Origin of the sequence: Xanthomonas campestris pv. badrii (genome assembly GCF_012848175.1) — a bacterium.
Lineage (GTDB): Bacteria > Pseudomonadota > Gammaproteobacteria > Xanthomonadales > Xanthomonadaceae > Xanthomonas > Xanthomonas campestris_C.
In genome coordinates, this window is record NZ_CP051651.1 from 1,031,356 (window position 1) to 1,088,086 (window position 56,731).

Here is a 56,731-nt window from a genome sequence, read left to right on the forward strand (position 1 = left end):
CAGTGCTTCGCTGGACAGCGCCAAGGCCGGCCCCGCTGCAGCCACGGCCACCGTGGCCGAAGATCCGCGCTAGGCGCCTGCAGGCCGCGCGGTCTGTGCGGCGTATCATGAAGCCACGCGCTGATGGTGTTCGCAGGGATTGCGGCCTCGCCGTCCGAGCGACGCGCCTTTCCTGGTCACGAGCCCACCACCCTGCATGAAGAGCATCGATCCTGCCGATCTGGAAGCGTTGTTCGATGCCGTGCCGGACGTGCTGTTCTTCGTCAAGGATCGCGAGGGCCGCTACACCCACGTCAACCAGACCATGCTGCGGCGGCTGGGGCTGAAATCGCGCAAGGACCTGATCGGCAAGCGTGTTGCCGAGGTCTACCCGAGTGGGCTTGGCGCCAACTATGCCAATCAGGACGAACAGGTGCTGGCCGGCGCGGTGATCGACAACCTGCTGGAACTGCATCTGTTCGCCAATCGCGAGCCGGGGTGGTGCCTCACCTGCAAGCGCCCATTGCTGGTGGAGGGCAAGGTGCAGGGCATCATCGGCATCTCGCGCGACCTGGGCCCGCAGGACGGGCACGAATCGCAGTACGAGAAACTGCGCCTGGCGCTGGCCTACCTCAACGCCAACTACGCGCAGAACGTGCGCATGCAGGCGTTGGTGGAGATCACCGGGTTTTCGATGTCCAAGCTGCAGCGTTCGTTCCGCAAGGTGTTCCAACTCACTCCGCAGCAGGTGCTGGCCAAGTTGCGTCTGCAGATGGCCATGCATCTGCTGCACGGCGACAAGAGCCTGACCGAGATCGGCCACGCCTGCGGCTTCAGCGATCAGAGCGCGTTTGCGCGGCAATTCAAGCTGGCAGTGGGCATGACGCCGCGCGAGTATCGCGCGTTGGCGAACGCTGCGCAGTTCCCTGGCGAAAAAATGGCTGAAAGCGGCTGAAAAGATGTAGTCAAAGGCTTGGGTAGTCGAGGGTGCAGCGTCCTCACCACTTGCGGGACACGCCGTGAATCCGTCCATGGAGGCTCGGTGGCGGCATCCATGCCGCCACACGGTCCCGCAAGCGGCGAGGACACCGCACCAGGACGTTGGTCGGTCGCTTGGTAAAAAAGCCGGCAGTCTCGTGCGACGCGTTGGCGTGCTGGTCCGAGTCGCGGAGCGATGCCTAGCCAATCAGACGTACGTCCGGCATGGCTTGCAGCTTTGGACACCGACTATCGCCATTGGTCCTTGCCCGCCCACCGTCGCGGGACCTTTGGCGGCATGGATGCCGCCAAAGAGCTTACATGGACGTACTTGCAGCGTGTCCCGCGATGGTGGGCGGGCAAGGGCCCTGCAGCCTAATCGCAGATATCCGCTCCACAACTGATCTCTCCGCGCGCGCCATGCAATCACTCCACGGCGAGCAGGATTTCCGAGTCATGGCGGCATCTCAATCGCGCTCGAACGCTGAGCGAGTCGTGCGCGCTGTGTCCTCGCCAACACAGGATGTTGATAAGGAGCCAATGAAACGCAATGGGCGCGAAACGACATGACAGTCGCTCGCGCCCAAGTTTGCAGCACTTTTGCCGATGTGGTTACGCCAGCATGCGCACCTTCGGCTCGCGTGCCCACTGACGCGTCTTCGCGGCGGCGATGAATGCCTTGGTATCAGCGGCCGGAACGATGCCTGCATCCTTGCCGACATTGCCTGCCTTGAGCAGCAGCTGCGCACCTTCGTCGAAGGCAATGGCTTTCAGATGCGCCCAGGCGTTGCTGACGAAATCCAGCGCGGCCGATTCATTGGTCAGCAGTTTCGCCGCTTCCGAGGACAACAGCACCGCTACTGCATCGAACACGATCGACGGCGTACCGGCCAACTGTCCGTCGGCGGCCAGCTGCTTGCCGTCGCTGAGCTTGGCACCGCCGAGCTTGGGCGCCACGATCTTGACCGTGGCACCTGCGGACTCGGCCGCCTTGCGCACGGCCTTGATGGCGGCGGCATCGGAACCGTCGTGGATCAGGATGCCCACGGTACGGCCCTGCAAGGTGTCCTTCATCTTGCCGATCAGCTGCAGGGCCGGCGACAACGGCATGTCGGTAGGCGCAACCGCGGCAGGCGGGGCAGGCGGCAGGCGGATCATGCCCATGCCGTCGGCCACACGCTTGGCCAGGCTTTCATCGATATGCCGCAGGTGACCGACGATGGCCTCACGCACATGCGCGGTTTCCACCTTTGACAGCTCGAACACCAGGGCCGAAGCGATATGGGCCTGTTCCGGTGCAGTCTGGCTGCGGAAGAACAGCCGCGCCTGGCTGTAATGGTCGGCAAAGCTTTCCGCACGCACGCGGCCCTTCGCGCCATCCTCTGCGGGCGTGGCGTGGCTGGGGAAGCCGCGCAGCGCCTCGCGCGGCGCATCTGCCTGCAACGAGCTCGGTTCGTAGGCCACGCGACCCTTCGGTACGCCCATCTGCATATGTCCATCGCGCTGGTTGTTGGCGAATGGGCACTTGGGCGCGTTGATCGGAATCTGGTGGAAGTTCGGCCCACCCAGGCGGCTCAGCTGCGTATCCAGGTACGAGAACAGACGGCCTTGCAGCAACGGGTCGTTGCTGAAGTCGATACCGGGCACGATATTGGCCGGGCAGTACGCGACCTGTTCGGTCTCCGCAAAGAAATTGTCCGGCCAGCGGTCCAGCACCATGCGCCCGACGATCTGCAGCGGCACCAGTTCTTCCGGGATGACCTTGGTGGAATCCAGATGATCGAACGGGAAGGCATCGGCCTGCGCTTCGGTGAACAGCTGCACGCCCAATTCCCATTCCGGGAAGTCGCCGTTCTGGATGGCTTCGAAAAGGTCGCGGCGCTGGAAGTCCGGGTCGGCGCCGGCGATCTTGACCGCCTCGTCCCAGATGGTCGATTGCAGGCCAAGCTTGGGACGCCAATGGAATTTGACGAACGTGCTTTCGCCCTTCTCGTTGAGGAAGCGGAAGCTGTGGATGCCGAAGCCTTCGATCATGCGCAGCGAACGCGGAATGGTGCGGTCGCTCATCGCCCACATGATCATGTGCATGGATTCGGGCGACAGCGAAATGAAGTCCCAGAACGTGTCGTGCGCGCTGGCTGCCTGCGGGAAGCCGCGATCCGGTTCCATCTTCACTGCATGGATCAGATCCGGGAACTTCATCGCGTCCTGGATGAAGAACACCGGGATGTTGTTGCCCACCAGATCCCAGTTGCCTTCCTTGGTGTAGAACTTCACCGCAAAGCCGCGCACATCGCGTGGCGTATCCACCGAGCCGGCGCCGCCTGCCACGGTAGAAAAGCGCGTGAACAACGGCGTCTTCTCGCCCACTTCGGTGAAGATCTTGGCGGTGGTGTACTGGCTCAACGACTTGGTCAACTCGAAGTAGCCATGTGCGGCACTGCCGCGCGCATGCACGATGCGCTCGGGGATACGTTCGTGGTCGAAATGGGTGATCTTCTCGCGCAGGATGAAATCTTCCAGCAACGTCGGCCCGCGCGGAGTGGCGCGCAGCGAGTTCTGGTTGTCGCCAACGGGGATGCCCTGGTTGGTGGTCAGCTGCGGATGCGTACCGCCGGCCTTCTGGTGCAGTTCGTCGCCGGTGCCGCGCACATCATGCGCAGTTGCGGAATCGTCGACAGCAGGGGGCTGTGCGGATTTGGGGGACTTGGCCATGGGGACTCCACGTTGGCGGGCTTGAGAGGCGAGCTATTTCGGCGAGCGTGGGAGTACCGCCGTTAATTGCGCGTGTCTGCATGCGAACGAATACTCACATGCGTTCGATTCAGCGGCGCAAAGCGTGCGCTACCGCGCGTTGGATGACCGGCAGACCATCACACAGTTGCCAACGAGATAGCAGCACATCGTGGAATACGGCACGAACGATTTACAATAAATCCAGCGCCTGCTTGCGCGTAGGAGGAGGAAAGGCGCGATCCAGTTCTTCAAGATCCTGCGCCTCCAGATGCAGGCTGCAGGCCGCCGCATTCGCACGCACATGCGCGGGCGTTCCGGACTCCGGGATGGCGATCACCTTGCCGCTGCGGATTGCCCAGGTCAGTGCGACGGCGGTCGCGGCTACACCGCGCCGCTTGCCGATGGCGTGCAGCACCGGATGATCCAGCAAGGCACGGCTGCCCAGTGGCGAATACGCCATCACGGTCACCGCCTGCTCGGCGCACCATGGCAACAGGTCGAATTCGATCCCGCGGCTGCCGGCGTGATACAGCACCTGGTTGACCAGGCAACGCTGCCCACCATCGATGGCCCAGAGGTCTTCCATGTCGTCGACGTCGAAATTCGACACGCCCCAGTCGCGGATCTTGCCAGCGTCGCGCAGCGCCTCGAAGGCGTCCACCACCTCGGTCAAGTCACTGCCACCGCGCCAGTGCAACAGGTAAAGATCCAGGCTGCGCACGCCCAGGCGTTGCAGGCTGGCCTCGCAGGCCCGCGCGATACCACGTGCGCTGGCGTTGCTCGGCAGCACCTTGGACACCAGGTACGGCGGCTGCGCGGTATCGATGACCTGGCCAATCAATTGCTCGGAGCGGCCATTGCCATACATCTCGGCGGTATCGATCAGGCGCATGCCCAGTTGCTGGCCGGCCTGCAAGGCGTCGATCTCCTGCTGCGGCGGATGCCGGCCCTGGCCCAGATTCCAGGAACCCAGGCCCAGTGCCGGAGCCTGCCGCCCGTTGCGTAGCTGCACGGTGGGGCAGGGGGATGACGTAGCGGTGGTCATGGAAGGCTCCTGTAACGGTGAATGCGATGCACCAATGACAGCCCGGATGCGACACGGACCGAACCGTGCGAACTTCCTGGCGGCACGGACAACATTGCCCATGGCGTGTTACGTGCGGCTGATCCTGGTGCGAAAGTCACGGCAGTGCCGGTGGGCGCGCGTCGGCGTGCGCATCCCAGAACGCACAGCGATGACGTTGCACGAAATCCGTGGCTGGCCCGATTCCTTGCGGCGACAGCAGCAACGGGGCATCGCCATCGAAGCGCGGCCACGGCGGACGACCATCGCCATTAGGCTCGCCAGTACGCGCGAACGCACCCCAATAGTCCTGCAGGGTCGTGGAGAACGTCTGCTGCGCGGCAGTGAACCGCGGGCGGCCGCTCAGCACCCACGGGCGCTGGAACAGGTACACCAGCTCGGAGGCGTGATACGCGCCCAGCGGCGGCGAGAACGGCACGCGGAGCAGGCCGTAGGGCGCCTGTGGATCATCGAACTCGTAGGCGTACACCGGCGCCTGCGTGCGCAATGCCCGCCCCAGCCGGCGGGTGGGGCAGGCAAAGCTGCCATCGGTGACGATGTCGGCATACGCATTCCAGCGCGACTGCGCGGCGATGTCCGCGTACTGCGCCATCACGTGGTTGGCCTCAGGGTGCATGCGCTCCACGCGGGAGGCGTAGCCGCTGCGCAGAGTGAGCCCGCCAACATAGGACAGCAGCTGCGCAAACAGCCGCCCTTCATCGCGATTGGTGCCGATCATGACCGGCACCTGCACCTGTTGCGCGCTGGCGATGGCGGCAGCAGGCGGCACAGGCAGCACGTCGCCACCGCTGATCGGTGCCCAGGAATCGCGGCCGGTCAGGCCGCGCCGCTGCGGCTTGGCATCGGCCAGGGCGTCGGCCGGGAGCGCGCGCAGGCATGCCGCCGCATCCGCATCGCTGGCGCATCCCAGCGCTTGCGCCATGCGTGTGCCGCCGTCTTCGGCCGCGTTGCGCGCGATGCTGGAATCGGCAGACAGGCAGCTGCCGCTTTGCAGGATGGCGCGCTGGAACAGGCCCTTTGCCCCTGGCGACACCAGCTGGTAACAGATGCTCCAGGCCCCGGCCGACTCGCCGAACACGGTGACGTTGTGCGCATCGCCACCGAAGGCACCGATATTGCGCTGCACCCAGCGCAGGGCCGCCTGCTGATCGAGCAGGGCGTAGGCGCCTTCGCCTTCGCCACGCAGCGCCGGGTGCGCAAGGAACCCGAATACGCCCAGCCGGTAGTTGGGCGCCACCACGATCACATCCTGGCGCGCGGCCAATGCGCTCAGGTCGTAATCGACATTGCTGCCCAACTGCAGCGCGCCGCCATAGATCCACACCATCACCGCGCGCGGATGCGCGGGCGCAGGGCCGGGCGGAGCATAGAGATTGAGCGTGAGGCAGTCCTCGGAGACATGCTTGTGCCCGAAGCCATAGCGCGGCAGGCAGGCGGGACCGGCCTGCGTGGCATCGCGCACCCGCGTCCATGCCGCCACCGGCTGCGGCGCGCGGAAGCGCAGCGCGCCCACCGGCGGCGCCGCAAACGGCACGCCGAGAAACGCACGCCCCTGCGCGCTGGCCACGCCGCGCACCGGCCCGGTGTCGGTCTGCACCACCACCGCCTGCGCATCGCGCGCCTCCACCAGCGCCGGGACCTCGCCGGGACGACGCGGCGTGCAGCCGCTCACCATGCAGGCGGCCAGCAGCCCAGCGACGAGATGTTTCAGTTCAAGCATGTGCCAGGCTCTGCCAGTACGGTAAGGACGTCCGCCATCATCCCGGCTGCACGTGTAGGCCAGGCAAATGACCCTCTCAGCTGGCGCGCCATGAAAAAACCCAGCCGTTCCCGGCTGGGTGTGTTGCTTACAACGTGCGTCGCACCGCTCAGGCCTCGGCGTCTTCCTTGTACGCATCCACCGGGATGCACGCGCACATGACGTTCTTGTCGCCGTAGACATTGTCCACGCGGGCGACCGGCGGCCAGTACTTCTGCTGCTTGAGGCTGGGCAGCGGGAAGGCGGCCAGTTCGCGCGGGTAGGCGTGGGTCCACTCGCTGGCCGACACCTGGGTGGCAGTGTGCGGGGCGTGCTTGAGTGGGTTGTCCTCGCGGTCCAGGCGGCCGTCTTCGATGGCGCGGATCTCTTCGCGGATCTGGATCATCGCGTCGATGAAGCGGTCCAGTTCATGCTGCGATTCGCTTTCGGTCGGCTCCACCATCAAGGTGCCGGCCACCGGGAAGCTCAAGGTCGGCGCATGGAAGCCGAAGTCGATCAGCCGCTTGGCGATATCCTCGGCACCAATGCCGCTGGTCTTCTCCAGCGGGCGGATGTCCAGGATGCACTCGTGCGCCACCAGCCCGTTGCGGCCGGTGTACAGCGTCTTGTAATGCGGTGCCAGGCGCTTGGCGATGTAGTTGGCATTGAGCAAGGCCACCTGGGTCGCCTTGCGCAGGCCGGCGCTGCCCATCATGGTCACGTACATCCAGCTGATCGGCAGGATCGAGGCGGAGCCATAGGCGGCCGCGCTGACCATGCCGCCGGTGCGCTGGACGTCTGCTGCCCCGCTTCCGGAGTTGAATCCGCCGCCATGGATGGCGGCAGTTTGACCTTCGCCGGCATGGAGGCCGGCACGAGGCAAGTATGGCGCCAGGTGCGACTTCACTGCACACGGGCCCACGCCCGGGCCGCCACCACCGTGCGGAATGCAGAAGGTCTTGTGCAGGTTCAGATGCGACACGTCCGAGCCCCACTTGCCGGGCTTGGCCACGCCAACCAGCGCGTTCATGTTGGCGCCGTCGGTGTAGACCTGGCCGCCATGCGCATGCACCGCTTCGCAGATCGCCACCACGTCTTCTTCGAACACGCCGTGGGTGGACGGGTAGGTGATCATCAGCGCGGCCAGGCGATCGGAATACTTTTCCGCCTTGGCGCGGATGTCATCCACGTCCACGTTGCCGTTGGCATCGCACTTGGTGACCACTACCGTCATGCCGCACATCTGCGCGGAGGCCGGGTTGGTGCCGTGTGCGGATTCGGGGATCAGGCAGATATCGCGATGCGCTTGCCCGCGGGCGCGGTGATAGGCACGGATCGCCAGCAGGCCGGCGTATTCGCCCTGCGCGCCGGAATTGGGCTGCAGGCTCACCGCGTCGTAGCCGGTGCATTCGACCAGCATCGCTTCCAGTTCGTCGATCAACTGCGCATAGCCGGCCGACTGCTCGGCCGGTGCCAGCGGGTGGATCGCGCCGAACTCGGGCCAGGTCACCGGGATCATTTCGGCGGTGGCGTTGAGCTTCATGGTGCAGCTGCCCAACGGGATCATGGTGCGATCCATCGCCAGATCCTTGTCGGCCAGCGAGCGCATGTAGCGCAGCAATTCGTGCTCGCTGTGGTGGGTATTGAACACCGGGTGGGTCAGGAACGGGGTGGTGCGCAGCAGGCCCTGCGGCAAGGCATCGGCGGTGGCGGCATCCAGCGCGTCCACATCGGCCGTGGCACCGAACAGCTGCGCCAGCGCGACCACGTCGGCGCGGGTGGTGGTTTCGTCCAGGCTGATGCCCACCGCTTCGCTGTCGATGGCGCGCAGGTTGATGCCGGCCGCACGCGCACGGGCGTGGATGGCATCGGCATCGATCGCCTTGACGTGGAGGGTGTCGAAGAAATGCTCGCCCACGGTGACGCCGGCGCTGCGCAGTGCGGCAGCCAGGATCGCGGCCAGGCGATGGGTGCGACGCGCGATGCGGGTCAGGCCGTCGGGGCCGTGGTAGACCGCATACATCGAGGCCATCACCGCCAGCAGCACCTGCGCTGTGCAGATGTTGGAGGTGGCCTTCTCGCGGCGGATATGTTGCTCGCGCGTCTGCAGCGTCAAACGGTAAGCAGGATTGCCGGCGGCATCGATCGACACGCCGATCAGGCGGCCGGGCATCGAACGCTTGTAGGCATCGCGGCAGGCCATGAAGGCTGCATGCGGGCCGCCGAAACCGAACGGCACGCCAAAGCGCTGCGAATTGCCGACCACGATGTCTGCGCCCCATTCGCCGGGTGCGGCGATCAGGGTCAGCGCCAGCAGATCGGTGGCCACGGCCACCAGGCCACCTTGCGCGTGCACGGCATCGGCCAGCGCGGCGTGGTCGCCGATGTGACCGAAGCTGTCCGGATACTGCAGCAGCACGCCGAAGCATTCGGCCTGCAGCGCCTCTTCCGGCGTGCCGACGCGCAGCACGATGCCCAGCGGCTCGGCGCGCGTGCGCAGCAGTTCCAGCGTCTGCGGATGCACGGCATCGTGCACGAAGAACGTGTCGGATCTGGACTTGGCCGAACGCTTGGCCAGCGTCATCGCTTCGGCCGCAGCGGTGGCTTCGTCCAGCAGCGAGGCGTTGGCGATCTGCATGCCGGTCAGGTCCGCGCACAGGGTCTGGAAGTTGATCAACGCTTCCATGCGGCCCTGCGAAATCTCTGCCTGGTACGGCGTGTAGGCGGTGTACCAGGCCGGGTTTTCCAGGATGTTGCGCAGGATCACCTTCGGCGTATGCGTGCCGTAATAGCCCTGGCCGATAAAAGTGCGGTGCACCTGGTTCTTGCTGGCGATGGCGCGGATCTTGGCCAGCGCCTCTTCCTCGGTGATCGCCGCGGGCAGCGCAAGTGCGGCCGGCGACTTGATGTTGCCCGGCACGATGGCGTCGGTCATCGCATCCAGGCTGGCGTGGCCGACCACGTCCAGCATCTGCGCGATTTCTGCGTCGTTGGGGCCGATGTGGCGTTCGACGAACGCGCTGTGGTGTTCGAGGTCGCGCAGGGAAGACGGAGTGTGGGACATGGCGGGCATCCGGGGCAGAGGGCATGCGAAAGGTCGGAAGCACCGCAACCGGCATGACGCGCATGGGCGCACCATCACCTGCCGCAGTGGCGGTCTTCCTCGCGCCCCTCTGTCCTTTTGCCTGAGAGTTTGAGAACGCGGCCTGGCGCTGGGCCTGCCTGCGTTCCGTGCCCCTTCGGCGCCGGCATCGGCCGGTCTCTCCAGAGTTGTGTTGAAGATGGTATCGGGCCTGAGCGATTACGGGCTGTTGCGCCTTCGGCAGCGGCAGTGCCGCTTCTCCCACCGTGTTGCCGGCCGATTATAGCGTGGCTGCGCGCCGTGGGGCGGGCAGGCGCGGCCCTGATCCGGGTCCGCACTCGCGTTTGCTTAACCTTGGCACCGCAAGCGCCTATCATCGGCGTCCTTATGCTCATCCCGGCATTGCGACAGGCAGGTGCCGGCGTGCGTCCCCCGATGCACCACGTTTCGGATCCCTGCATGACCCCCACCACGCCTTCCACCCGACGCATGGCGCTGCTGCTGGCCGGGCTGGCGATGTTCGGCCCGTTTTCCATCGACACCATCTTCCCGGCGTTCTCGCGGCTCAGTCGCAGCCTGGCAGTGGACCAGGTGGCGATCCAGCAAACGATCAGCGTGTATCTGCTGGCCTACGGGGCGATGAGCATCGCGCACGGGCCGCTGTCCGACGCCTGGGGCCGCAAGCGGGTGATCCTGGGCGGGCTGGTGCTGTTCATCTCCGCCTCGATCGGCTGCGCGCTGTCGCAGGACCTGCCCACGTTGCTGGCGTTCCGCGCGTTGCAGGGGCTGTCGGCGGGCGTGGGCATGATCGTCGGCCGCGCGGTGATCCGCGACCTGTTCCATGGCCCGGATGCGCAGCGGCTGATGAGCCAGGTGTCGATGATCTTCGGCATTGCGCCGGCCATCGCGCCCATCATCGGCGGCTGGATCCTGCTCAGCGGCGCCGGCTGGCCGCTGATCTTCTGGTTCCTTGTGGCATTCGGACTGGTGCTGTTGGTGGCCACCCTGGTCTGGCTGCCGGAAACCCATCCGGTCCAGGCGCGTACCCCCCTGCAGTTCAAGCGCCTGCTGCAGGACTATGTGCGGATCGGCTTCAATCCGCGGTTCCAGCGGCTGGCTGCGGCAGGGGCGTTCAATTTCGCCGGCATCTTCCTGTACATCGCCTCGGCGCCGGTGCTGATCATGCAGCACCTGGGCCTGGGCGAGGGCGACTTCGCCTGGCTGTTCATCCCCACCATCGGCGGCATGACGCTGGGCTCGTTTCTGTCCGGGCGCATGGCAGGACGCATGGAGCCGGTGCGGCAGATCCGCATCGGGTTCATCTGCTGCGGCGTGGCCGCGCTGGCCAACCTCGGCTACACCATGTCGGTGGCGCAGATCGCCCTGCCATGGGCGGTGCTGCCGATCTTCCTGGCCGGCGTGGGCATGGCGTTGATTTTCCCGATCCTGGCGCTGGCGGTGCTGGACATGTACCCGCACCAGCGCGGCCTTGCGTCCTCGCTGCAGGCCTTCACCCAATTGATGACCAACACGCTGGTGGCCGGTGTGCTGTCGCCGCTGCTGAGTGAACATCCGCGGCATCTGGCGATCGGCATGACCGGTTTTTTCTTGCTGGGCTGGCTATTCTGGCGCTGGGAGCGCCGCAGCGGCCGCCGCCTGCGTCACCGCCAGGCGACCGAGGCGGTCCCGCTGGAACCGGCCGACCACCTTTGACCCGACAGGAGCCTGCATGTCCACCGATTCCAAGTTGCGCCGCGATGCCCGCAAACGCGCCGCCGAGCGCCAGCGCAATCAGGCCGCCGCCAATCCCACGCCGGTCTCCCCGATCGAGCCGCACGCCGAACTGCGCGACCAGCAACGCACCCTGCTGGCCGGCATCGTCCGCCGCGACGGCGAATGGGTATTGGGCATGGACGGCCGCATCGCCGGTGAGAGCACCAGCGCCGCGCAGGTGCTGGCCCTTATCATGCGCGCTGCCGAACTGCACGAACGCCAGGGTACGCCGGTGCGGCTGACCTACTCGGACGCGCTCAAGGACGCCGCGCATGCCGAAGCCCAGGCCGGCGGCATGGAGTTCGAGCAGTTCAAGACCAAATTGAGCGAGCGCTTGCAGGGTGGTGCCAAGCTCAATTGACTCTTGCCGGGCAGCGTCGGCATCGACGCTGTCCGGCGGGCGGGTTGGCCGGTCGTGTGCCACGCGTCAGCGCGTCGCAGCGGGTGCAGGTGTCGTGGGAACCGGAGCGCTGGCCTGCCAACCGCACATCTGCCCCTGGTTCTGCTGCTTGAGCCATTCGCTCATCGGCGCGAAATACTCCAGCATCGGGCCGGCGTCGAGTGTCTCGCTGCCGGTGAGTTCCTTCAGCGTGGTCTGCCACGGTTGGCTGGAGCCGCGTTGCAGCATCGACCAGAATTTCTGCCCGGCATCCTTGTTGCCGTAGAAGCTGCACTCGTACAGCGGGCCCTGGTGGCCGGCCGCCTGGCACAGGCCCTTGTAGAACTGGAACTGCAGGATGTGCGCAAGGAAGTACCGCGTATAGGGCGTATTGCCCGGCACATGGTACTTGGCGCCAGGATCGAAGAACTCCTCGCCACGCGTGCTGACCGGCGCCACGCCCTGGTACCTGGCCTTCAGGTCCCACCAGGCCTGGTTGTAGTGCTCCGGCGTGATCGAGCCATCGAACACGCCCCAGCGCCAGCGGTCGATCATCAGGCCGAAGGGCAGGAACGCCACCTTGCTCAAGGCCATGCGCATCTGCGAATTGATCAGCGCTTCGCGGCCGGCTTGCTGCTCGCCCACCATGCCGATCGACTGCAGGTACTTCGGCGTCATCGCCAGCACGATGGTGTCGCCGATCGCTTCGTGGAAGCCGTCGTTGGCGCCGTTCTGGAACAGCGGCGGCAACGGGTTATAGGCCAGGTCGTAATAGATGTGGCCGAGCTCGTGGTAGATGGTGGTGAAGTCTTCTTCGGTCGGCCTGATGCACATCTTGGTGCGCACATCCGCGCCGATGCCCTGGCCCGGCTCGCCACCCATGTTCATGTCCCAGGCGCTGGCATGGCAGACCACGTCGCGGTCCAGCGGCTTGATGAACTGCGAGCGCTGCCAATAGCTCTCTGGCAGCTTGGGCATGCCCAGCGAGGTGTAGAACTCCTGTGCGCGCTCGCTCATCTGTTTGGCGGTGCGCAGTTGTGCCTCGCGCTCGGCGTTGAAGCGTGCGGCAGCACCGCCATCGCCACCGGTGTTGCGTGCCAGCACCGCGCTCAGATTGCCCTGGTACTGTTTTTCCAGGGCGGAGGTGATGTCCAGGTCGCCGGCGCCCGGATAGGGCTGCAGCAGGTCCCACAGGTTGCTCCAGTCCTGCTGCCACATATTGCCCATCAGGTGCGCGGGCAACAGCCCGCCGGGCAGCTCGCCCTTGTCCTTGCCGTATTGGGTGTCCAGCTTGCCGCGCGCGTAGCACTGCAGCTGCGCGTACAGCGGTTTGACTTGTTCCCACAGCCGATCGGTTTCGCTCGCCAGTTGCGCCGGCGGCATGTCGTAGCCGCTGCGCCACATCACCCCGACATCGGCAAAGCCCAGGCCGCGCGCGCCCTCGTTGGCCAGCTCGACAAAGCGCTGGTAGTCCTTGCGCATCGGCTGCGCGGTGCCGTGCCAGCCCTGCCAGGCATCGAGTTGCGCGTCGTAGTCGCGGCTGCTGGCCAATACCTGTTCCAGCTCGCCGAGTTGGCGGCAGCGGCGCTGCTCGCCATCGCCCATGCAGTAGCTGCCGGCGCCGTAGTCGCCCTCCATCTTGGCCGCGATGCGGGTGAGTTCGGCCAGTTTGGTCGCATCGCGCGGTGCGGGCAGGGCGCTCATCAGCTTGAGCAATTGCAGGGCGCGCGCGCTGTCGGCCGACATCGGCGTGCCGGCATACTGCTTGGATTGTTCGATCCAGCGATCCAGCTGCGCCAGCGAGCGCTCGTTGGCCTTGGCTGCCAGCAGCTGCGAATCGCCATTGATGTAGGTCGAGGACAGCCACTGCGCGGCGGTGACCTCCGGATAGGCGGCCTTGTATTCGGCATTGATGCGCGCAACGAAGGCATCGGCGCTTTCGGCAGGCACGGGTTTGGTTGCAGCAGGTGTGCTTGGCGGTGCGGCGTCCCGGCGGCAGGCCGACAGCCATACGGTGCCGGCGGCCACGGCCAGTGCCAGCAACAGCAGACGAGGATTCACGGGTGGTCCTTGCGGTGACGTCCGGGCAAAGGCTAGAGCGCGCCAGGCGTCAGGGCAAGCAGGACAACCGTTTCAAGCACGGTAGCGGCGAGGCGGCAAGCGCGTCGTCGCCATGCAGGTCGGGTTCGGAACGTTTCAGCCGGCAGCTGCGCAGGCCCGGGAGCGCATTGCCGGCACCCGAACGCGGCATGTCTCCCTCCCTGACGCTTCCGGCACGCTCGCGGCATCGCCTTGTCAGCCGCTCTTCGTCGTGCATTGCGCGAACACATCGCGTTCGCGTGCATAAATGCTGGTCTTGACCTGCATCAGGCCCAGCACCGAGGGGAACAGCGCGTCCTGGTCAGTGTACTGGCCGGCACGGTGGCGCAGGCAGGTCTCGTCCAGGCCACGGTCGCGCGCGAACTCCGGCGAGAACCACATCACCATCGGCACGTGGGTCTGCTCTTTCGGCGCGATGGCGTACGGCACGCCATGCAGGTACAGGCCTTTTTCGCCCAGTGACTCGCCGTGATCGGAGAGATAGATCATGGCAGTGTCGTAGTCGGGTAGGCCGCGCAGGGTGTGGATGGCCTGACTGAGGAAATGATCGGTATAGCCGATGGAATTGTCGTAGGCGTTGACGATGTCCTGGCGGCTGCAGCTGCCCAGGTCGGCGGTCTTGCAGACCGGCTTGTAGCGTTCGAACTGTGCCGGGTAGCGTTCGAAGTAACTGGGGCCGTGGCTACCGAGTTGATGCAGCACCACCACGCGGTCGCCCGGCTTGGCGCGCACCTGCGCGGCCAGGTCGCCGAGCAGGATTTCGTCCATGCACCGGCCATCGGCGCACAGCCCCGGCGTGGTGGCGTCATCGAGTTTCTGCAGTTGCAGGCCATCGCAGACGCCCTTGCAACCGGATTGGTTGTCGCGCCACAAGGTCGAAATGCCGGCGTGCTCGAGCACATGCAGCAGCGACTGGTGACCACGGATGGTGTCTTCGTTGTAGTCGCGGCGGCCGAACGGCGAGAACATGCAGGGCACCGAGACCTCGGTGCTGGTGCCGCAGGAATGCATGTCCGGAAAATTGATCACTCCGGCCTGCGCCAGCTCCGGCGTGGTCTGCCGCGCATAGCCATTGAGGCCCCAGTTCTGCGCACGCACGGTTTCGCCCAGCACCACCAGCAACAGGCGCGGGCGACTGCCGGCTGCGCGCGGGGTGGCCATGGCATCGTGTTCAACCGGTTGCTTGGGTGCGTGCTTGATCGGCGAGTCGGACTTCAGGTTCTGGCGCAGCGCGACGATGTAATTGATCGGCGTGGCCAGGTAGCGCACTTCGCGGTGATTGCGCATCAAGGCCGAGATGTCCTGGAACGACAGCATGGCACCGCCTGCACCCACTACGGCCACCGCCAGCAGGAAGCCGCCCCGCCACAGCAGCGACTTGCCCACGCTGCGCGCGCGCAGGCGGATGCGCCACAGCAGCACGGTCGGTATCAGGAAGTAGCACAGCAGCGGAAAGATCAGGCCTGGTGTGAGCAGCTCGCGCGATTCCTTGTGGTCGGTATGCAGCACGTTGCGCAGCATGTCCGCATCCAGATAGACGTTGTAGCTGTCCATGTAGTGCGCGGCCAATGCGGTGGTGAACAGCAGCAACGTCAGCAATGGTTTGGCGTTCCAGCGCCAGACCAGCATCCCCAGCAGCAGTGCATTTGCTGCGACCAGCAACGCCATCAACGAAAGCGCAAATCCAGGACTGCCCGGATGCGTGGCCATCGCCGTACGCCAGAACAACTGGTTGCACACCAGCGCAAAGAACAGGCTCGACAGCAGGATCAGTGTTTCGGTGGACACCGTGGGGCGCATGCTCCACGTCAGCGTGTGCGAGCTGATCCGCCCGCGCGGTTCCGGTAGCCAGGTACTCATGCTGCATCCCCCGATGGCAACATCGCATCACGCACGCCGCGTGGCCGAGCCAGCATCACGCCGTACAAGGTGATCGCGGTGAACCAGCACACCGCCAGCGACCACAGGTCGTGCGACAGAAAATGCGCGCCGCGCAGCTGTTGCGCAATACCGAAAGTGAGACCTGCTGCCAGACCTATGAACAAGCCTGGCAAGCGCCATGCAGGACGGAGAGACAGCGCACAGAAATACAGCGCCACCCACGCATAACCGGCACTCGCGTGACCTGCAGGAAAGCAACCGGACGCAGCCAGGCCGTGGCGTGATTCGAACAGCCCAATCATCGCTTGCGTGCCGCCATAGCGGCTCAGGTCCCAGGGGCAATCCATTGCGGTCCACGCCTTGAGCAGCGAGACCAGCGAGGTCGACAGTGCAACCGAAGCGCCCAGATACGTGAGTGGCCAGCGCAGCACGCGCAGGCGCGGCTTGCACCACGCTGCCACGGCCAGGATCACCACGCTGACGCCGGCTGCCGTACTCAACCATTTGCCGACACGATGCACCACGCCGCTGGTGACCCAATGGTCCTTGAGCAGCCAATGCCCGCCTTCCAGCCGATACAACGCATCGGCCACCCATTGGTCGCCACCGGCGCCCATCAGCAAGGCACTGGCCACCAGCACGCCTGCCAGCGGCATCCAGAGATGGCGGGCAAGAAAGCGCGTGTGCGCAACGGTGGCGGTGCGTGCCAGGGCAGGCGAAAAAGCCGGAAGCGTGGTCATCGAAGCGTGGGCCCGTGTCAATGCCCGGCATCTTCGAAACCCGGATGTCGGAGAGCGGTCGGACCGGAGTTGCCCAGGCGTTAACCCAACACCTGGCGTTCAGTCCGCGTCGCTGTCGCCGCCGGTTTGTTCGGTCTCGGACGCATTGCCTTTGCAACCGGCATGCCACGCCGTGCCCGGAATCAGCTGCCATTGATTGCGGTTGGATTCGCCGATGTCGATGCGCTGGGCCGGATCGATGCAGGCCGGTACCGCCTGCTTGAGCACGAACAGCCAGCGCTTTTCCGGCGCTTGCGCCAGCCACGGGCCGGCTTTGGCCCACTGCGCCTGCCAACTCGCCTTGAAGCCGAAGTCGGTCACCGGCCGGTCGGCCTGCAGCAGGTTCTGCTCGCGCCAGGCCAGCATGCCGAGTTCGGCATCGGGCCCGATGCGTTGACCCACGCGTTGCATCAGCCGTGCAGAGGAACTGTACGGATCCAGCGCCGGCATCAGGCCCAGGCCATGGACCATCCATAGCGCAGCGGTCATCGCCACCACTGCCGTCCCGGCGCGTTTGCCGCGCGACCAGACCACCGCGCCGGCACCGATCACGCCCAGGCCGAGTAGCCAGAATCCCACCGACTGCAGCGAGGCAAGTTCCATCCCGCGTTTCAAGGCGGTGTTTTCCGCCCAGGGCAGATGCAGCGCGATCCCGCCGCCCAGCACCAGCCCGGCGAGCGCCAGCACCACCACGTAGCCGGTGAGCACGGCGCGCACGCCGCGCCTTTGCAACAGCCCGGCCAGCAACGGCGCTGCCGCCATGCACAGCGCGGGCAGCATTGGAAAGAGATAGACCTCGCGCTTGCCCGGGCTGGCGCTGAAGAACAGCAGGACCAGCACGCTCCACGCCAGCAGCAACACATAGCGCGGATCGCCGCGGCGCAACCGGCGCCACCACGCCTGCAACAGCCAGGGCAGCAACAGGCAGCCCGGCAGCCACAAGGTGGCAATCACCTGCAGGTAGTACCAGGCCGGTTTGACGTGATGCCAGGCGTGCGCGTAGCGGGTGCCGGTCTGCTTGAACAGCAATTCCTGCGCGTAGGCGTGCAACTGCGGGTCCTGGCTGTGCAACAGCGCGATGCCCAGCGGCCCCAGCCACACCGCGGTGCCGGCCACGAACGCCGGCAGCACCAGCAACCAGGTGCGGCCGGCCTGCGCGCGCGCAGGCAATACGCTCCACGGCCTGCGCGGCAGCGCCATCCACGGCAGCAACACCAGCAGCGGCAAGAAGCCCACGCCCTTGGTGACCGTGCCGACGCCAGCGGCGAACAACCCCAGTGACCACGCGCGCCAATCCCGCCCGCGCAGCAGATGGCGCAGCATTCCCCACAACGCCAGCGTGGTCAGCGCCACCAGTACCATGTCGATCTGCGCGCGCTTGGCCATCAGGCCGAACTGCAGCACCGCGAACAAGGCCAGCACCGCATGGCCAGCCACGCGCCGGTTCCACAGCCGGCGTGTCAGATCCCAGGTCAGCCACAGCGTGGCCAGTGCGGCCAGCAGCGAGGGCAACAGGAACGCCACCGGCCAGTGCGGCACCAGCTCATAGGTGGCCGCCTGCAGCCACATGAACACCGGCGGCTTTTCCGCGTACAGCTCGCTGCCACGGTGCGGCAGCAACCACTGGCCGCTGTCGACCATGGTGCGCGCAGCCAGCACGAAGCGCGGCTCGTCTGGCGGATTGGGCTGGCGCAGCCCCAGGCCGGCCAGCAGGCTGACAAGGATCAGCAGTGATGCGACCAGCAGCGCGGGGCGGCGGGGCAGGAAGGCAGAGGTGGCAGGCGACACGCGCACGCCCCGGTGAAAAGGGGCGAAACGATAGCTGGCAACCTTGTCGGAAATGTGTCGGACACCTTGCCGGCGCGCGCGCAGGGCCCCCGGGGCGGCCGGGTTCGGCTGGCCTCGGGTAGGATGCGCACAGCGTCCCTGTCGGACCGTTCTGGAATCGCGCGCATGCGGCTGCTGGTCATCGAAGACAACCGCAACATGGTTGCCAATCTGTTCGATTATTTCGAAGCCCGCGGGCACACCCTGGACGCCGCGCCGGACGGCATCACCGGCCTGCACCTGGCCACCACCCAGCAGTACGACGTGCTGGTGCTGGACTGGATGATGCCGCGCATGGACGGCCCGGAGGTGTTGCGCCGCCTGCGCGAGCAGCATCATTCCGAACTGCCGGTGATCATGCTCACTGCGCGCGACGAATTGCCCGACAAGATCGCCGGCTTTCGCGCCGGCGCCGACGATTACCTGACCAAGCCGTTCGCGCTGCCCGAGCTGGAAGTACGCATCGATGCCTTGCTCGCGCGTGCGCATGGTCGGCGCCGCAGCAAATTATTGCAGGTGGCCGACCTGCGGCTGGACCTGGCCACCCTGGAAGCCACCCGGTCCGGCCAGGTGCTGCATCTGTATCCGGCCTGCCGCAAGTTGCTGGAAGTGCTGATGCAGGCCAGCCCGGCAGCGGTCACCCGGCAACGCCTGGAGCAGGCGCTGTGGGGCGACGACCCACCCGATGGCGACATGCTGCGTTCGCATATCTACGAACTGCGTCGCAGCGTGGATGGTCCGTTCGCGCACAAGCTGATCCACACCCTGCCGCGGCTCGGCTATCGCCTGGCGGAGCTGGATGCCGCTGGCCAGGCGGCAGGCAACGAGTGCGTCGATGGCTAAGCAGCGCCCGCTGGGCCGCCGGGTCATGCTGTGGCTGTTCGGCTATACCTTGCTGATGACGCTGGCGGTGTTCGGCACGGCGCAGTATCTGCACGAGCGCGCCGAACACGGCGTGTGGCGCTCGCTGCTTAATTCAGAACTGGACAGCATCTTGGAGCGCAGTGCGCGCAATCCGGACTACCACTGGCAGGACTCGGACACCTTGCGGCTGTACCGCATCGATGGCTCGGCCGGCGTGCCGCCGGTGCTGCGCACGCTGCACCCCGGCCTGCACGACGAGCTGGAGATCGCCGGCCGCCAGAGCGCGGTGATGGTGCGCGACACGCCGCAGGCAGGCCGCCTGGCGCTGGTGCTGGACATCACCGATTTCGAGGCGCTGGAAAAATTTCTCACCCGCTGGATGCTGGCGGCCGGCGTCGCGTTGATCGGCATCACCTTGCTGATGGGTACCTACGCGATGGCCCGGCTGGTGCACCCGCTGGTGGAGCTGGCGCGCGACATCGGTGCATTGCGTCCGGGCCGAGGCGCGCAGCAGATCACCGTGGGCGCGCAGGGCAGTGCCGAGCTCTACGTCATCGCCGATGCGCTCAACGACTACCTGGAACGCAACAGCCAGTTCGTCGAGCGCGAGCGCGCCTTCATCGATAGCGCCAGCCACGAGTTGCGCACGCCGATCGCGGTGATCGGCAATGCGGTGGAACTGGCGCTGGAACAGCCGGACACCCCGCCCATTGTGCGCCATCAGTTGCAGCGCATCGCGCAGACCAGCGCCTCAGTGGAGCAACTGATCACCTTGCTGCTGGTGCTTGCCAAGGACCCGGGGCGGCTGGTGCGCAGCAGCGATACCGTGCGGCTGGATCAACTGCTGCCGGAAATCGTGGCCGACCATGCGCATCTGTGTGCCGACAAGGACCTGCAGGTGGTCATCGACCCGCTCCCGCCGTGTAGCCTGACCGCGCCGGTGGCCATCGTGCAGACCGCCATCGGCAACCTGCTGCGTAACGCCATCGAGAACAGCGACCGCGGCGTCATCCGCATCGGCCTGTCCGCGCCCGGCGTGGTGCGCATTGCCGACCCGGGGCATGGAATGACGCCGGAGGAAATCAGCGCCATCTACGCGCGTCTGGCGCGCGGCAATGCACGGCAGGGCAACGGCATCGGCCTGGAATTGATCGGACGCTTGTGCGAACACCTGGGCTGGCATCTGCAGCTGGATTCCAACGCAGGGCAGGGCACGGTGGCTACGTTGGACCTGTCCGGTGCCACTGCCGCGAGTGAATCTGGGGCGACCTAAAGCGGCTACCAATCGGTATCGGCAGGGCCATGCAGGTCCAATTCGCCGTCCACGTCGCTCCGACAGCCGCTGACGGCGCTGTGCCGGTCGCCGTTCCTAGGCTGGCAGCAAACCACGCGCATCCAGCCAGCTGCGCGCGTTTTCCGCATCCTGCTCGAACCAGGCGCGGGTAGAACCCAGGCGATAGGTGTAGCCCCAGGCATCCATGTCGGCCATCAGCCGTGCGCTGCCCACACCGGGCAACTGCTCGGCCAGCAGGATCTGCAGATAACAGGTGGCATCTTCTTCATCCACCGAATCGGTGGCATCGGTATGCACGGCGGCACGTTTGTCGGCAGGTAGTACGATCAGATGTCCGGCCTCGTGCAGCATCGAATGCACCGGCGTGTCGTCGCGCACATACACATCGCAACCGATGATGCCGGCCTCCGGTTCGCCCCAGAAACTGCCCGGTATTGCCGCGCCGGTGGCCACCCGATGCAGGCGTAGCCCGTAGCGGGCAAGCAGGGCGGCCGGTGCATCCAGGCCGATATCGGCCACGCGCAGCACGCCGGACGTGTCGGAGGCGGAATCAGGATGAGGGGTCACGCTCGGTGGCTCATGGTCAGGCGCGCGGCAAGCGCGCAGTGGGCAGAAACCAAAACGGCACCGTGCTGCCGCGGTACCGTCGGGAGGATGGCGTGGCCGTTGCCACACAGCGCGCCTGCTCGTGCAAGGGGCGCGCCGGCATCCATGGCCGCGCTTACTTGTCGCCGTCTTCCGGCAGCGCGACCGAGATATCCAGCACGTCGTGCTCGCCGTCCTTGACCAGATCAACCCGCACCGCATCGGCGTCGATGTTGACGTACTTCTTGATCACTTCCAGCAATTCGCGCTGCATCAGCGGCAGGTAATCCGGCCCGCCGCGGTGGTTGCGCTCCTGCGCAATGATGATCTGCAGGCGGTTCTTGGCCGTCTCGGCGGTGTTCTTCTTGCTCTTGAGAAAATCGAGCAGGCCCATGCTTACCCTCCGAACAGCTTGCTGAAGAAGCCTTTCTTCTCCACGGATGTGAATCGCATCGGGCGCTCCTCGCCCATGATGCGGGCGACTGCGTCGTCATACGCCTGGCCGGCCGGGGACTCGGCATCCAGGATCACCGGTTCGCCCTTGTTGGAGGCGTTGAGCACGTCGCCGGATTCGGGAATGACGCCGATCGCCTTCAGACCCAGCACTTCTTCCACGTCGGTGATGCTGAGCATCTCGCCGCCTTCCACGCGGCCGGGGCTGTAGCGGGTCAGCAGCAGGAACGCCGGCACCGCCTTGCCTTCCTCGGCCTTGCGGGTCTTGGAATCGAGCAGGCCGATGATGCGGTCGGAGTCGCGCACCGAGGACACTTCCGGGTTCACCACCACCACCGCACGGTCGGCGAAGTACATCGCCAGGAACGCGCCTTTTTCGATACCGGCCGGCGAGTCGCAGACGATGTAGTCGAAGCCGTCGGCGGCCAGGTCCTTGAGCACCTTCTCCACGCCTTCCTGGGTCAGCGCGTCCTTGTCGCGGGTCTGCGAGGCGGCCAGGACGTACAGGTTCTCGAACCGCTTGTCCTTGATCAGCGATTGCTTGAGCGTGGCTTCGCCATGCACGACGTTGACGAAGTCGTACACCACGCGCCGCTCGCAGCCCATGATCAGGTCCAGGTTGCGCAGGCCGACGTCGAAGTCGATGACGGCGACCTTCTTGCCGCGCCGCGCCAGCCCGCAGGCCAGGCTCGCGCTGGTGGTGGTCTTGCCGACGCCGCCCTTGCCGGAGGTGACTACGATGATTTCAGCCAAAGGATTTCTCCGAATATTTCTGTGGTTGGGCCGCGTCAATCAAGCGCAGCGATCTTGATCTGATCCTGCTCCAGCCAGACCTGGACGGCCTTGCCACGCAGGTCCATGGGAACATCGTCCAGCACCTTGTAGTGGCCAGCGATGGCAACCAGTTCGGCGTGGAAGTCGCGGCAGAAGATGCGCGCGTCCGGGTTGCCCTGCGCGCCGGCCAAAGCGCGGCCACGCAGGGTACCGTAGATATGGATGCTGCCGTCGGCGATGACCTCGGCCCCGGCGCCCACCGTATTGAGTACGGTCAGGTCGCAGTGTTCCGCATACAGCTGCTGGCCCGAGCGCACCGCGGTGCGTTGCATGCGGCCAGGCGCCGGGCGTGCGGCCGGCGGCGCCGGTTCGGCGCGCGCAGGGGGCGGTGGTGGTGGTGGCGGGCTGACCGCGGTCGGCTCGTACTGGGCACGGAACTTGGCCAGCAACGGCACGCCGAGCTGCTGTGACAGCAGGTCGATCTCGCTGGTGCCGTAGGCCAGTGCCACCGGCAGCACGCCGGCATCGCGCAGGCCATCCAGCAGCGCCTTGGCGGTGGCCATGTCCGGCACCTGCGACAGCCCGCCGAAATCCAGGATCACCGCCGCACGCCCGAACAGCTTGGGCGCGCGGGTCACGCGCTCACGCATTTCCTGCACCAGCCGCGCCACGTCCAGGGTGCGCACGCGCAAATTGGCGATGCCCACCTGGCCGATCTTCAGTTCGCCGGCCTGTTCAAAATCCACATTCACACTTGCCACGCCTCAGGTCCCCGTCGATGGATTGGCGGTGGCGGCGGCATGACGCGGCCGGCCCACCCACGGCAATTCTTCGGGCAAGGTGCCGCCGTAGGTCTCCTTGACCCAGGGATAGCTGCACATGTCCTTCATCAGCATGCTGGCGCGCACGTCCACGTCCGGCATGGTGTTCTGGCCCACTTCGCGGAAGCCGAAGCTGCCATGGAACAGCAGCGCCGCGTCGGCGCCATGGTCCAGGAACACCTCGCAGGCCAGCTGCGGGTAACGCAGCTCGGTGTAGCTCTGCACGTCGGCGTAGAACGCCCGCCCGACGCCGCCGCCGCGACGGCGGCTGGCAACCACGATGCGGTCGATATAGAAGAATTCCGGGTGACGGTCCCGGAACCAGGCGAAATTGCTGCTGTCATGGGCACTGCCGCTGCCGAAACCGACCAGGAAGCCGGCCAGGTTGCCGTCGCGCTCGGCGACGCGGAAATATTCGGCCTGGGCGTAGAACCGTTGCAGCTTGGTTGAATCCAGCGGCAGGATCGCCAGTCCGGCATTGTTGTTCAGGGCCAGGACGGAATCGAGCTCGTGCTCGCGCACGTCGCGGATGACGATCGACATTGGGACTCCGTGGGGTAACGCTCTCGACCCGAAATCGGATCTGCGTTGGATTATTACATGCGTGGCCTGAAGCGGCGACCCGGCGCGTGCTCGGCGGCCGGGTCGCGCGTGCCGGCGATGGGCCGCCACGCAGCGCCCGATGCATGCCGCCGCCACCTGCTCCGCCACCGGGGCGACCGCTGGCCCGAAGGCGCCGGCAGGCGCATGCATGACTTCCGGCAAGAGGGCAGCGGCCGCGCTTGGGCCTAAGATGCGGACATGTTGGGATACCTCAGTCATACGCGCGTCCTGCGCTTTGCCGGCCTGTTCACCTGGGCAATGATCGCCATGCCGTTGGTGTTCATCTACTGGGCGCCCGCCGAGGACGGCGACCACCGCAGTGTGATGGAGGCGGCGATGATGTCGGCGTTCTTCGTCGGCTTCGGGGCCAGCTATTTCTGGTTGACGCGCGGCCTGAGCAGCGGTGGCCATGCCCACTGGTACGACCGGCTGATCCTGCTGCTGCTCACGATCTGCGCGCTCGCGGTGAGCTACCTCACCCGGACCGGGCTCGGCAGCATCCTCATGATGGTGGCGGCCGGCGTGATCCCCTGGCTGTTGCCGCTGCGCGTCGGCGTGGTCTGGCTGGTGCTGAGCCAGTTGGCCGTGCTTCCGGTCTACCACCTGTTGCTGGGGTTTCCGGTCTCCGGCGCGCTGATGCAGTCGCTGCTCTACGGCGGCTTTTCGATGTTCATCTTCGTCACCAGCCTGGTGGCCCGCCAGCAGGCAGAAGCCCGCGAGGAACAGCGCCGGCTCAACGCCGAACTGCGTGCCACCCGTGCGCTGCTGGCCGAAAGCGCGCGCATCAACGAACGCACCCGCATCTCGCGCGAGCTGCACGACCTGCTGGGGCATCACCTGACCGCGCTCAGCCTCAACCTGGAGGTGGCCGGCCACATCACCGAAGGCCAGGCCCAGGAGCATGTGCGCCAGGCGCATACCCTGGCCAAGCTGCTGCTCACCGACGTGCGCGAAGCGGTCAGCCAGTTGCGCGACAGCGGCGCGATCGACCTGGAAGCGGCGCTGCGGCCGCTGGTCACCCAGGTGCCGTCGCTGGACATCCACCTGGACATCGCCCAGCCGCTGACCCTGGACGACCCCGAGCGCGCCCATGTGCTGCTGCGTTGCACCCAGGAGATCATCACCAATGCGGTGCGCCACGCTGGCGCGCGTAACCTGTGGATCCAGGTGCGGCGCGATGCGGAGACGGTGTTGATCGATGCCCGCGACGATGGCCATGGCGCCGATGCGGTGGCGCCCGGCAACGGCTTGCGCGGCATGCGTGAGCGGCTCAGCCAGTATGGTGGGCAGCTGGAAATCCAAACCCGGCGGGGTGACGGCTTCGGCCTGCGCATCTCCGTTCCAGGCGCGCCGGCACTGATGCCTGCGGCCGTGACTCAAGGAGTGTTTTGATGATCCGTGTGTGCCTGGTCGACGACCAAACCCTGGTGCGCCAGGGGATCCGCTCGCTGTTGGCGCTGGATAACGGCATCGAGGTGGTGGCCGAGGCCTCGGACGGAAAGCAGGCGGTGGAGCAGATTCCGCAGATCCAGCCCGACGTGGTGCTGATGGACATGCGCATGCCGGTGATGTCCGGCCTGGAGGCGCTGCAGATGCTCTCGCGCAACGGCACGCTGCCGCCGACCATCATCCTGACCACCTTCGACGACGACCAGCTGGTCCTGGCCGGGCTCAAGGCCGGCGCCAAGGGCTACCTGCTCAAGGATGTCTCGCTGGAGCAGCTGGTCGGGGCCATCCGCACCGTGGCCGATGGCGGTTCGCTGGTGCAGCCGGCAGTGACCCAGCGCCTGCTCTCGGGCCTGGAACACATGCGCAACGAGTTCGTCAGCCTGGACCGGCCCGATCCGCTCACCGACCGCGAGACCGAAATCCTGCGATTGATGGCCAGCGGCTTTTCCAACAAGGAGATCGCCAATTCGCTGGGCGTGGCCGAGGGCACCATCAAGAATCACGTCTCCAACATCCTCTCCAAGCTCGGCGTACGCGACCGTACCCGCGCGGTACTGAAGGCGTTCGAACTGCAACTGGTCTGACGGCAGGATGTCCCGCCCGGCGCAGCGCGCCGGGCGTTCGCGGGCGCGCAAGCCTGCGGCTTGCAGGCGGCGCCCGCTCACCCTGTCCAAGTAACGAGTGCGGTGGCGCCGGCTTGCCTGCGGCTTGCATCGTCTGGGGTCTTGCGACAGCCCGCTTCGCTCCGGTCGGGCGTCGCGTCCTGGCGGCATCACACGCAGGCAGCGTGGGATGTGCATGATGGCTGCGCGCAGTCGGCGCAAACCCTTGCAACGGCTGGGATTGCGCAGCTCCACCGCGACGTTGCACGCGCTGAATGACACCGCAAGACCGCGCTACCCGTCGCACAACTGAACATCTTTGCCGAAGCCTGCTAGGATGGTGGCTTCGCTTCACCCAACCCGGCCGTGGGATCGGCCCCGGAGACCTCCTGAATGACCCGTATTATCGAGTTCCTGATCGCCTTGGGGATCGTGGCTGGCTTGTTTGTCGTGGTGGGCTTGGTGTTGCCCTCGGAGCGGCAGATGTCCGAGAGTGTTGAGACCAACCGCAGAATGACGATTGTTTACGACACCGTGAACAGCTTCCGTCGGTTCAAGGATTGGAACCCGCTTGTGCTGCGCGACCCGAAGATCCAGCTGAAGCTGGCCGGCCCGGAAGAGGGCAAGGGCGCACGCGTCGAATACAGCTCCAACGAGGGCTACATCGGCAACGGCAGCTGGGAAATCAAAAACACCGTCAAGAACGAGCGTGTCGAGATCGCGATCGAAGATCCCACCAAGGGCTACGACAAGGTCACCAATTTCACTCTGGCGCCGACCGGCAAGAACAACAAGAACGTCAAGATCACCCAGGACTACAGCGTCAAGTACGGCTGGAACCTGTTCGGTCGCTACGCCGGCCTGTATGTCAGCCGCCACGTGGGCGACGACCTGAAGCTGGGTCTGTCGCGTCTGGCCACCGTACTGGCCACCGTGCCGAACTTCGACTACCGCGCGCAGCTGGATGGCAAGCCGGTGTTGAGCGATCTCAAGATCGTCGACGTGCCGGCCGAAGACCTGCTGGTCGTCACCGCGGGCAATATCGACCGCGACAACGAGACGATCAAGAAGTCGATCAAGGACAACCAGGAGTGGATCAAGCGCGTGATGGACGCCAATGGTCTGGAAGCGGCTGGTCCGGTCCGTATCGTCACCACCGACTTCGCCACCGACAAGTACGCGTTCGACGTCGTGCAGCCGGTCCGCAAGCGTGCCGGTGGTGCGCCGAAGGCCGATGCCAAGACCGACACCGCCAAGGCCGGTGCCAAGAAGGATGACGCGGCAGCCGCTGCTCCGGTCGATGCGACTCCGGTCGCTGCCACCGGCGAAGAACTGAAGCTCAATATTCCGTCCGAGGCACCGGTGAAGTACCAGCGTACTCCGGCGCACCGTTCGGCCTTTGCGACCTATGCAGGTCACATGGCTGGTCTGGATGCCGTGCGTAACTCGCTGCGCGCCTGGGCTGCCACCAGCGGCATGGACGTGACCGAGCGTCCGTACGAAAGCTGGAAGGGCGGCGTGGACAAGTCGTTCACCCAGGACGGTACCTATGATGTCTACTGGGCCATCAAGTAATCGCCTCGCCGCGATGACCTGATCCAGACCAAAGCGCGCCGCAGTCCTGCGGCGCGCTTTTTTTTGCGCTACGGCGCTGCCAGGGAAGTTGCCCGCATGGCTTTGCTCGACCGTCGTAAGAAACACCCCTCATTGCTGGCGTTCTGCGGCGGCCTGCTGGCCGCCATGGCAGTCGGGTTGTCGGCTTACGCCTCGCACGGCGTGGCCGATGCGCTGGTGCAGTCGCGGCTGCAGTTGGCGTCGCTGTATGCGTTCGGCCATGGCGCGGTGCTGACTGTGCTGGGCGCTACCGAAACGCGCGTCCTCGGGCGGGGGGGCCTGTACCTGCTGCTGCTCGGAACGCTGCTGTTTGCCGGCAGCCTGGCCGGCGGCGCGTTGCTGCACTGGCCGACCAGCCTGGCACCGGTGGGCGGCGTCAGCCTGATGCTGGGCTGGGTGGTGCTGGCCATCGGCGCCTTGAGGCGCTGAGATGCCGCGGCATGCGCGCGGGTTCGATGTAGAGGCCGCCTTCGCGCATCTGGCCCGGCGCGATCGCGCGCTGGGCGCCTGGATGAAGCGTATCGGCCCCATCGCGCCGCAGCCGGGTTGGCGCAAGCCGTTCGACCCGGTGGATGCGTTGGCGCGGGCGATCCTGTTCCAGCAGCTCAGTGGCAAGGCCGCGTCCACCATCGTGGCACGGGTGGAGGTGGCCATCGGCGCGAGCCGGTTGCATGCCGACACGCTGGCGCGCGTGGACGATGCCGCGCTGCGCGCCTGCGGTGTGTCCGGCAACAAGGCATTGGCGCTACGCGATCTGGCGCAGCGCGAACTGGCCGGTGAGATTCCTTCGCTGCGCCAATTGGCCTTCATGTCCGACCAAGCCATTGTCGATGCGCTGGTGCCGGTGCGCGGCATCGGTCGCTGGACGGTGGAGATGATGCTGATGTTCCGCCTGGGCCGCCCGGACCTGCTGCCCATCGACGACCTGGGCGTGCGCAAGGGTGCCCAGCGCGTGGACAAGCACGACCAGATGCCTGCCCCCAGGGCATTGGCCGAACGCGGCGAACGCTGGGGCCCGTACCGCACCTACGCCGCGTTTTATCTATGGAAGATCGCCGACTTCAGCGTGGCCGCCAAGGTGCCGACACCGCGTTCCCAGGAGTGATCGAACGCGCAAGCGCGGCGCGACCGCTGCACGCGTCAAGCCGCATGCCAGCGCCAGTGCCACGGCTCGTAGACGATGCCATGCGGGTTGTGGCGCGGGTAGCTCAGGCGATAGCCGAAATGCGGCGCATGCTGGCTCAGCCAGGCAAACGCCGCGGTGGACTCGAACGATTCTTCGGCCGGCGGTTCGCCCGGGGTGCCGATATCCAGCGCGTCGCCGCTGTGGTGCTCGCTGAAACCAGGGGCGGCGTTGACTGCCAGGATCTGATCCAGGGTGAGTCCGCGGCCGAACTTGCGCTCGAAGATGCCAAGTTGGTAATCGTGGCTGCGATAGCCGGAGATGGCATCCAGCACGATGTCCGTTCGCAGCGCTGCCGCACGCATCAGGCGCCATGCACGCGCCGCGCCTGCGCTGAGCCATAGTGGCCGGCCGAAGCGATCGCGCCCGGAAAGGTGCAACGTCGCCGGCTCGGCGATCAGCTGCAGGCCGGTTTGTTGCTGATAACCGTCTGTATCCAGCCCGAGTTGGCTCAGGCGGCGTTGCAGGCCGTCGACCATCAGCGTTGCGCCGTGCGGCTGTTGCATGCGGGCAGCGGCGGCCTGCAGCCGGTCCAGCGCCGCGTCCAGCCCGGGCTCGCGTGCCAGCCGCGGTATCAGCGGCATGAGGCCGTGTGCCAGCTGCGCGGCCAGATAACGTCCGTCGCGCTTGCGCCGCAGCAGCCAGTCGGCCTGTGCCAGTACGCGGGCGTCGGCGTTGCCGTGGGCGCGCATCAAGGCGGCGGGCAGCAACTCGATGCTGGTGGTGTTGAGCAGCAGGGTCGGGGTCGGGCGCATCGCAACAGGGTAGGGCCAAGTGTTGCCTACGGCCAGCTGCAGCCAAAGCAGCCAACAAAACGACTGTGCAGCCGTCGAACGGCCGCGACCCTTGCTCGCGACGGCATTGCCACCCATGCACCGCGGTTCGTCGATGCCCGGCTGATGACTGCTCGCGATGGTCTGTCGGCCGCTGTTGAATCCTCCAGCAGTTCGTCCCGGCGGTCATCACGCGAGATGTCGCCGACGAGCATGTATGCCAGCGCGATGGTGGCTGAGCCCACGGGTCTGGTCATGCCGAGGGTTCCTTGTCGCCCTGCGGCTTCGGTAGCCGCCCGGCTTTGCGCAGCGCGTCGCGCAGCACGTATTCGATCTGCGCGTTGAGGCTGCGCAGTTCGTCGTCGGCCCAGCGTTGCGCGGCGGCCAGGACATCGGCGTTGATGCGCAGCGGGTAGGCCTTCTTTTCGCTCATTCGCCGGTCCTGCGACTGCCGTGGCGGCGCAGGTGCATGACCATCGACACGATCAGCGTATTGACGCCGATGATCATGCCGATCACCACCGCATAGATGCCGGCGCGGTTGTCGCCCACCCAATACAGGCACGCGGCGCCGACCAGGATCACCAGGCTGATCAACGCCCAGCGCAGGCCCAGGCCGCGCGCGCGGTCATCGTCGTCCGCCCCGATCGAGGCGGCGATCGCCAACGCAGGCAACCCCGAAAGCGCAACCACCAGCGGCACCATCACATTCATTGCATCACCTCAATACAGCGAGCCGGCGTTGACCACCGGTTGGGTCCCGCGATCAGAACACAACACGGTAAGCAGGTTGCTGACCATGTGCGCCTTGCGCTCTTCGTCCAGCTGCACTACGCCATTCTTCTGCAGCTCGGCCAGCGCCATTTCGACCATGCCCACCGCGCCCGCCACGATGCGTGTGCGTGCGGCGATCACCGCGTTGGCCTGCTGGCGCTGCAGCATGGCCTGGGCGATCTCCGGTGCATAGGCCAGATGGCTGATGCGTGCTTCGATCACGTCCACGCCGGCCTGGGTAAGCCGTTCGTCCAGGTGCCGCTTGAGCTGTTCGCTGATTTCGGACGGGTGGCTGCGTAGCGAAATCTGGCCTTCTTCGTGCTGGTCGTAAGGGTAGCTGGTGGCCATCGCGCGCAATGCCGCTTCCGACTGGATATGCACGAAGCTTTCGTAGTCGTCCACGTTGTACACGGCCTCGGAGGCATCGAGCACCTGCCACACGATCACCGCGGCGATCTCGATCGGGCTGCCGTCCAGTTCATTGACCTTGAGCCGTCCGCTTTCGAAATTGCGCACGCGCTGGCTGACCCGGCGCTTGGCGTAGAAGGGGCTGTTCCAGCGCATCCCCGGGTCCTTGACCGTGCCGACGTACTTGCCGAACAGGCTCAGGACGGCTGCCTGGTTCGGCTCCAGCGTGTACAGGCCGACCAGGACGAACACATTGCCGGCAGCGACCAGAATGGCCGGCAGCATGGACAGGGCCGGCAGCAAGCCCATGCCCGCGGCGATCAGCACGGTGGCAGCCAGCAGCAGGACGACGACACTGACGGCGATCACTGGAATGCCGGGAAAAGAACCGAGCGACTTCTCTTTCATGGCTGGGGCGTCCTTGTGGTTTGGAAGAAAGATATCAAATTGATATCAATTGTGGGCGGGTTTCCGACCGGCGGTCGTGGCATCGGCCCGCTAGAATGGCTGCCCCTTTCGATCTGGATGACGCCTCATGACCACCCTCGGCACCCCGCTGTCGCCTTCCGCCACCCGCGTGCTGCTGCTGGGCTCGGGCGAACTGGGCAAGGAAGTGGCGATCGAGCTGCAGCGCTTCGGTGTGGAGGTGATCGCGGCCGACCGCTACGCGAATGCGCCGGCGATGCAGGTGGCGCATCGCTCGCACGTGCTGAACATGCTCGATCCCGCCGCCTTGCGCGCGCTGATCGCCAGCGAGCGGCCGCACCTGATCGTGCCGGAGATCGAGGCCATCCATACCGAGACCCTGGTGGCGCTGGAACGCGAGCAGGGCCAGAAGGTCATCCCCACCGCGCGCGCCGCGCGCCTGACCATGGACCGCGAAGGCATCCGCCGTCTGGCTGCCGAAACGCTGGGCCTGCCGACCTCGCCATACCGCTTCGTCGACACCGCCGCGCAATACCGCGAGGCGATCGCCGCGGTTGGCCTGCCCTGCGTGGTCAAGCCGGTGATGTCGTCCTCCGGCAAGGGCCAGAGCACGTTGCGCAGCGAGGCCGATATCGATGCCGCGTGGGAGTACGCGCAGACCGGTGGGCGCGCCGGTGCCGGCCGCTGCATCGTCGAAGGCTTCATCGATTTCGATTACGAAATCACCTTGCTCACCGTGCGGCATGCCGGCGGCACCTCGTACTGCGATCCCATCGGCCACTGGCAGCAGGACGGCGATTACCGCGAAAGCTGGCAGCCGCAGCCGATGTCGGAGGCTGCATTGCGTCGCTCGCAGCAGATCGCAAAAGCCATCACCGACGACCTCGGCGGCTGGGGCCTGTTCGGCGTGGAGCTGTTCGTCAAGGGCGACGAGGTGTGGTTCAGCGAAGTGTCGCCGCGTCCGCACGACACCGGTCTGGTCACGCTGGTCTCGCAGGACCTGAGCGAATTCGCGCTGCATGCCCGCGCCATTCTCGGCTTGCCGGTGGGCGCGGAAGATGGCGGGGTGATCCGTCAGAGTGGCCCGTCGGCCTCCTGCGCGCTGTTGGCGCATGGCAATGGCGTGCCGGTGTTCGACGCCGTGGCCGACGCGCTGCGCGACCCGGATACCGCGCTGCGACTGTTCGGCAAACCGCGCGTGGATGGTCACCGCCGTGTCGGCGTCACGCTGGCGCGCGCGCAGAGCATCGATGCTGCACGTGAGAAAGCGCGTGTTGCGGCTGCGGCGCTGACGATCCAGCTGCAGGGCTGATCGCCGCACATTCTGAGAAGTGCAGCGCACCGCTGCACTTCTTCAACCCGCCAGACGCCGCGGGTTTCGATGTGTCGCCATGACCGGCGTCCCTGGCCCATGCAAACCGCACCAGGCTTCGCGCGTACCCTCATCCGCCCGGTCGGGGCACCTTCTCCCCATAAAGGAGGACAATGCCCGGCGGCAGAAGCAAACACGCGAGTGCCGCTCGACTCAGATCACTGGTGATCAACCGACGTGATCTGTTCAAGGCGAGCAGCACTGCGCCTACAAACGCGACTCACCGCACGTGCCTGCGTCGGCCTACCAGGCAAGCGCGAAAAGCGCAGACGGACCAGAAACTCGCCCTTCCGAATCCCAAATCCCCACTCCCCCAATCCCGGCTACCAAACAACATCCACCCACACCGCATGGTGGTCGCTGCCATCGGCGATCGCCGCCTCCGGCGCGCTGCTCGCCGGCCAGAAGATGCCGCTGCCGACCAGGGTGAACTGGCGCGAGGGCAGCACGTAGTCCAGGCGCATGGTGCCGGCCTGCGGGCCGAAGTCGCCGGTGACCTGGTGCGGGTCGCCGACATGCGCGATGCCTTGCGCGGCGTATTCGGCCGTCTTTTCCGGGCCGCCGGCGCTGCCCGGGGTGGGGTACTGGAGCACGCGCGGGTGATCGATCAGCGCACGGATCGCTTCATGGCGGCCGGCGCCATCGATCGGGTCGTTGTTCAGATCGCCCAGGATGACGAAGCGCGCATCGGCGGGAAGGCCGCCGCAGGCACCTTGGTCGTCGCATAGCCAGCGCCGGCTGTCGGCCGCGTTGTCCAGGTACGCACGCCACAGCGCGAGCTCATCGTGGTTGCGTGCGGCGTTGCGTTTTTCCGCGCCATCGAACACCGGCGGGGTGGGGTGCGACACCAGTGCGTGCACCACGCCCAGCGGCGTGCGCACCGGCACGTCCCAGTGCGATTTGGACGACAACCGCAGCTGCGCCCAGACCGCGTCGCTATAAAACGCGGTGCGCGTGGTCGGGTCGATCGGCCGCAGTGCGCCCGGCAACGTGCTCCACTTCAGCAGCTGGAAACTGCGCACGGCCTGCGTATCGATCGGATACCGCGACAGGACCAGCATGCCGTACTGGCCTGGATGCAGGCCAAAGCCCCAGGCATCGTTGCCGCGGTTGCGGCCATTGCCGCCGACACTGCCGCTGTTGTCCAGATCCAGCCCGCTCGGGACGCCCGTGTTGACCGGCGCCAGATACCGATACGGATAACGCAGCGGCTCGCCGCCCCCCGGCTGTGCCACCTGCAGGTAACGCTGCTGGAACAGATCGGCGGCGCGGTGGTCCGGATCGAAATCGAATTCGTTGAGCAGCACCAGATCCGGGCGCACGCGCTGCAGCACTGCGGCGATCTTGCGCGCATGTGCGCTGTCGCCCTGCAGTTCGGCAATCAAGCCGCCCGCTTGGTCCGAATACAGCGAGGTGTTGTAGGTGGCGATGCGCAGTGGCGCTGCAACAGGCCTGGCAGGCGAGGGGTCGGACGCGGTGGTGGTGGACGGCATGCGATGGGTGCAGGCGGTGCACAGCGCGGTGAGCGCGAGCAGCAGGAGAGGTTTGATCATCGCCGAATTCTCGCATGGCCGATGCGACAGGCCGATGTCGCCGTTTGGCAGCTCACGGGGCTGGCGCGCTGGCGGGCAGCCCACGCCAGTGGCGGCCATCGTAGGCCTCCAGCGCATTGAAGCGGCGCTTGTAGTTCATCTTGGCGTGGCCATCGATCCAGTAGCCCAGATAGACATGCGCCCGTCGCTCGCGCTGTGCCCACTGGATCTGCTGCAGGATCGCGAAGGTCCCCAGGCTGCGTGCAGCCGCATCGGGCGCATAGAACGTGTACACGGCCGACAAGGCATGGTCGGTGACATCGGTGACCGCCACGGCAAGCAAGTCCCCGGGGCCGTGCGCGACAGGTGCCTGGCGGATTTCCAGAAAGCGCCCGTGCGACCAGCCGCCGATCAGGAACTGGTCGAACTCGGTGGCGCCATGCTCGTCCATGCCGCCACCGGGATGCCGGTGCTTGAGGTAGCGCCGGTACAGCGCAAGTTGCTCCTCGGTACGTTCGGCGGCGACCACGCGCACTACCAGGTCCTGGTTGCGCGCCAGGCAGCGGCGTTGGCTGCGATCGGGATGGAACGCATCCACCGCGATGCGCACCGGCACGCAGGCGCGGCAGCGTTCGCAATGCGGGCGGTAGACCAGGTCGCCGGAGCGGCGAAATCCCCATGCCAGGGCCTGCGGGTAGATCGTTCCCAGGCGCGGATCGTGTGGATCCAGCACCAGGTCGCGCGCCTGGCGGTCCGACCAGTAGCCACAGGGATGCTCGCCGGTCTGGAACAGGCGCAGGTCGTCGTGGGTGTCGGCATGGATGGCCATGCGCGCAGGATAGCGCCTGCGCGTCGCAACAGCGGCGACTGTCCGCCGGATGAATACGGCCGATGCGCGCGTCAACGCAAGCGCCAGCGGCTCGTTGATGTGGATGTTGGTGGCAGCGCACGGTGGATCCGGGTGCACCACCCACGCGATGCGGCCCATGCAGGTGCCGCGTGTGGTTCCCACAGATCAGGAGTTTCTCATGACGTCCCGCAAACCCTTTCTTGCCCTGGCCATGCTGGCCGCGCTGTCCACCGGCGCAGTCGTCGCCGCCACCCCGCCGGCATCCGGCGACGCGCCGCGTCCTGCCAAGCTCGACAGCAATGGCGATGGCGTGATCGACCGCAGCGAAGCGGCCGCCAACCCGAAGCTGGCTGCGCAGTTCGATACGCTGGACGCCAACAAGGATGGCAAGCTCTCGCGCGATGAGCGTCCGCATCACCGTGGCCCGGGGCGCGAAGGTCGCCGCGCGTGGCTGGCCAAGTTCGACACCAACAAGGACGGGCGCATCAGCCGCGAGGAGGCCAAGGCCGATCCGAAATTCGCTGCACGCTTCGAGCAGATGGACGTCAACAAGGATGGCTTCATCGATCATGCCGACCGCGAGCTGCGCATGCAGCAGCATCGCGATGCGTGGTTTGCCAAGGCCGATACCGACAAGGACGGCAAGCTGAGCAAGGCCGAATTCGATGCGGCCTCGAAGCTGCGCGGCAAGCACGGCCCGCGTGGTCCGGGCGAGCATGGCGACCACGGCAAGCGTGCGATGCCGGCCAAGCCTGCTGCCGGTAACTGATCGAGGGGCGCGCATGCCCCGTCCGAAGGACACGGCGAGGGCATGCGCTCGCCGTGCACCACGCTCAACGCAAGTGCTAGTGGTAGTCAGCAACACGTAACAAGGCGCCGATCGACCGACGGCCTCCTGCGCGAGCAGGGGGCCGTTTTTTGCTCGCAAGGGCCTGCCACTGATGGTGCAGCAGTGACGCCAGGCCGGCCTTACAGCATTCCCAGTTGCACGTAGTGACGCACGATGGGCAGCATGACCGCTGCCACGCTCGCCAGCATGGCGCCCGGACTGAACATGCAGCGGTACAGCAGCGGTGCCCGCGTGAAATCCAGCGTATCGGCGGTCATCGGCGCACTCCATGTCCTGTTCCCAGCATGACGCATGCCGGCGATGGATGTGACCGAACCGACGACGCCGGGGGCCGGCGCGCCGTCGGCTGGTTGCGTTGCCCTCTCGCCGGCCGCGCTCAGCGCGCCGGCTGGATCCGCACGCGCACTTCGTCGTCTTCTGCTGCCGGTTGGGCGGCGTCATGCGCCGGCGGCTGTTGCGATGCCGGCTGCGCCGCTGGTGCCAATTGTGTCGGTGCGCTGCGATGACGCATCACCACCACCATGGCCACGGCGCCGATGACCAGCAGCAGGACCAGCCGGATCCGCCAGGCCCAACTGCGCGCGCTGGCACTGGAGCCGTTCTCGCCGTCGCGGAAGGTGTACTCCACGTTGGGCAAGTCGCGGCGGGTGGTGTCGAGCAGGCGCGCGTCGCGCAGCAGATCGCGCGCACGCGGCTGGTCGTTGGCATGCACGATCCACACGGTGGGCTGGGCCTGCGCGTTGCTTTGCTCCAGATACCTGAACTGGCCGCCGCGCTTGCCCTGGTAGGAACGGCCATTGCTGATGCGGATCTCGATTCCCGCATCGCGCAACAGATTGGCGACGCCCTCGGCGGTTTCGATACGTTGACTGCTGAAGATCTTGCGCATGGTGGAAGACGCCGTTGGGTCCGGAACAGATGGCGCCGTTGAGGCGCCGGTTCAAGATGCAATATCGGGATGCGGTTGCTGCCGTCCGGTGGCCGCATCGCACGGCACGGGAGCATGCCAGTTTGCAGCCTCTGCAGCGTGCGGGGGAATGTGCTGCGGCGCGTTCAACCAGGGGCCGCAGTGCACTGGGGCGATCGACCGGCGCACCCGGGCCACGCCGCTGTGCTCTACTCCTTGGCCGGCACTGCGCTCGCGCTGCCGTCGGGTAGCACACGGATCAGGCCTTCCTGCGTGGTGCTGGCAACCAATACGCCGTCGCGGGTGAAGAACTGCCCGCGCGCCAGGCCACGCGAGCCTTGCGCGGTGGGGCTGTCCAGCGAGTACAGCAGCCAGTCGTCGGTGCGGAACGGGCGATGGAACCACAACGCATGATCCAGCGAGGCCATCTGCACGTTCGGCGTGTAATAACTGATGCCGTGCGGAAACGTCGAGGTGCCCAGTAACTGGAAGTCCGAGGCATAGGCCAGCAGTGCCTGGTGCAGGCCGACGTCGTCGCCGATGGGGTCGGTCAGGCGCAGCCACATCTGCTGGAATGGCGGGCGCTTGGGCGGCTTGAGTTCGTCGCGCGCAAACACATGACGAAACTCGAACGGCCCGCCGCGCGAGAGCCAGCGTTGCACCTTGGCCGGCAGGCTGGCCAACACCTCCGGCGCCAGGGGGGCGGCCGGTTCGATGTCTTCCGGCGGCGGCACCACCGGCATTGCCGATTGATGTTCGGCGCCGTCTTCGCGCTCCTGGAACGAGGCCGCGCAGAAGAAGATCACCTTGCCGTGCTGGATCGCAGTGACGCGCCGTACCGAAAAACTGCCGCCATCACGGGTGCGATCGACGTCGTAGACGATGGGGTGATCGATATTGCCGGCACGCAGGAAATAGGCATGCAGCGAATGCGCCTGGCGGCCGTTTTCCACCGTGGCCTGCGCCGCCGACAGCGCCTGACCCAATACCTGGCCGCCGAACACGTACTTGGTGCCGATGTCGCGGCTCTGGCCGCGGAACAGGTTGTCTTCCAGGCGCTCCAGCGACAGCAGGCTGATCAGTTCGGAGACCACGGGTTCGGCATTGGCGGACAAGAGGCTGGCCTGGGCGTGCGAAGGAGGGCGATTATACCGAGCCGCCCGCCGGGCACCGTGCCGCGGCTGGCTCAGGCCTTGTGCAGGCGCGCCGCCAGGCCCTGCAATGCAGCCTGGGCGTCGGGCGCGTACCAGCCATCGACGAAGCGCTCCAGCTGGATCAGTTCCGGGGCCAGGGCCGCGCGCAGGTCTGCGCGTGCCACCGCACGCGTGGCCAGCATCGGTTGACGCGGCAGCTGCTGCAGTTCGTGCAGCCAGGCCACTGCGCGCGCGGTGACCAGCTCGCCATCGACCAATTCATCCACCAGGCCGATCTGTACCGCCTGTTCGGCCGGCAGCAGCTGCCCGGCGATCAACAGGCGCTCGGCGCGGTGCGCGCCGACCACGCGGCGCAACAGCCGCTGGATGCCTTCCGGTGCGGCCAGGCCGACCTGCACTTCGTTCAAGCCGATCGCATACGGTCTGGCGGTGTCGGCACTGCGCGCCATGACCCGGTAATCGCAGCACAGTGCCAAAACGCAGCCGCCGGCCGGCGCATGCCCGCCGATCGCCGCCACTACCGGAATGCGGCTGTTTGCCAGCGCCTGCGCGGCCTGGAAGAACGCCGTCCAGCTGGCCAGCAATGCGGCACGGTCGGTGCCATGCGCCAGCAGCTGCGGCACATCCATGCCGCCGGAGAAGATCCGCTCGCTGCCAGACAGCACGATGCCGTCGGCCTCGTCGCCGGCCTGCTGCACCGCAGCGCTCAGGGCCTGGCACAGGGCACTGTCCAGCGCGTTGACCGGCGGGCGCGCCAGACGGATTTCGCGAACTCGGCCATGGTCTAAGATCTGGATGCTCATTCGGGGCTCCTGGAGGTCGGGTCATGATAGACGGCAGTCGAAGCAGGCGGCACCTGCGTGCGCGTGTGCTGCTCGGTGCGGTGGTAATGCTGGGCAGTGCGGGTGTCGCAGCGCAGTGCCTGCCGGAGTTCAGCCAGGGCTGGATCCGCATTCCGCCGCCCGGTGGCATGGGGATGGCGGCCGGCTTCGGGCAGTTCCACAACGGCTGCGCGCAGCCGCTGAAGGTCACCGCGGTCAGCAGCAGTGCGTTTGCCGATGTGTCCCTGCACGAAACCACGCAACGCAATGGCGTCAGCCGCATGCGCACGGTGCCCGAGCTGGCGTTGCCGGCCGGTGGGACGGTGCCCTTGGCGCCGGGTGGCCTGCACCTGATGCTGATGGAGGCCCGCGCGCCCTTGCAGGAAGGCGCGCAGGTGCCGGTGACGTTCACCTTGCAGGATGGTCGCCAGATCAAGGCAACGCTTCAGGCCCGCAAGCGCGCGCCGGGGTCGTAAGGTCGCAGCATCGGCGCTGCGTGCCGTTCCCGGGCAGTGGGCGCTCGCGCTGTCTGCGCGCTTGGCCAGCGCAGCCATGGACGGGCGAACCAAGACGATGCGGCTGGGCATGACGCCGACGTGCAATGCCGGTGGCAACGCCACCGAAGCGGCATAAAAAACGGCGGCTCCCGGGAGAGCCGCCGTCGTTGTCACGGTCCTGCAGGTTGGCTGCGCGGCGTCGGCTCAGCTGCTGGCGATGCGTACCGCGTCCGGGAGTGCAGCGCTCTTGCCGGTCTGCGTGTCGATCCACACCACCACGACATTGCCATCCGAATACAGCTTGCTGTCGTCCTTCTGGTCGAAGATGCGGTGGCCGATGGTCACGCTGCTGGTGCCCAGGCGCTCGACGAACAGCTCCACGGTGATGTCGTTCGGCCAGATCAGCGGTTGCTTGTAGTTGACGTTGGTGGCGGCCACCACCGGGGCGATGCGATCGGTCATCGATACGCCTTGCACGCCCAGCATCCAGCGCACGCGCGCCTCTTCCAGGTAGGAAATGTACTTGGCGTTGTTGACGTGGCCCATGCTGTCCATGTCGCGCCAGCGCACGCTGATCGGGATGCGTGCCAGAACCTTGTGTTCGCTCATCAGCTTGCCTTCTTCTTCGCAGTCTTCTTGGTGGCGGATTTGGCGGCCTTGGCCACCTTCTCCGGTTTGACCTTGCGCGGCGGGCGCGCGTCGGGCTTGTTGGCCGTGGCGGCAGGGCGCGTCTCGCGCGCCTTCACCGACGGCAGCATCTTGGCCAGGAACTGCCCGGTGTAGGACGTCGGTTCGGCGGCCACCTCTTCCGGGGTGCCGCACACCAGGATGGTGCCGCCACGGTGGCCACCTTCCGGGCCCAGGTCCACGATCCAGTCGGCGGTCTTGATCACGTCCAGATTGTGTTCGATCACCACTACCGTGTTGCCCTCGTCGCGCAGCTTGTGCAGCACGCCGAGCAAGGCCTCGATATCGTGGAAGTGCAGGCCGGTGGTCGGCTCGTCGAGGATGTACAGGGTGCGCCCGGTATCGCGACGCGACAGCTCCTTGGACAATTTGACGCGCTGCGCCTCGCCGCCGGACAAGGTGGTCGCGCTCTGGCCCAGCTTGATATAGCTCAGGCCCACGTCCACCAGCGTTTCCAGCTTGCGCGCGATCGACGGCACCGGCTCGAACAGCTGCAGCGCGTCTTCCACGGTCATCTGCAGCACATCGCTGATGTTGAAGCCCTTGTAGCGGATCTCCAGCGTCTCGCGGTTATAGCGCTTGCCGTGGCAGACATCGCAGGGCACATACACATCCGGCAGGAAGTGCATCTCCACCTTGATCATGCCGTCGCCCTGGCAGGCCTCGCAGCGGCCGCCACGCACGTTGAAGCTGAAACGCCCGGGCGAATAGCCGCGCGCGCGCGCTTCGGGCACCTGTGCGAACAGCTCGCGCAGCGGGGTGAACATGCCCGTGTAGGTCGCCGGGTTGGAGCGCGGTGTGCGGCCGATCGGCGACTGGTCGATGTCCACCACCTTGTCGAACAGGTCCAGATTTTCGACGTCGCGATGCGGTGCCACCGTGTGCGAGGCGCCATTGATCTCGTTGGCGGCCAGTGAGAACAGGGTGTCGTTGATCAGCGTGGACTTGCCCGACCCGGACACGCCGGTGATGCAGGTCAGCAGCCCGGCCGGAATGTCCAGATCGACGTTCTTGAGGTTGTTGCCGGTCGCTCCGCGCAGATGCAGCATCATCTTCGGGTTGGGCTTGTGGCGCTGCTTGGGGATCTCGATACGGCGCTTGCCCGACAGGTATTGCCCGGTCAGCGAGCGCGGCGATTCCAGGATGTCCTGCAGCGTGCCTTGCGCGCAGATCTCGCCGCCATGCACGCCGGCACCTGGGCCAATGTCCAGCACATGGTCGGCCAGGCGGATCGCGTCTTCGTCGTGCTCGACCACGATCACGGTGTTGCCTAAATCGCGCAACCGCGTCAGCGTTCCGAGCAGGCGCTCGTTGTCGCGCTGGTGCAGGCCGATCGATGGTTCGTCCAGCACGTACATCACCCCGACCAGGCCGGCACCGATCTGGCTGGCCAGACGGATGCGCTGTGCCTCGCCGCCGGACAAGGTATCGGCCTTGCGCTCCAGGGTGAGGTAATCCAGGCCTACGTCGACCAGGAAGCCAAGCCGCTCGGCAATCTCCTTGACGATCTTGGCCGCGATCTCGCCGCGCCAGCCCGGCAGCGACAGACCACGGAAAAAGCTCAAGGCCTCGTTGACCGGCAGCACCACCAGCTCGGGCAGTGGGCGATCGGCCACGAACACATTGCGTGCGGCACGATTCAGGCGCGTACCGTTGCAGGCCGGGCAGGGCTGCTGGCTGACGTACTTGGTCAGTTCCTCGCGCACGGCTGGCGACTCGGTTTCGCGGTAGCGCCGTTCCAGGTTCGGCAGGATGCCTTCGAAGCGGTGCTTGCGCGTGGTGCGCCCGCCCGCATCGGTGAAGTAGGTGAAGTTGATGACCTCATCGCCGCTGCCGAACAGCACCGCCTGGCGCACCTTGGACGGCAGCGTGTTCCACACCGCATCCACGTCGAACTTGTAGTGCTTGGCCAGTGAGGCGATCAGCTGGAAGTAGTAGGCATTGCGCCGGTCCCAGCCGCGCACGGCGCCGGCCGACAGCGACAGCTCCGGATGCACCACCACCCGCTCCGGGTCGAAGAATTCGGCCACGCCCAGGCCGTCGCAGCTCGGGCAGGCGCCCACCGGCGCGTTGAACGAAAACAGCCGCGGTTCCAGCTCCGGCAGCGAGTAATCGCACACCGGGCAGCTGTACTTGGACGAGAACAGATGCGGAGCTGCGGCCGGGTCGTCCAGCGACTGCACCGCCACCATGCCTTCGCCCAGCTTGAGCGCGGTCTCGAAACTTTCTGCCAGGCGCTGCTTGATGTCCTCGCGCGGGCGGAAGCGGTCGATCACCGCCTCGATGGTGTGCTTCTGGCGCAGTGCCAGCGGCGGCACCGCATCGATTTCATACAGCTCGCCGTCCACGCGCACGCGCACGAAGCCCTGCGCGCGCAGCTGTTCGAACACCTGCGCATGCTCGCCCTTGCGGTCGCGGATCACCGGCGCCAGCAGCATGTAGCGCTGCTCCTGGTCCTGGGTGAGCATGTGGTCGACCATCTGGCTGACGGTCTGCGCCTCCAGCGGGAAGCCGTGGTCCGGGCAACGCGGCTGGCCCACGCGTGCGTACAGCAGGCGCAGGTAGTCGTAGATCTCGGTGATGGTGCCGACGGTGGAGCGTGGGTTGTGGGAAGTCGATTTCTGTTCGATCGAAATCGCCGGGGACAGGCCTTCGATGTGGTCCAGGTCCGGCTTTTCCATCACGCTCAGGAACTGGCGCGCATACGCCGACAGCGACTCGACGTAGCGGCGCTGGCCTTCTGCATAGATGGTGTCGAACGCCAACGACGACTTGCCCGAGCCGGACAGGCCGGTGATCACGATCAGTTTGTCGCGGGGCAGGTCGAGGTCGATGTTCTTGAGGTTGTGCGTCCGCGCGCCGCGGATGCGGATGAAATCCATCGCCATGGGGGATCCGATGTCGGGCCGGCGAACCGGCGGTGGTGCGAGCGTGCTCAGCAGGAATGAGTGGCAGTCGATCAGCCTACCCGCCGACCTAGGTGAGGGCAATTGCCCCAAATGCCAGTCTGCCGGGGCCGTTGTGGCGGCCGGATGATGCGTTCCACGGCCCGATTCGCGCATGGCCCGGCCCGGCTACATGCGGGTTGACCCGAAACCCGCCAAGCCAGTAAAATCCCGCTCCTGTCTGCCCCATGGGCAAGTCAGGCGACCATAATAACTACAGAGGAACACCTGGTCATGTACGCAGTTCTGGTAACCGGCGGTAAGCAATACCGCGTCGCGCAGGGCGAAACGCTCCGCGTGGAAAAGCTCGAAGTCGAGGCAGGCAACGAGATCAAGTTCGACACCATCCTGATGCTGGGCGATAGCGATGGCATCAAGCTGGGCGATGCGCTGAAGGGCGCCTCGGTCACCGCCAAGGTCGTTGCCCATGGCCGCGCCGACAAGGTGCGCATCATCAAGTTCCGTCGCCGCAAGCACCACATGAAGCGTCAGGGACACCGTCAGCACTACACCGAAATCGAGATCACCGGCATTGCCGGTGGCGACAAGAAGTAAGGAGAACCAGTCATGGCACATAAAAAGGGCGTAGGTTCCTCGCGCAACGGTCGCGATTCCAACCCGAAGTACCTGGGCGTGAAGATGTTCGGCGGCCAGGTCATCGAGGCTGGCAACATCATCGTGCGTCAGCGCGGCACCCAGTTCCATCCGGGCGCCGGCGTCGGCCTGGGTCGTGACCACACGCTGTTTGCGCTGGTTGACGGCAAGGTGGAGTTCTCCACCAAGGGCCCGAAGAAGCGTCGTACCGTCAGCGTGGTTGCCGAGGCGTAATCGCCCGCTCCATGCAGGCCAGTTCGTCAGGCATCGCTGCCCGGCGAACGAGACGGAAAGCCCCGCTTTTGCGGGGTTTTCCGTTTGAGAATCGGGAATGGGGAACAGGGAATCGGAAAAGCGGTTCTGCACCCCGACCGGATTCTGCAGCCATGCCGGCGAGCAGTCTTGCTGGCAGGAGGCGGTCATTCGGTGTGCCGATTCCCTATTCCCCATTCTCCATTCCCGGTTGTCATCCCATGAAATTAGTCGACGAAGCAGAAATCCTGGTCACCGCCGGTAATGGCGGCAATGGCTGTGTCGGCTTTCGCCGCGAGAAGTTCATTCCGCTGGGTGGGCCGGACGGTGGCGATGGTGGTGCCGGTGGCAGCGTGTGGATCGTGGCCGACGAGAACGTCAACACCCTGGTCGACTTCCGCCATGAGCGCACCTTCAAGGCGCAGCGCGGCGAGAACGGCATGGGCCGCCAGGCCTACGGCAAGGGCGGCGAGGATCGCGTCATCGTGGTGCCGGTCGGCACCGTGGTGATCAATGTGCAGACCGACGAAGTGATCGGCGACCTGATCCAGCACGGCGATCGCCTGCTTGTGGCCAAGGGCGGCAAGGGTGGTCTGGGCAATATGCATTTCAAGAGCTCGGTCAACCGCGCGCCGCGCCAGTCCACCACCGGCGAGGAAGGCGAGGAGCGGCTGCTCAAGCTCGAACTCAAGCTGCTGGCCGACGTGGGCCTGCTCGGCTTTCCCAATGCCGGCAAGAGCACGCTGATCCGCGCGGTCTCGGCGGCAACGCCGAAGGTGGCCGACTATCCGTTCACCACCCTCTACCCGAATCTGGGCGTGGTCAGCGTCGAGGCCCATCGCAGCTTCGTCATTGCCGACGTGCCGGGCCTGATCGAGGGCGCCGCCGACGGTGCCGGCCTGGGTACGCAGTTCCTGCGCCACCTGCAGCGCACCCGCCTGCTGCTGCACTTGGTGGATATGGCCCCAATGGATGGTGGTGTGGACGGTGTGTCGCCGGCCGACCAGGTGCGCACGCTCGAGCGCGAGCTCGAACGGCATGATCCGGAGTTGTTGAAGAAGCCGCGTTGGCTGGTGCTCAACAAGGCCGACCTGATGTTCGAGGACGAGGCGCGTGCCGCTGCCGAGGCCATCGTGGCCGAGCTGGGCTGGACGGCGCCCTGGTACCTGGTCTCGGCGCTGGGCCGCGACGGAACCTTCCCGATCATGAAGGACGTGATGGCGTTCTTCGACCGCCAGCGCGAGGACGAGCTCGAGGCACGCAATGCAGGTTGAGTGCGCATACGCACACACAAAAAACCCGGCCGAGGCCGGGTTTTTCTGTGCCACCGGAAGCCAGGCGTCCGGCGACGTCGCAACCGATCGCTTACGCGGCCTTGATGGCCTTGATGCGCGCGGTCAGGCGGCTCTTGTGACGGGCAGCCTTGTTCTTGTGAATCAGGCCGCGGGCGCTGAAACGGTCGAGGATCGGCTGTGCAACGGCGAAAGCAGCTTCGGCGCCTGCGGCATCGTTGGCGTCAAGGGCCTTGATCACCTTCTTGACGGCGGTGCGCAGCATCGAGCGCTGACCGGTGTTGCGCTCATTGCGCACAATGGTCTGCTTGGCGCGCTTCTTGGCGGACTTGATATTGGCCACGGTGGTGGGTTCCTGAAAAATCGGTATGGTGGAAAAAGCAAGCGCGAAAGTATGATGGACCCGGATATGTACGTCAAGTCAGTTGTCAAGAGGGATCGTCGATGAGCACACCCCGCATGGTGAGGGGCCTGCTCTCGTTCAGCAGTATGACCATGGTGTCGCGGGTGTTGGGGCTGGTGCGCGACCAGGTCATCACCACGACCTTCGGCAGCAATGCGGTGACCGACGCGTTCTGGGTGGCTTTCCGGGTTCCCAATTTCCTGCGGCGGCTATTTGCCGAAGGCTCCTTCGCCACCGCCTTCGTGCCGGTGTTTACCGAGGTCAAGGAAACCCGCCCGCATGCCGAACTGCGCGAGCTGATGGCGCGCGTGGCCGGGACCCTCGGCGGAGTGCTGCTGCTGGTCACCGCGCTGGCGCTGATCTTTGCCCCGCAGCTGGCCACGCTGTTCTCCAGCGGGGTGGACACCGATCCGGCCAAGCATGGCCTGCTGGTGGACCTGTTCCGTCTGACCTTCCCGTTCCTGTTGTTCGTCTCGCTGACCGCGCTGGCGGGCGGGGCGCTGAACAGCTTCCAGAAGTTCGCCATGCCGGCGCTGACCCCGGTGATCCTCAACCTGTGCATGATCGCCGGGGCGGTGTGGCTGGCTCCGCGGCTTGGCGGGACACCGGAAAGGCAGATCCTCGCGCTGGGCTGGGCGGTGCTGGCCGCGGGCATGCTGCAGTTGTTGTTCCAGCTGCCTTCGCTGGAAGGCATCAATCTGTTGACCCTGCCACGCTGGGGTTGGCGACATCCGGGTGTGCGCAAGGTGCTGACCCTGATGGTGCCGACCCTGTTCGGCTCCTCGGTGGCGCAGATCAACCTGCTGCTGGACACCGTGATCGCCGCCAAGCTGACCGACGGCTCGCAGTCGTGGTTGTCGCTGGCCGACCGGTTCCTGGAATTGCCGCTGGGTGTCTTTGGCGTGGCGCTGGGCACGGTGATCCTGCCGGCGCTGGCGCGCCATCACGTCAAGACCGACCGCGCCGCGTTTTCCAGTGCGCTGGACTGGGGCTTCCGGACCACCTTGCTGATCGCAATGCCGGCGATGCTGGGGTTGTTGTTGCTGGCCGAGCCGCTGGTGGCAACGTTGTTCCAGTATCACAAGTTCACCGCCTTCGACACCCGCATGACGGCGTTGTCGGTGTACGGGCTGAGCTTCGGCCTGCCGGCCTACGCGATGCTCAAGGTGGTGCTGCCGGCGTTCTATGCGCGCCAGGACACCCGCACCCCGGTGCGCGCCGGCGTGGCGGCGCTGGTGGCCAATATGGTGTTCAACTTTGCGATCCTGGCGGTGCTGTACCACCTCATGGTGCCGCCCGAGCTCAAGGCGCAGGGCGTGATGCAGGCGCTGGGCAAGCAGCCCGGGCTGCATCTGGCGCTGGGCATTGCCAGTGCGCTGTCGAGTTATCTCAACCTGGGGCTACTGTGGTACTGGTTGGGCAAGTCCGGCGTGTATCAGCGCCGGCCGGGCTGGGGCGGCTATGTGATGCGTCTGCTGCTGGCGTGTGCGGCCATGGTGGCGGTGCTGTTGGGCCTGCTGTGGTGGCTGCCGTCATTCACCGGGATGGACAAGTGGCAGCGGATCGGCTGGCTGGCGGTGCTGGTCGGCAGTGGCGGGCTGACCTACCTGGCAGCGCAGCTGGCGCTGGGTCTGCGGCCGCGCCACCTGCGCGAGAGCTGAGTCTGGATGTCTGGTCCCTTCCCCCGCGCGCGGGGGAAGGTGCCCGAAGGGCGTCGCCGGCTCAACCAACGACGGCACCCTGCCTTTTCATCGCGATCAGATGTCCCTTCCCCCGCACGCGGGGGGAGGTGCCCGAAGGGCGTCGCCGGCTCAACCAACGACGGCACCCTGCCTTCTTCATCGCGATCAGATGTCCCTTCCCCCGCACGCGGGGGAAGGTGCCCGAAGGGCGGATGGGGGTAGGCCGCACCGGCGGCGGGCTTGGCCTGGTATCGCTAAGCGCTTGCGTGATCGGTGCGGGCGATGTGGCTTGACAGGCACGGCTATACTTACAAGTTATGCATCAGCGAGGGTCGGCCGCCAGGCCGGCATCTGTTTGGATCGAGGAATGAGCAGGCTGTTTAGAGACGTCGAGGGCGGGACGCTGTTCCCGCACGGAAGCGTGGTCTGCATCGGCGCCTTCGATGGCCTGCACCTGGGGCATCGGGCATTGGTGCAGCACGCGGTTGACCGCGCGCGCACGCTCGGCGTGCCGGCGGTGGCGTTGAGCTTCGAGCCATTGCCGCGCGAGTTCTTCGCCCCGGCCGCGCCACCGCCGCGGCTGACCCTGGCACGCGCCAAGATCGAAGGGCTGCTCGGCTTCGGCGCCGATAGCGTGGGCCTGATCCGTTTCGATGGCCGCTTGTCTGCGATGCCTGCCGAGGACTTCGTGCGCCTGGCACTGGTTGGCCGGCTCTGCGCCCGCGAGGTTTGGATCGGCCCGGAGTTCCGTTTTGGCCATCGCCGTGGCGGCGACATCGCCTTGCTGCGCAGCCTGGGCGACCAGCACGGATTTGCAGCCGGGGAGATCGCGCCGGTGCATCTGCATGGCGAGCGCATTTCCGCCACGCGCATCCGGGAGTTGTTGGTGGCGGGCGAGTTTGCGCATGCCGCCGATCTGCTCGGCCGCCCGTATGCCATCGGAGGACGGGTGGTGCGTGGCAAGCAGCTGGGGCGCACGCTGGGGTATCCCACTGCGAACCTGCGGTTTTCGCGCACGCCGGCGCTGTCGGGCATCTATGCCACATGGGTGCACGGCGTGGCCGCGCAGCCATGGCCATCGGTGTCCAGCTTCGGCACACGGCCGACCGTGGCTGGCGTGGAGCCGCTGCTGGAGGCGCACCTGTTCGATTTTCAGGGTGACCTGTACGGCCGGCACCTGGAGGTCGAATTCGTCGCCAAGCTGCGCGACGAGGAAAAGTTCGATGGCCTTCAGGCGCTGACCGTGCAGATGCATCGCGATGCCGAACAGGCGCGCGCGGTGCTTGCTACGCGTCCTTCGCGATTGCCTGCCGCCGACCAGGACGTCGCCCGTTCCGATGGTTCTTTCATGGATGGTCGACGGGGTAGTCCTTCGCAGCGTGCCTCAGATGCGGATGCCGTCGACGCGACGCCTTTGCAAAATCCCCGTACTTCACCTCATGCAGCGCAACGGTAGATTCCTGTGACCCAAGACTACAAAGCCACTCTTCATCTGCCTGCGACGGACTTTCCGATGCGCGGCGACCTGCCCAAGCGCGAGCCGGCGATGCTGGACCGCTGGGAGCGCGAGGGGCTGTATGCGCAGCTGCGCGCCAACGCGGCAGGGCGCCCGCTGTTCGTGCTGCACGATGGCCCGCCGTATGCCAACGGCCAGATCCACCTTGGCCATGCGGTCAACAAGATCCTCAAGGACATCATCGTCAAGTCGAAGTATCTGGCTGGCTTCGATGCGCCATTTATCCCGGGCTGGGACTGCCACGGCCTGCCGATCGAAATCGCCATCGAAAAGAAGTACGGCAAGGTCGGCGTCAAGCTCGATGCCGCGCAGTTCCGCCAGAAATGCCGCGAATACGCGAGCGAGCAGATCGATCTGCAGCGGCGCGATTTCAAGCGCCTGGGCGTGGTCGGCGACTGGGACAACCCGTACAAGACGCTGGATTTCCGCTTCGAGGCCAACGAGCTGCGTGCGCTGGCAAAGATCGTCGACAACGGCCACCTCACCCGTGGCGTGAAGCCGGTGCACTGGTGCTTCGACTGCGGTTCGGCGCTGGCCGAGGCCGAGATCGAATACGCCGACAAGCTGTCGCCGACGGTGGATATCGCCTATCCGGCCCGTGACCCGGCGGCGATGTCTGCTGCCTTCGGCGCCAGCTTGCCGGCCGGCGTGGGCGTGGCGGTGCCGATCTGGACCACCACGCCGTGGACGCTGCCGGCGTCGCTGGCGGTGAGCCTGGGCGCGGACCTGGACTACGTGCTGGTCGAAGGCCCTGCCGATCGCGGCCAGCCGCGCTGGCTGGTGGTGGCCGAGGCGCTGGCGGCCAAGGCGCTGGCCCGTTACGGCGTGGACGAGGTCGTGGTGCATGGCCATGCCAAGGGTGCGGCGCTGGAGCAGATGCTGCTGGCGCACCCGTTCTATGCCGAGCGCGAGATCCCGCTGCTGCTGGGCGACCACGTATCGGCCGAGGACGGTACCGGCGCCGTGCACACCGCGCCTGGCCATGGCCAGGAGGACTACCAGGTGTCCAGGCAGTACGGCCTGCTGGAGCGCTATGGCGCCGCGCAGATCAACCCGGTGGACGGCCGCGGCGTGTACCTGCCGTCGACGCCGCCGCTGGGCGACACCGTGCTGGCGGGGCTGCATATCTGGAAGGCCAACGAGATCATCATCGAGGCGTTGCGTCCTGCCGGTGTGGTGCTGGCGGCCAGCAAGATGGAGCACAGCTACCCGCATTGCTGGCGCCACAAGACGCCGATCGCCTTCCGCGCCACGCCGCAGTGGTTCTTCTCGATGGAGAAGGCCGGTTTGCGCGCCGATGCGCTCAAGGCCATCGAGCAGGTGACCTGGTACCCGGCCTGGGGCCAGGCGCGCATCGCCGGCATGGTGGAAGGCCGCCCGGACTGGACCATCTCGCGCCAGCGCACCTGGGGCGTGCCGATCGCGCTGTTCGTGCATCGCGAAACCGGCGAGCCGCATCCGCGCAGCACCGAGTTGCTGCGGCAGGTGGCCGATCGGGTGGAGCAGGGCGGCGTGGACGTGTGGTACACGCTGGATGCGGTCGAGCTGCTGGGCGAGGAGGCCGCCGACTACGACAAGATCACCGACATCCTGGATGTGTGGTTCGACTCGGGCGTGACGCACGAGGCGGTGCTGGTAGACCGTGGCCTGCCCAAGCCTGCCGACCTGTACCTGGAAGGCTCGGATCAGCATCGCGGCTGGTTCCAGTCCTCGCTGCTGACCGGCGTGGCGATGGACAAGGTGGCGCCGTACAAGCAATGCCTCACCCATGGTTTCACCGTGGATGAGCATGGCCGCAAGATGTCCAAGTCGCTGGGTAACGGCATCGAGCCGCAGGACATCATGAAGACCCTGGGTGCGGACATCCTGCGCCTGTGGATCGCCTCGGCCGACTACAGCAACGAGATGTCGCTGTCGCAGGAGATCCTCAAGCGGAATGCCGACGCCTACCGCCGCCTGCGCAATACCGCGCGCTTCCTGCTCGGCAACCTGCATGGTTTCGACCCACGGCAGCATCTGGTGGCGCTGGACGACATGGTGCTGCTGGACCGCTGGATCGTGCATCGCGCGCACGAGCTGCAGGAAAAGATCGTGGCCGCCTACGCGCGCTACGACTTCGCCGAGATCGTGCAGGCGCTGCTGAATTTCTGCAGCGTGGACCTGGGCTCGCTGTACCTGGATGTCACCAAGGACCGTCTGTACACGATGGGCGAGGATTCGCGCGGCCGGCGTTCGGCGCAGAGCGCGATGTATCACGTGGCCGAGGCGTTCGTGCGCTGGGTCGCGCCGGTGCTGAGCTTCACCGCCGACGAGCTATGGGCCTATCTGCCGGGCGAGCATGCCGGCAACGTGCTGTTCGCCACCTGGTATGACGGCCTGGCGCCGCTGCCGGCCGATGCGGCCTTGACCAGTGCCGATGTCGACAAGTTGCTGGCCCTGCGCGAGCAGGTCGCCAAGGTGCTGGAACCGATGCGTGCAAACGGCGCGATCGGCGCGGCACTGGAAGCGGAAATCACCGTGGCTGCCGATGCGCAGACCGCCGCGCGCTGGCAGCCGCTGAGCCAGGAACTGCGCTTTTTGTTCATCAGTGGCGATGTCACCGTGACCGCGGCCAGCACCGACGACATCTTCGTCAGTGCGCAGCCGACCGCCAAGGCCAAGTGCGTGCGCTGCTGGCACCACCAGGCCAGCGTGGGCAGCGACCCGCGGCATCCGGAGCTGTGCAGCCGCTGCGTCAGCAACATCGAAGGCCCTGGCGAGGACCGTCGCTGGTTCTGATGTCTTGACTCCTTTTCCCGCAAGCGGGAGTCCCTTTCAATACCCTTCTCCCGCAAGCGGGAGTCCCTTTCAATATCCTTCTCCCGCAAGCGGGAGTCCGTTTCAATACCCTTCTCCCCGCAAGCGGGAGTCCCTTTCAATATCCTTCTCCCGCAAGCGGGAGTCCGTTTCAATACCCTTCTCCCGCAAGCGGGAGAAGGTGGCGCGCAGCGCCGGATGAGGGCCACACCGGCGCATCCGGCGCCGCTTGCCGATTTGCCCGTTGGGCAGCTTCTTCCGAGCCCGGGGGTAGCAACAGCCAAGGTGATTCCATGACCGCACGACCCAAACCCTCCGCCCTGATCTGGCTGCTGCTGTCCGTCGCCGTGGTCGGGCTGGACCAGTGGAGCAAGGCCTGGGTGCTGTCCAGCCTGCCTGAATACACTCCGGTGCCGGTCATCGAGGGGTTCTGGAACTGGTACCGCACCTACAACACCGGCGCGGCCTTCAGTTTTCTGAGCGATGCCGGTGGCTGGCAGCTGTGGTTCTTCACTGCCCTGGCGGTGGGCATCAGCGGTCTGCTGGCATTCTGGCTGTCGCGCACCGCGCGCGGGGACTGGCGCAGCGCCCTGCCGTACGCGCTGGTGATCGGCGGGGCGATCGGTAACGTGATCGACCGCCTGATGCATGGCCACGTGGTCGATTTCATCCAGTGGTACATCGGCAGCCATACCTGGCCGTCCTTCAATATTGCCGATTCGGCGATCGTGGGCGGCGCCATCGGGATCGCAGTGTTCGGTCTGTTCGACGGCAAGCGCAGCCGAAAAGCGGGATAATCCTGCTTCCAAGCCGTGACGCGGCCGTCCCGAAAGGCCGGTCGCCGCACCCGCCGAAGACGCAGCATCGCGTGCATCGGCTGGTGCACCCCCTGAAATGTCCGTCCACCCTGGCCGGGCTGTCGAAGAGAACAAGCGTATGGATGTCCTGCTCGCCAATCCCCGCGGTTTCTGCGCAGGCGTCGACCGCGCGATCGAGATCGTCAAGCGTGCGATCGAGACGCTGGGCGCGCCGATCTATGTGCGGCACGAAGTGGTGCACAACCGCTTCGTGGTCGACGATCTCAAGGAGCGCGGCGCCATCTTCGTCGAGGAGCTGGACGAAGTGCCGGATGCGGCCACGGTGATCTTCAGCGCGCACGGCGTCTCGCAGGCCGTGCGCCAGGAAGCCGAGCGGCGTGGGCTGAAGGTGTTCGACGCCACCTGCCCATTGGTGACCAAGGTGCATTTCGAGGTGGCGCGGCATTGCCGGGCCGGCCGCGACGTGGTGCTGATCGGCCATGCCGGGCATCCGGAAGTGGAAGGCACCATGGGGCAATGGAGCCGCGAACGCGGCGCGGGCAAGATCTACCTGGTGGAAGACATCGAGCAGGTCGCCACGCTGCAGATCGATCAGCCGGACAATCTTGCCTACACCACCCAGACCACGCTCTCGGTGGACGACACCATGGGCATCATCGAGGCCCTGCGTGCGCGCTACCCGGCGATGCAGGGGCCGCGCCATGACGATATCTGCTACGCCACCCAGAACCGCCAGGATGCGGTGCGCGATCTCGCCCGGCAGTGCGATCTGGTGCTGGTGGTGGGCTCGCCCAATAGCTCCAATTCCAACCGCCTGAGCGAGCTGGCCCGACGCGACGGGGTGGAGTCGTACCTGATCGACAACGCCAGCGAAATCGATCCGGCCTGGATCGTCGGCAAGCAGCACATCGGCCTGACCGCCGGCGCCTCGGCGCCGCAGGTGCTGGTCGATGGCGTGCTGGCGCGGCTGCGCGAGCTTGGCGCGGCGGGCGTCTCCGAACTGGAAGGCGAGCCGGAATCGATGGTGTTCGCGCTGCCCAAGGAGCTGCGGCTGCGCCTGGTCGGCTGAGGCAGGGCGCGCCTCGGTCGACGGCCGGCACAGCGGATGCCAACGATTGACCGCAGGCTGGCCGCGCTCCTACAATTGGCGGCTCGCCGGAATAGCTCAGTTGGTAGAGCGGCGCATTCGTAATGCGTAGGTCGTAGGTTCGATTCCTATTTCCGGCACCATCACCTTGCACTGGGTCGGCCTTTGGCCGGCCCAGTTGCGTTTGGCCTGGCGTGTGGGCAGTCCACGCTGTCGATGCAGTCGCTTGCCCGCATTTCATGTCGTTGTCGGCAGGTGTCAGGGCGCGCTGCGGCGTTTCGCTGCGCTGCGACAACATGTCGCACAAGTTTGCGCGCATTTATTACGGCAGATCATTGCCGATGGGTTTCGTGCAGGTGCAGCAAAGACTAAAATTGGCGTGCTAACCCGTGTCTTCGGTCTGCGCGGGCCCGCCTTCAACAGGAAGGGCTCTGTCGGACATGTTCCTTGCCGATACGACGAACGAGGCTGGCGTTCCTTCGCACTTGGATCGACCGATGATTCCGCTGAAACATCTCGGGCGTTTACTTCGTCCAGGCCTGATGTTGCCGTTCCTGCTGCTGGCAGGCTGCAACTCGGCCATCCTCAATCCGAAAGGCCAGATCGGCCACGACGAGAAGCAACTGCTGATCACCTCGGTGGTGCTGATGCTGATCGTGGTCATCCCGGTGATCGTGATGACGATTGCGTTCGCGTGGAAGTATCGCGCCTCCAACACCAAGGCCCGCTATGAGCCGGACTGGTCGCACTCCACCGCGATCGAAGTGGTGGTGTGGTCGATCCCGTGCGTGATCATCCTGGTGCTGGCGGTGCTGACCTGGCGCTCGTCGCATGCGCTGGACCCGTACCGGCCACTGGATTCGGACGTCAAGCCGATCACCATCGAAGCGGTGTCGCTGGACTGGAAGTGGATGTTCATCTACCCCGACCAGAACATCGCCACGGTCAACGAGATCGCGTTCCCGGTGCGCACGCCGCTCAACTTCAAGATCACCTCCGACACGGTGATGAACTCGTTCTTCATTCCGCATCTGGGCACTATGATCTACGCCATGGCCGGCATGGAAACCAAGCTGCATCTGGTGGCCGACGAGCCGGGCGAATACTTCGGGCTGTCGACCAACTACAGCGGTCACGGCTTCTCGAAGATGAGCTTCAAGGCGCATGCGGTCGATCAGGCCGGCTTCGATGCATGGGTGGCCAAGGTCAAGGCCTCGCCAACCGCGCTCAATGCCGCCGAATACCAGGTGCTGGCCGCCAATCGCAACGACAAGGAACAGTACCCGGTCACCTACTACTCGTCGGTGCAGGAAGGCATGTTCCGCTCGCTGGTCGACAAATACATGAATGGTCCGGGCCACAACAAGGGCCACGGCGACCATCAGGCATCGGGCGCTGAGCCGGTTGCCATGTGCACTTCTGGAGACAAGTGATGCTAGGCAAACTTACGATCGAGGCGGTTCCGTACCACGAGCCGATCATCATGGTCGCGCTGGGTGGTGCCGGCCTGCTCGGCCTGCTGATCGCGGGCGCCATCACCAAGTACAAGCTGTGGGGCTATCTCTGGAACGAGTGGTTCACCTCGGTGGATCACAAGCGCATTGGCGTGATGTACATCATCGTGGCGCTGGTCATGCTGCTGCGCGGCTTCGCCGATGCGGCGATGATGCGCACCCAGCAGGCCCTGGCCGGCGGTGGCGGCGAGGGCGTGTTGCCTCCGCATCACTACGACCAGATCTTCACCGCGCACGGCGTGATCATGATCTTCTTCATGGCCATGCCGTTCATGACCGGCCTGCTGAACCTGATCGTGCCGCTGCAGATCGGCGCGCGCGACGTGGCGTTTCCGTTCCTGAACTCGCTGAGCTTCTGGCTGTTCGTGGCCGGCGCGGCGCTGATCAACATCTCGCTGGGCGTTGGTGAATTCGCGCAGACCGGTTGGCTGGCGTACCCGCCGTTGTCGGGGCTGGAATACAGTCCGGGGGTCGGTGTCGATTACTACATCTGGGCGTTGCAGATCTCCGGATTGGGCACCTTGCTGACCGGCGTGAACTTCTTCGTGACGATCATGCGGATGCGCGCGCCGGGCATGACCCTGATGCGCATGCCGATCTTCACCTGGACCGCGCTGATCACCAACATCCTCATCATCGCTGCGTTCCCGATCCTGACCGTGGCACTGGCGTTGCTGGGTGCCGACCGTTACCTGGGCACGCACTTCTTTACCAACGACGGTGGCGGCAACGCCATGATGTACGTCAACCTGATCTGGATCTGGGGTCACCCGGAGGTCTACATCCTGATCCTGCCGGCGTTCGGCATCTTCTCCGAATTGATCGCCACCTACAGCCGCAAGCGTCTGTTCGGCTACACCTCGATGGTGTACGCCACCTCGTGCATCGGCGTGCTGTCGTTCGTGGTGTGGTTGCACCACTTCTTCACCATGGGCTCGGGTGCCAACGTCAATGCCTTCTTCGGCATCACGACGATGATCATCTCGATCCCGACCGGCGTGAAGATCTTCAACTGGCTGTTCACCATGTTCCGCGGTCGCGTGCACATGACCTCGCCGGTGCTGTGGACGATCGGCTTCATCATCACCTTCACCATCGGCGGCATGACCGGCGTGATGCTGGCGATTCCGGCCGTGGACTTCGTGCTGCACAACAGCCTGTTCCTGATCGCCCATTTCCATAACGTCATCATCGGCGGCGTGGTGTTCGGTTACCTGGCGGGCCTGACCTACTGGTTCCCGAAGGCGTTCGGCTTCAAGCTCAACGAGAAGCTGGGCAAGGCCTCGTTCTGGTGCTGGATCATCGGCTTCTTCATCGCCTTCATGCCGCTGTACGTGCTCGGCTTCATGGGCATGACCCGTCGCATGAACACCTACAACCATCCCGAGTGGGCGCCGTGGCTGTACGTGGCCGCGGCAGGCGCTGCGATCATCGGCCTGGGTATCTTCCTGAACCTGGTGCAGATCGGTTACAGCGTGTGGAAGCGCAAGCAGCACATGGACTACACCGGCGATCCGTGGGATGGCCGCACGCTGGAGTGGGCGACCTCCTCGCCGCCGCCGTTCTACAACTTCGCCGTGCTGCCGCACATCGACGACCGCGATCAGTTCTGGGCCGACAAGCAGAACGGCAAGGGCTGGGTGCGTCCGTCCAAGTACGAAGCCATCCACATGCCGCGCAACACCGGTGCCGGCGTCTACATGGGTGCCTTCAGCGTGCTGCTGGGCTTCGGTCTGACCTGGCACATCTGGTGGCTGGCCATCATCGGCCTGGTGGGCATGATCGGCAGCTTCATCGCGCGCACCTTCGACAACGATATCGATTACTGGGTGCCGGCCGAAGAAGTGGAGCGCATCGAAAACGCACGCTTTGCCCTGCTCGAACAGCAACAGGCGGCGCAGGCCGCGAAGGTGGTATGACCATGGCTTCTTCGACCACGCTTGACCACGCCGCCCACGCGGGTGGCCACGATCACGACCACGCGCATCACGACGCCGGTGGCAACACCGTCTTCGGGTTCTGGGTCTACCTGATGAGCGACTGCCTGCTGTTCGCCGGCCTGTTCGCCACCTATGCGGTGCTGTCCGGCGCCACGGTGGACGGGCCGACCGCCAAGGAGCTGTTCGATCTGAAGTTCGTGCTGGTGGAAACCTTCCTGCTGTTGTTCAGCAGCCTGAGCTTCGGCTTCGCAATGATTGCCGCG

Annotated in this window: 51 protein-coding genes, 1 tRNA gene and 1 riboswitch (2 of these 53 running past the window's edge); of the genes, 26 read left to right on the forward strand and 26 right to left on the reverse strand. The window is 65.9% G+C overall.

All coding sequences use genetic code 11. The annotated features are described in order from the left end of the window. Positions 1–73, forward strand: the 3' end of a protein-coding gene (locus HG421_RS04450; protein ID WP_169705383.1) for a hypothetical protein. It extends 413 nt beyond the left edge of the window; only the last 73 of its 486 coding nucleotides appear in the window; the start codon falls outside the window, past its left edge; it ends in the stop codon at positions 71–73. 123 nt (positions 74–196) lie between these two features. Next, positions 197–934 carry an AraC family transcriptional regulator gene (locus HG421_RS04455; protein WP_169705384.1) on the forward strand — a complete coding sequence of 246 codons (738 nt, stop codon included), beginning with the start codon at positions 197–199 and terminating at the stop codon, positions 932–934. 635 nt (positions 935–1,569) lie between these two features. Here HG421_RS04455 and HG421_RS04460 read toward each other — a convergent pair. From HG421_RS04460 to gcvP, 4 genes are all read right to left on the reverse strand, one after another. Next, positions 1,570–3,672: a catalase gene (locus tag HG421_RS04460; RefSeq protein ID WP_169705385.1), complete on the reverse strand. Its 2,103-nt coding sequence runs from the start codon at positions 3,670–3,672 to the stop codon at positions 1,570–1,572. A gap of 211 nt (positions 3,673–3,883) precedes the next feature. After that, the gene (locus HG421_RS04465; protein WP_169705386.1) at positions 3,884–4,738 is read right to left on the reverse strand and encodes an aldo/keto reductase; all 855 of its coding nucleotides are present in this window, start codon (positions 4,736–4,738) and stop codon (positions 3,884–3,886) included. 136 nt (positions 4,739–4,874) lie between these two features. After that, positions 4,875–6,497, reverse strand: coding sequence for a carboxylesterase/lipase family protein (locus HG421_RS04470; RefSeq protein ID WP_169705387.1), 1,623 nt, complete (start codon positions 6,495–6,497; stop codon positions 4,875–4,877). A gap of 148 nt (positions 6,498–6,645) precedes the next feature. Beyond that, on the reverse strand, positions 6,646–9,588 hold the full coding sequence (gene gcvP / locus HG421_RS04475) for an aminomethyl-transferring glycine dehydrogenase (protein WP_211161781.1): 2,943 nt from the start codon (positions 9,586–9,588) through the stop codon (positions 6,646–6,648). Between the two features lie 90 nt (positions 9,589–9,678). Next, positions 9,679–9,793, reverse strand: a riboswitch (glycine riboswitch). 263 nt (positions 9,794–10,056) lie between these two features. On the opposite strand from gcvP, the gene HG421_RS04480 reads away from it, so the two are divergent. Continuing rightward, positions 10,057–11,310 (forward strand): multidrug effflux MFS transporter, encoded by a 1,254-nt coding sequence (locus tag HG421_RS04480; protein ID WP_169705389.1) that lies wholly within the window; start codon positions 10,057–10,059, stop codon positions 11,308–11,310. Positions 11,311–11,326: 16 nt separating this feature from the next. Continuing rightward, the gene (locus HG421_RS04485; protein ID WP_169705390.1) at positions 11,327–11,731 is read left to right on the forward strand and encodes a hypothetical protein; all 405 of its coding nucleotides are present in this window, start codon (positions 11,327–11,329) and stop codon (positions 11,729–11,731) included. A 66-nt stretch (positions 11,732–11,797) separates the two neighbouring features. Here HG421_RS04485 and HG421_RS04490 read toward each other — a convergent pair whose 3' ends face one another. From HG421_RS04490 to HG421_RS04505, 4 genes are all read right to left on the reverse strand, one after another. Beyond that, positions 11,798–13,810: a M2 family metallopeptidase gene (locus HG421_RS04490; RefSeq protein WP_169705391.1), complete on the reverse strand. Its 2,013-nt coding sequence runs from the start codon at positions 13,808–13,810 to the stop codon at positions 11,798–11,800. 234 nt (positions 13,811–14,044) lie between these two features. Further along, entirely contained in the window at positions 14,045–15,709 is a 1,665-nt protein-coding gene (locus HG421_RS04495) for a phosphoethanolamine transferase (RefSeq protein WP_169705392.1), read from the reverse strand. Continuing rightward, positions 15,706–16,470 carry a phosphatase PAP2 family protein gene (locus tag HG421_RS04500; RefSeq protein ID WP_169705393.1) on the reverse strand — a complete coding sequence of 255 codons (765 nt, stop codon included), beginning with the start codon at positions 16,468–16,470 and terminating at the stop codon, positions 15,706–15,708. Before HG421_RS04500 ends, HG421_RS04495 begins: the two co-directional genes overlap by 4 nt. A 99-nt stretch (positions 16,471–16,569) precedes the next feature. Then, positions 16,570–18,303 carry an ArnT family glycosyltransferase gene (locus HG421_RS04505; protein WP_169705394.1) on the reverse strand — a complete coding sequence of 578 codons (1,734 nt, stop codon included), beginning with the start codon at positions 18,301–18,303 and terminating at the stop codon, positions 16,570–16,572. Positions 18,304–18,462: 159 nt separating this feature from the next. Between HG421_RS04505 and HG421_RS04510 the strand changes: the two genes are divergently transcribed. Together HG421_RS04510 and HG421_RS04515 are read left to right on the forward strand one after the other, a co-directional pair. Continuing rightward, positions 18,463–19,179: a response regulator transcription factor gene (locus tag HG421_RS04510; protein ID WP_169705395.1), complete on the forward strand. Its 717-nt coding sequence runs from the start codon at positions 18,463–18,465 to the stop codon at positions 19,177–19,179. Next, a complete protein-coding gene (locus HG421_RS04515) occupies positions 19,172–20,473 on the forward strand; it encodes a sensor histidine kinase (RefSeq protein WP_169705396.1) in 1,302 nt (433 codons plus the stop codon). Before HG421_RS04510 ends, HG421_RS04515 begins: the two co-directional genes overlap by 8 nt. A 96-nt stretch (positions 20,474–20,569) precedes the next feature. Here the strand turns inward: HG421_RS04515 and HG421_RS04520 are convergent, their stop codons facing one another. From HG421_RS04520 to HG421_RS04540, 5 genes are all read right to left on the reverse strand, one after another. After that, positions 20,570–21,061, reverse strand: coding sequence for a hypothetical protein (locus HG421_RS04520; protein ID WP_169705397.1), 492 nt, complete (start codon positions 21,059–21,061; stop codon positions 20,570–20,572). A 154-nt stretch (positions 21,062–21,215) separates the two neighbouring features. Then, positions 21,216–21,473, reverse strand: coding sequence for a cell division topological specificity factor MinE (minE, locus tag HG421_RS04525; RefSeq protein WP_003484370.1), 258 nt, complete (start codon positions 21,471–21,473; stop codon positions 21,216–21,218). A gap of 2 nt (positions 21,474–21,475) precedes the next feature. Beyond that, positions 21,476–22,285: a septum site-determining protein MinD gene (gene minD, locus HG421_RS04530; RefSeq protein ID WP_169705398.1), complete on the reverse strand. Its 810-nt coding sequence runs from the start codon at positions 22,283–22,285 to the stop codon at positions 21,476–21,478. A gap of 35 nt (positions 22,286–22,320) precedes the next feature. Then, entirely contained in the window at positions 22,321–23,067 is a 747-nt protein-coding gene (gene minC, locus HG421_RS04535; RefSeq protein ID WP_169705399.1) for a septum site-determining protein MinC, read from the reverse strand. A 3-nt stretch (positions 23,068–23,070) separates the two neighbouring features. After that, entirely contained in the window at positions 23,071–23,670 is a 600-nt protein-coding gene (locus HG421_RS04540; RefSeq protein WP_169705400.1) for a GNAT family N-acetyltransferase, read from the reverse strand. A gap of 258 nt (positions 23,671–23,928) precedes the next feature. On the opposite strand from HG421_RS04540, the gene HG421_RS04545 reads away from it, so the two are divergent. The 5 genes from HG421_RS04545 (at position 23,929) to HG421_RS04565 (ending at position 28,500) form a co-directional block, all read left to right on the forward strand. After that, on the forward strand, positions 23,929–25,122 hold the full coding sequence (locus HG421_RS04545) for a sensor histidine kinase (protein WP_169705401.1): 1,194 nt from the start codon (positions 23,929–23,931) through the stop codon (positions 25,120–25,122). After that, positions 25,122–25,763 carry a response regulator gene (locus HG421_RS04550; protein ID WP_005990002.1) on the forward strand — a complete coding sequence of 214 codons (642 nt, stop codon included), beginning with the start codon at positions 25,122–25,124 and terminating at the stop codon, positions 25,761–25,763. Before HG421_RS04545 ends, HG421_RS04550 begins: the two co-directional genes overlap by 1 nt. 411 nt (positions 25,764–26,174) lie before the next feature. Continuing rightward, a complete protein-coding gene (locus HG421_RS04555; protein WP_169705402.1) occupies positions 26,175–27,356 on the forward strand; it encodes an SRPBCC family protein in 1,182 nt (393 codons plus the stop codon). Positions 27,357–27,452: 96 nt separating this feature from the next. Then, positions 27,453–27,824 carry a DUF423 domain-containing protein gene (locus HG421_RS04560; protein ID WP_169705403.1) on the forward strand — a complete coding sequence of 124 codons (372 nt, stop codon included), beginning with the start codon at positions 27,453–27,455 and terminating at the stop codon, positions 27,822–27,824. 1 nt (position 27,825) lies between these two features. Beyond that, positions 27,826–28,500, forward strand: a complete 675-nt coding sequence (locus tag HG421_RS04565) for a DNA-3-methyladenine glycosylase family protein (protein ID WP_169705404.1) — start codon at positions 27,826–27,828, stop codon at positions 28,498–28,500. 35 nt (positions 28,501–28,535) lie between these two features. Here the strand turns inward: HG421_RS04565 and HG421_RS04570 are convergent, their stop codons facing one another. The 4 genes from HG421_RS04570 to HG421_RS04585 form a co-directional block, all read right to left on the reverse strand. Then, positions 28,536–29,333, reverse strand: coding sequence for a M15 family metallopeptidase (locus HG421_RS04570; RefSeq protein ID WP_169705405.1), 798 nt, complete (start codon positions 29,331–29,333; stop codon positions 28,536–28,538). Positions 29,334–29,604: 271 nt separating this feature from the next. Then, entirely contained in the window at positions 29,605–29,784 is a 180-nt protein-coding gene (locus tag HG421_RS04575) for a hypothetical protein (RefSeq protein WP_064509638.1), read from the reverse strand. Next, positions 29,781–30,065, reverse strand: a complete 285-nt coding sequence (locus HG421_RS04580) for a hypothetical protein (RefSeq protein WP_169705406.1) — start codon at positions 30,063–30,065, stop codon at positions 29,781–29,783. The genes HG421_RS04575 and HG421_RS04580 overlap by 4 nt, the downstream gene beginning before the upstream one ends. Before the next feature lie 9 nt (positions 30,066–30,074). Beyond that, entirely contained in the window at positions 30,075–30,941 is an 867-nt protein-coding gene (locus HG421_RS04585; protein WP_169705407.1) for an SPFH domain-containing protein, read from the reverse strand. Between the two features lie 127 nt (positions 30,942–31,068). On the opposite strand from HG421_RS04585, the gene purT reads away from it, so the two are divergent. Further along, positions 31,069–32,271: a formate-dependent phosphoribosylglycinamide formyltransferase gene (gene purT, locus HG421_RS04590; RefSeq protein WP_169705408.1), complete on the forward strand. Its 1,203-nt coding sequence runs from the start codon at positions 31,069–31,071 to the stop codon at positions 32,269–32,271. Between the two features lie 383 nt (positions 32,272–32,654). Here the strand turns inward: purT and HG421_RS04595 are convergent, their stop codons facing one another. Together HG421_RS04595 and HG421_RS04600 are read right to left on the reverse strand one after the other, a co-directional pair. Then, positions 32,655–33,983 carry an endonuclease/exonuclease/phosphatase family protein gene (locus HG421_RS04595; RefSeq protein WP_169705409.1) on the reverse strand — a complete coding sequence of 443 codons (1,329 nt, stop codon included), beginning with the start codon at positions 33,981–33,983 and terminating at the stop codon, positions 32,655–32,657. Continuing rightward, complete coding sequence (locus tag HG421_RS04600; RefSeq protein ID WP_169705410.1) at positions 33,937–34,851, reverse strand: arginyltransferase; 915 nt, start codon at positions 34,849–34,851, stop codon at positions 33,937–33,939. Before HG421_RS04600 ends, HG421_RS04595 begins: the two co-directional genes overlap by 47 nt. Between HG421_RS04600 and HG421_RS04605 the strand changes: the two genes are divergently transcribed. Further along, positions 34,742–35,482, forward strand: coding sequence for an EF-hand domain-containing protein (locus HG421_RS04605; RefSeq protein ID WP_211161782.1), 741 nt, complete (start codon positions 34,742–34,744; stop codon positions 35,480–35,482). The two genes, HG421_RS04600 and HG421_RS04605, sit on opposite strands and share 110 nt — an antisense overlap. A gap of 200 nt (positions 35,483–35,682) precedes the next feature. Here the strand turns inward: HG421_RS04605 and HG421_RS04610 are convergent, their stop codons facing one another. The 4 genes from HG421_RS04610 to HG421_RS04625 form a co-directional block, all read right to left on the reverse strand. Then, positions 35,683–35,820 carry a hypothetical protein gene (locus HG421_RS04610; RefSeq protein ID WP_168968097.1) on the reverse strand — a complete coding sequence of 46 codons (138 nt, stop codon included), beginning with the start codon at positions 35,818–35,820 and terminating at the stop codon, positions 35,683–35,685. Between the two features lie 119 nt (positions 35,821–35,939). Next, on the reverse strand, positions 35,940–36,452 hold the full coding sequence (locus HG421_RS04615) for a putative signal transducing protein (RefSeq protein ID WP_169705412.1): 513 nt from the start codon (positions 36,450–36,452) through the stop codon (positions 35,940–35,942). A 227-nt stretch (positions 36,453–36,679) separates the two neighbouring features. Further along, positions 36,680–37,585 carry an acyl-CoA thioesterase II gene (gene tesB, locus HG421_RS04620; protein WP_169705413.1) on the reverse strand — a complete coding sequence of 302 codons (906 nt, stop codon included), beginning with the start codon at positions 37,583–37,585 and terminating at the stop codon, positions 36,680–36,682. Between the two features lie 71 nt (positions 37,586–37,656). Continuing rightward, the gene (locus HG421_RS04625; protein WP_169705414.1) at positions 37,657–38,427 is read right to left on the reverse strand and encodes an enoyl-CoA hydratase/isomerase family protein; all 771 of its coding nucleotides are present in this window, start codon (positions 38,425–38,427) and stop codon (positions 37,657–37,659) included. Between the two features lie 86 nt (positions 38,428–38,513). Between HG421_RS04625 and HG421_RS04630 the strand changes: the two genes are divergently transcribed. After that, positions 38,514–38,921 (forward strand): copper chaperone PCu(A)C, encoded by a 408-nt coding sequence (locus HG421_RS04630; protein ID WP_425533293.1) that lies wholly within the window; start codon positions 38,514–38,516, stop codon positions 38,919–38,921. 225 nt (positions 38,922–39,146) lie between these two features. Here HG421_RS04630 and HG421_RS04635 read toward each other — a convergent pair whose 3' ends face one another. Together HG421_RS04635 and uvrA are read right to left on the reverse strand one after the other, a co-directional pair. Continuing rightward, positions 39,147–39,551 (reverse strand): acyl-CoA thioesterase, encoded by a 405-nt coding sequence (locus HG421_RS04635; protein WP_064509628.1) that lies wholly within the window; start codon positions 39,549–39,551, stop codon positions 39,147–39,149. Then, entirely contained in the window at positions 39,551–42,517 is a 2,967-nt protein-coding gene (gene uvrA, locus HG421_RS04640; protein ID WP_169705415.1) for an excinuclease ABC subunit UvrA, read from the reverse strand. Before uvrA ends, HG421_RS04635 begins: the two co-directional genes overlap by 1 nt. Before the next feature lie 291 nt (positions 42,518–42,808). On the opposite strand from uvrA, the gene rplU reads away from it, so the two are divergent. The 3 genes from rplU (at position 42,809) to obgE (ending at position 44,694) form a co-directional block, all read left to right on the forward strand. Next, a complete protein-coding gene (gene rplU, locus HG421_RS04645; protein WP_003484328.1) occupies positions 42,809–43,129 on the forward strand; it encodes a 50S ribosomal protein L21 in 321 nt (106 codons plus the stop codon). 12 nt (positions 43,130–43,141) lie between these two features. Then, a complete protein-coding gene (gene rpmA / locus HG421_RS04650) occupies positions 43,142–43,402 on the forward strand; it encodes a 50S ribosomal protein L27 (protein ID WP_104584306.1) in 261 nt (86 codons plus the stop codon). Between the two features lie 239 nt (positions 43,403–43,641). Beyond that, positions 43,642–44,694: a GTPase ObgE gene (gene obgE, locus HG421_RS04655; protein ID WP_169705416.1), complete on the forward strand. Its 1,053-nt coding sequence runs from the start codon at positions 43,642–43,644 to the stop codon at positions 44,692–44,694. Between the two features lie 91 nt (positions 44,695–44,785). Here obgE and rpsT read toward each other — a convergent pair whose 3' ends face one another. Continuing rightward, entirely contained in the window at positions 44,786–45,055 is a 270-nt protein-coding gene (gene rpsT / locus HG421_RS04660; RefSeq protein WP_003484323.1) for a 30S ribosomal protein S20, read from the reverse strand. Positions 45,056–45,171: 116 nt separating this feature from the next. On the opposite strand from rpsT, the gene murJ reads away from it, so the two are divergent. From murJ to cyoC, 9 genes are all read left to right on the forward strand, one after another. Then, positions 45,172–46,776, forward strand: coding sequence for a murein biosynthesis integral membrane protein MurJ (gene murJ / locus HG421_RS04665; RefSeq protein WP_211161821.1), 1,605 nt, complete (start codon positions 45,172–45,174; stop codon positions 46,774–46,776). A gap of 388 nt (positions 46,777–47,164) precedes the next feature. After that, positions 47,165–48,253, forward strand: coding sequence for a bifunctional riboflavin kinase/FAD synthetase (locus HG421_RS04670; protein ID WP_169705418.1), 1,089 nt, complete (start codon positions 47,165–47,167; stop codon positions 48,251–48,253). Between the two features lie 6 nt (positions 48,254–48,259). Continuing rightward, positions 48,260–51,091, forward strand: a complete 2,832-nt coding sequence (ileS, locus tag HG421_RS04675; RefSeq protein ID WP_169705419.1) for an isoleucine--tRNA ligase — start codon at positions 48,260–48,262, stop codon at positions 51,089–51,091. A gap of 311 nt (positions 51,092–51,402) precedes the next feature. Further along, positions 51,403–51,906: a signal peptidase II gene (lspA, locus tag HG421_RS04680; protein ID WP_169705420.1), complete on the forward strand. Its 504-nt coding sequence runs from the start codon at positions 51,403–51,405 to the stop codon at positions 51,904–51,906. A 139-nt stretch (positions 51,907–52,045) separates the two neighbouring features. Beyond that, positions 52,046–52,996 (forward strand): 4-hydroxy-3-methylbut-2-enyl diphosphate reductase, encoded by a 951-nt coding sequence (ispH, locus tag HG421_RS04685; RefSeq protein ID WP_169705421.1) that lies wholly within the window; start codon positions 52,046–52,048, stop codon positions 52,994–52,996. Positions 52,997–53,081: 85 nt separating this feature from the next. After that, positions 53,082–53,157, forward strand: a tRNA-Thr gene (locus HG421_RS04690). Between the two features lie 354 nt (positions 53,158–53,511). Then, complete coding sequence (cyoA, locus tag HG421_RS04695; protein WP_169705422.1) at positions 53,512–54,447, forward strand: ubiquinol oxidase subunit II; 936 nt, start codon at positions 53,512–53,514, stop codon at positions 54,445–54,447. After that, complete coding sequence (cyoB, locus tag HG421_RS04700; protein WP_169705423.1) at positions 54,447–56,447, forward strand: cytochrome o ubiquinol oxidase subunit I; 2,001 nt, start codon at positions 54,447–54,449, stop codon at positions 56,445–56,447. Before cyoA ends, cyoB begins: the two co-directional genes overlap by 1 nt. Beyond that, positions 56,444–56,731, forward strand: partial view of a cytochrome o ubiquinol oxidase subunit III gene (cyoC, locus tag HG421_RS04705; RefSeq protein WP_193395344.1) — the beginning only. It continues 345 nt past the right edge of the window; only the first 288 of its 633 coding nucleotides appear in the window; its start codon is at positions 56,444–56,446; the stop codon falls past the right edge of the window. The genes cyoB and cyoC overlap by 4 nt, the downstream gene beginning before the upstream one ends.

Bases quoted from the DNA above. Each gene is read 5' to 3' on its own strand.
- HG421_RS04455 (WP_169705384.1), top strand. From the start codon at position 197: ATGAAGAGCATCGATCCTGCCGATCTGGAAGCGTTGTTCGATGCCGTG.
- HG421_RS04460 (WP_169705385.1), bottom strand. From the start codon at position 3,672: ATGGCCAAGTCCCCCAAATCCGCACAGCCCCCTGCTGTCGACGATTCC.
- HG421_RS04465 (WP_169705386.1), bottom strand. From the start codon at position 4,738: ATGACCACCGCTACGTCATCCCCCTGCCCCACCGTGCAGCTACGCAAC.
- HG421_RS04470 (WP_169705387.1), bottom strand. From the start codon at position 6,497: ATGCTTGAACTGAAACATCTCGTCGCTGGGCTGCTGGCCGCCTGCATG.
- gcvP (WP_211161781.1), bottom strand. From the start codon at position 9,588: ATGCCCGCCATGTCCCACACTCCGTCTTCCCTGCGCGACCTCGAACAC.
- HG421_RS04480 (WP_169705389.1), top strand. From the start codon at position 10,057: ATGACCCCCACCACGCCTTCCACCCGACGCATGGCGCTGCTGCTGGCC.
- HG421_RS04485 (WP_169705390.1), top strand. From the start codon at position 11,327: ATGTCCACCGATTCCAAGTTGCGCCGCGATGCCCGCAAACGCGCCGCC.
- HG421_RS04495 (WP_169705392.1), bottom strand. From the start codon at position 15,709: ATGAGTACCTGGCTACCGGAACCGCGCGGGCGGATCAGCTCGCACACG.
- HG421_RS04500 (WP_169705393.1), bottom strand. From the start codon at position 16,470: ATGACCACGCTTCCGGCTTTTTCGCCTGCCCTGGCACGCACCGCCACC.
- HG421_RS04510 (WP_169705395.1), top strand. From the start codon at position 18,463: ATGCGGCTGCTGGTCATCGAAGACAACCGCAACATGGTTGCCAATCTG.
- HG421_RS04515 (WP_169705396.1), top strand. From the start codon at position 19,172: ATGGCTAAGCAGCGCCCGCTGGGCCGCCGGGTCATGCTGTGGCTGTTC.
- minE (WP_003484370.1), bottom strand. From the start codon at position 21,473: ATGGGCCTGCTCGATTTTCTCAAGAGCAAGAAGAACACCGCCGAGACG.
- HG421_RS04540 (WP_169705400.1), bottom strand. From the start codon at position 23,670: ATGTCGATCGTCATCCGCGACGTGCGCGAGCACGAGCTCGATTCCGTC.
- HG421_RS04545 (WP_169705401.1), top strand. From the start codon at position 23,929: ATGTTGGGATACCTCAGTCATACGCGCGTCCTGCGCTTTGCCGGCCTG.
- HG421_RS04550 (WP_005990002.1), top strand. From the start codon at position 25,122: ATGATCCGTGTGTGCCTGGTCGACGACCAAACCCTGGTGCGCCAGGGG.
- HG421_RS04555 (WP_169705402.1), top strand. From the start codon at position 26,175: ATGACCCGTATTATCGAGTTCCTGATCGCCTTGGGGATCGTGGCTGGC.
- HG421_RS04560 (WP_169705403.1), top strand. From the start codon at position 27,453: ATGGCTTTGCTCGACCGTCGTAAGAAACACCCCTCATTGCTGGCGTTC.
- HG421_RS04565 (WP_169705404.1), top strand. From the start codon at position 27,826: ATGCCGCGGCATGCGCGCGGGTTCGATGTAGAGGCCGCCTTCGCGCAT.
- HG421_RS04570 (WP_169705405.1), bottom strand. From the start codon at position 29,333: ATGCGCCCGACCCCGACCCTGCTGCTCAACACCACCAGCATCGAGTTG.
- HG421_RS04575 (WP_064509638.1), bottom strand. From the start codon at position 29,784: ATGAGCGAAAAGAAGGCCTACCCGCTGCGCATCAACGCCGATGTCCTG.
- HG421_RS04580 (WP_169705406.1), bottom strand. From the start codon at position 30,065: ATGAATGTGATGGTGCCGCTGGTGGTTGCGCTTTCGGGGTTGCCTGCG.
- HG421_RS04585 (WP_169705407.1), bottom strand. From the start codon at position 30,941: ATGAAAGAGAAGTCGCTCGGTTCTTTTCCCGGCATTCCAGTGATCGCC.
- purT (WP_169705408.1), top strand. From the start codon at position 31,069: ATGACCACCCTCGGCACCCCGCTGTCGCCTTCCGCCACCCGCGTGCTG.
- HG421_RS04595 (WP_169705409.1), bottom strand. From the start codon at position 33,983: ATGGCCGCCACTGGCGTGGGCTGCCCGCCAGCGCGCCAGCCCCGTGAG.
- HG421_RS04605 (WP_211161782.1), top strand. From the start codon at position 34,742: ATGAATACGGCCGATGCGCGCGTCAACGCAAGCGCCAGCGGCTCGTTG.
- HG421_RS04600 (WP_169705410.1), bottom strand. From the start codon at position 34,851: ATGGGCCGCATCGCGTGGGTGGTGCACCCGGATCCACCGTGCGCTGCC.
- HG421_RS04610 (WP_168968097.1), bottom strand. From the start codon at position 35,820: ATGACCGCCGATACGCTGGATTTCACGCGGGCACCGCTGCTGTACCGC.
- HG421_RS04615 (WP_169705412.1), bottom strand. From the start codon at position 36,452: ATGCGCAAGATCTTCAGCAGTCAACGTATCGAAACCGCCGAGGGCGTC.
- HG421_RS04625 (WP_169705414.1), bottom strand. From the start codon at position 38,427: ATGAGCATCCAGATCTTAGACCATGGCCGAGTTCGCGAAATCCGTCTG.
- HG421_RS04630 (WP_425533293.1), top strand. From the start codon at position 38,514: ATGCTGGGCAGTGCGGGTGTCGCAGCGCAGTGCCTGCCGGAGTTCAGC.
- HG421_RS04635 (WP_064509628.1), bottom strand. From the start codon at position 39,551: ATGAGCGAACACAAGGTTCTGGCACGCATCCCGATCAGCGTGCGCTGG.
- uvrA (WP_169705415.1), bottom strand. From the start codon at position 42,517: ATGGCGATGGATTTCATCCGCATCCGCGGCGCGCGGACGCACAACCTC.
- rplU (WP_003484328.1), top strand. From the start codon at position 42,809: ATGTACGCAGTTCTGGTAACCGGCGGTAAGCAATACCGCGTCGCGCAG.
- rpmA (WP_104584306.1), top strand. From the start codon at position 43,142: ATGGCACATAAAAAGGGCGTAGGTTCCTCGCGCAACGGTCGCGATTCC.
- obgE (WP_169705416.1), top strand. From the start codon at position 43,642: ATGAAATTAGTCGACGAAGCAGAAATCCTGGTCACCGCCGGTAATGGC.
- murJ (WP_211161821.1), top strand. From the start codon at position 45,172: ATGGTGAGGGGCCTGCTCTCGTTCAGCAGTATGACCATGGTGTCGCGG.
- HG421_RS04670 (WP_169705418.1), top strand. From the start codon at position 47,165: ATGAGCAGGCTGTTTAGAGACGTCGAGGGCGGGACGCTGTTCCCGCAC.
- lspA (WP_169705420.1), top strand. From the start codon at position 51,403: ATGACCGCACGACCCAAACCCTCCGCCCTGATCTGGCTGCTGCTGTCC.
- ispH (WP_169705421.1), top strand. From the start codon at position 52,046: ATGGATGTCCTGCTCGCCAATCCCCGCGGTTTCTGCGCAGGCGTCGAC.
- cyoA (WP_169705422.1), top strand. From the start codon at position 53,512: ATGATTCCGCTGAAACATCTCGGGCGTTTACTTCGTCCAGGCCTGATG.
- cyoB (WP_169705423.1), top strand. From the start codon at position 54,447: ATGCTAGGCAAACTTACGATCGAGGCGGTTCCGTACCACGAGCCGATC.